The following is a 57,671-nucleotide window of genomic DNA, read 5'->3' on the forward strand; positions in this document are numbered from 1 at the left end:
GAAAATCGACGGGGTTTGTCAGCAATCTGAGCCGATCAATTTGATCGGCTTTTTTTATGGCATTGGATCCAATAATTACGTATCCAAGAAAAAGTGTATACTCAGGATCAAGCCACCGAATAGCTCTGGACTTACAACAACGAACGCCCCAATATGGCTATCGGCGGGATCACTCCTGCTATGAAACTGAAAATGGCTGCGTAAATTCTACTGAACGATCCCATTAAAAATGGGGGGATTACCATATTTGGATTATGTCGATATGTACGGAGAGAATTAACGGAGCACAATTGCTCCATTGTTAGAATCATACATGTAATCAACGATTGAACCCTCTATTAGAAGGCGTATAGCCTTCTCGACAACGGGTAGCGGCAATAAAAACCACTCTCTTGGCTTAAAAGGCTTCCCAAATCGGTCTGTGATCTCAATATCAAGCCGAGCTTCACTGAAAAAGCGATGTAATAGATGTTCTACTTTTTTAGGATCAACATCCATTAAAGCAAAAGTTCTCAATGGATGAACTGGCGCCATTAAAAATGTCGGGTCTTCGGTTACGTTTCTAATCCTGTCTTCCAAGCTTCCCTTTGTGACGCCAATTTTATAAAGTTGGCCATCCAGAGATTTAATAGATGGATCATTCGAAAGGCTTCTGACAACATAAATTGTGCCTGTCAAAACACCTTGGGTACTCTCATCAATCTCTTCAAAAAGTGGCCCAGATTCAGGTGTAGAAATACGTCTACCATTAGGGTCTTTGTATAATTCAGTGGCAATAGAACGTAGAAGGTTATTGCCTTCCATTCCATTGTCAAAAATCACACGTAAACGAGCGTTCTTTTTGCCATTGCGGATTTGGGTTTCACCAACTTCAGCGATAAAAAGCGTTACACCATTAAGGATGAAGAATTCACCCGCTTTGATTTCCTGCTCTTTCCTAAACTCAATGGCCTTTCGTTTACCTATTTTCAGGTCTTTGACACATTCTTCAAATAATGGCTCAAACTTATCGAAATCCTCACACTTGGTGCGTTCAGAAGTCCAATCCGCCTTAGCCTTCTTTTTTTGTTCAGCCGTGGGCACATGTTTTATTTCAAAAATGTCATCTGTATCAGTGGATAAAATGTCATCATCCAAATCAAGAATGTCATCTAGGCTTGATGGAATGAATTCTTCCTCAACAGGATCGTTAACCGCCTCCTCTTCTGACGATGACGATAATAAACCATGTTTATCATGTGGAATGAGTTTCTGGACAGCATTCTCATTCTTTAAAATGCCCTTTAAGCGAAGCATAAGACTTCTTTCGGAAACTGAAGGCTTTCCCTCGCCTTTACCCGGCACATAGCCGTGTCGGTCAATAAAACGGTTTATTTCATCAAAGTTTGAAAGGATGCGCGTGGTCTCTGGGTCAGTGTCTTTTAATTTGACCTCAACCTCACCAATGATTTCATCATCAAAAATATCATCCAATGACATCTTGGGCATAGATTATGCTCCTACTGCCATCTGTTCAGCCTTCTTCTTACGTTTGGCTTCTCTAATCCAGGCCAACGCTTCTGCCATACGTTTTTCCATTGGATTTTGTGAAGTCAAATCAGGCGCACGACCATTTTCCTGCTGGAATTTCTTAATCCGTGGGAATAGTACAACAGCCTCTTCTTCGGTCATGGCAATTTTCTTTGCCGTAATAGTCTGATGGATACGGCTGAGAACCTTTTCATCAATGGCTCTGGACATCACTTCATAAGCCAACTGGAAAGGATTGATGCTATCAATCAAATCAATATCAAGGTCATCAATGTTGATAAACTTCTCAGCCAATCGTACAAAGCCTAAATCCTTCTTAGCTTTTGTCTCATCATCATCAATTTCTTCATTGGTGTTTGTCATTACAGCACTTGCAACAACATGCTGACGGATTTCCTCAACTTCTTCCTGAGTTAAATCATCATATTTTTTCTCAATGACCTTTGGAATGAATACCTGGTTTACGACTTCTGGAGCAATTTCATTAGGGTTCATTGCTGCACGTAAAACATCATCATCTTGGAAAATTGCTGCGGTCAAATCGGCAATATCATTCTCTATGATATGACGAACACGTTCTGTGCTTGGTTCTTTGAAGCCTTTGATAGCAATCTCAGGTCCATCACCTGTGGTTTCAATTTCTACCGTATCGCGGGAACCATCAATATCATCATCGCCTTTATGTGTTTTGAATTTAAAATTAGGTGCGAGGACTTGCTCCATCAACAATGATGCTGCAATGGCTTTCAGCATATTGTTGACCGCATCTGTTACCCTGTCCTGCGTTGCATCAGGTTCTGCAATCAGGTTGGTAAATTGTGCATGTGGCTTATCAGGTGCATCACGAGTTGCACGTCCAATAATTTGGATTACTTCAGTCAAAGAGCCTCGATAACCAACTGTTAAAGCGTGTTCACAGTAAATCCAGTCAAATCCCTCTTTTGCCATTCCAAGAGCAATGATGACATCTAGATCCTTTGGCTTCTTGACATTACGCAAGCCTTCTTGAACAACATCACGCCCATCTTCAGTAACCAAGTCTGCAACCTTAATGACAGAACCATCCTTAGTTTTGACATTGTAAAAACCAGTCTTAGAGTCTTGGTTTAACACTTTTCCTAAATGGTCAATTACCTTATCAGTTTCATAATATTTGTCCCCCAAAGCTGCCGCCGCTTGGGGTGGTGGTATATGAATAATGGTTTTCTTTTTGGGATCTAAAATTTCATGGATGGCATCCACATAACGACCACGATAGAAATGATAGCCAATGCCCAGTGTTTTCAGGTGTTCATACCCGTTTAACTGCTCGTAGTAGGTATAAGAAACACGGGTAAACTTATTTTCATCTTCAGGACGTAATACTGGTGTTGTATCACCTCGGAAATATGAACCTGTCATCGCAACAATATGGGCTTCATCTCTTTCAATGAGTGCTCGGACCAGATTACCTAGTTTGTTTCCTTCATCTGCTGATACGTGGTGGAATTCATCGACTGCAAGAAGACAGTTATCGAATGGCTCTGCGCCGATTTCATCAAAGGCAAATCGCAATGTGGAATGTGAGCAAACAAGTGTTTCATCATCTGATTGCATGAAACGAATAAGAGCCTGAACTTTACTTGCAGATCCCCGTGTTGAACAAAGGTTCCATTCTTCTTTGACTTCCCAATCTCGGAAGAAACCGAATTCCATCAGGTTGGTGTTTTTAAAGGACGAACCGATTGAGTTTTCAGGAACTGCAACGATGACCTTTTTTATTCCCTGGTTTTCAAGTTTATCCAGGCCAATAAACATCAAGCAACGTGATTTACCAGAAGCAGGTGGCGCTTTGACCAGAAGATGTTGAGCATTACGGTTTTCAAATGCTCTTGCCTGCATTGCCCTCATCCCCATTTCATTTGAAAACTGGCTTGCACCTGTTTGAGCATAATTTACTTTAACGAAATCTTCCATCTATCCAGCCTTTTTCTTGGTCATCTTGGCGTACATTTTGAAAAGGTGCTCCAAACGCACTGTGTCGTTTTTAAATGGTTCACCCACGTACATAGTTTCCAGAACCATATCGAGCTTCTTATGGGCTTTTAATAGGTTCTCAGGCATCTTCTTGGGGTCATAAAGATCGGCAATTGTTTTGCCTGGATGTTCTTCTCTTGCTTCAATGATTTCCCAGGCTAATTCTTCTAGTATTTTCTTGTCATCATCAGATAAGAATGGAATTGGGAATGTGTTGTATCCCATTGTATTGGAATACCTTATCCGAGTTTCCATTTGCCCACATACTGTCTTAACCCACACGTAATGTAATTTTGAGGAAATGAGAGCAAAAACAAAAGGCTCAGCACCATAAATTGCATAGGCCTGGTCGTTAATAATATCATCTTCAGACATAAAACCGACTGGCATGTATGGTCGTTTTTCTGATGAAATCCTCGGGACAAAAACAGCATCTACACCGTAGCCTTGTATCTGGCGAAACCTATGGGAATGGACAGCATAATCTCTAGTTTGTGGAGCCTTACTTGCTGCTCTGAAATCATGAACCGCTTGGATACGTTTATTTAATTCAGGTATTGATTTTGCTTCTTCAACTTTATTATCTGCAATCCAGATACAATATCTTTCGATGCCTTTGATAAATTCTTGTGAGCCATAATATCTTTTAATGAATTCTACAGCCTCTGGACTTTTTTCTAAGATTGATGCCCTCTCATCAGGGGATAGAATCAGATTACCATTATCTGTGGCTTTATTTCCCCAACTCATTTTTGGCAAACCGGTAAGTGAAGACCCTTCTTTCCCCACAATGACATCACTCATCTCTAGAAGATACGGGCCGATATTTTTTACTTTTTTCGCAACTCCCGCAGTGAATAAAATTTTATCCCCTATAATTGCATTCTTCGGACAGATGCCAACAATCACACAGGTTACACCTGCATTCTTCGAAGCATTATTTTTCCACTTGAAAGATTGATGAGCAAAACTGATTTCAAATTGTCTAGCGTAAACGTGTTGCCACAGCATATTGACTTGTTCGCCTTGGCAAATGGAGTTCGTTGCAACAAATGCTGCTCCGTAACGTCTCTTTTGGTTGTAATATACGGCTTTCAAATACCAGCCAGCAACATAATCAAGGTTCTTGTATGACTTAGTCAAAGGCTTAAAGAGTAGTTCCAAATCCTCTTTTTGCTCTTTGGATTGGAACGTGCTTCCCAGGTATGGTGGATTACCAACGATATACGTTTCAATATCATCTTTGGCAGGTGGACAAACTTCTTCCCAATTAACCCTTAAAGCATTTCCATGCTTAATATTGCCGCTTTCCTTCAAAGGAAGTGCAGGTGGGGCATCACCAAAGATGTCTGCAAACTGTTTATTCATCTGATATTCAGCAATCCATAGGGATAACTTGGCTGTTTCAGATGCGAAATCGGCATATTCAATGCCATAGAAGTTGGTAAGTTTGACTTCAGACCATTTCCAACCCAGTTCACCAGTCAGTTCCTGGAGACGTTTATATATTCTCATCTCCAGTTTTCGCAGTTCACGATAAGCAATAATTAAAAAATTGCCAGAACCACAAGCAGGGTCAAACACTCTGATTTTTGATAGGCGTTGATGCAGTTTCTCTAGCTTGTTTGGACTATCCTGGCTATCTGAAAATTGCTTCTCTAGGTCCAATAAAAACAAAGGATGAAGCACTTTCATGATATTAGGAACTGATGTGTAGTGCATCCCCAAGTCACCACGCATTTCAGGCTCTACAACCGCTTGGATCATGGAGCCGAAAATATCTGGGTTGATTTCTCTCCAATTCAAACGTCCTGCTTCGATCAGGATCCGCCTTGGCAACTTACCGAACTTAGGGATTTTAACATGGTCCTTAAACAGGCCACCATTTACAAAAGGGAACCTGTTGATGTGTGCAGGAATATCCCCTCGTTCGTTGGGAGGAGTATCCATAATCTCAAAAATCTGTTCAAGGAAAGGCCCAACATCACGACCTTCGATGTCTGTGTAATCGTTTAATGATTTTGAGAATAAATCCTGTTCGAAAATACCTGTATCTTCTGCAAACAAGCAGAATAAAAGACGGGTCATAAACAGGTTTAATGTGTGGGCGTGCTCATCATTATACCAATCTGAATTATTAGCTAGAATAGCATCATATAACTTTGCCAATCGACCGGCAGCACGAATATCCGCGATGGTTTCTTCTACGGCTTCATATCGTTCAATATTGGCTAATCCAAGGAAGAAATCGAAGCTGTCATTCAGTTTTGAAAAGGTGCCATGAAAATGGTCATCTTTATTTCTGTCGTATGCTGTGAACTCTTCGCCATCTGTAGATAAAAGAAATCTTGGTGCATGTGTGTTGACCAGGCCTTCCTCATTCATTGCATCAACTGTTTGCGCAGCCGCACCTTGAGGAGATGGTTTGAAGTAGAGCTTTTTAGCCCAAAGGAGTTCGTTCTCTCCCTTGGCCTTATTCATTTTGCCTTTGAGTTTGGTGGTAGTGGCTTTTGGAGTGTCGAAGCATCCAATGAATTGAAACGGAAATTCGTTCTTATCAAAACCCTGTTCTGCTATTGCCTTTAAACCCATTTCGATTTCAGCGATATTCATTCGTTTTACTTACCTTTACACACCTAATTTCTGGAAAACAGTATCCCTTATGGTTGTAAAAGCAAGGTATATTTAGGCCTGAGTACAATTCAGATCGACAGTAGATAAATTAGCCCCGCTTAAACGGTTTTGTTCTTCAGGTAAGGTAACCTTGTAGCTAATCAACTTGGCTTAGATGCAGTGCTCCTCGTGCTTCATGTTTGCTCTTCCTCCCCCCAGTCTTCAGCATGCCAGCAGTCTGAAGCGGATTTTATAACCGGCTTTTTTCTAGTTCTTGCTTGAAACAAGTCACGCGCTGAACCCTGTTTTCGACAGCTCTTTCCAGGGCTGATTTTGACCCGACCAGTATTACTCTTTTACCTGCACGAGTGATTGCTGTGTAGAGCCATTCTCTTGTTAGCAAATTTTTCCCATCAAGCGCGACAGCTACGTATGGCGCCTCGGATCCCTGAGCTTTGTGACCTGTCACAGCCCAAGCACTTTGTAAGTCAAAAACGGCTTCATCAGAAATCGGCCGTGGCTCGTTCTCGCCATCAAATTGCACTTGTAAAGGCTCTAATTGTGTGACCCGTCCGATAAGTCCATTCATCATATTTTCTTCATACCTGTTTCGGGTACACATTACAGGATCGCCGACTGATACAAATGATGCCAGTGGGCCAAGTCGAGTACCTTCAGCTTTTTCTATTTTGCGCCTTTTAGTTTGCATGAGATCACAGAAAGCCTCACAAGATCGCTTGAGAGCCGCAAGGACGAGTATTTCGTCTCCTGATACTCCTAAGTTCATCAGGCTGTCATAAGTGCGCTCTAGGCCTTTCATGATGTGTTTATCGGAGCATTCAACGAAGAATACACCAGCACCAATCCCATTATCGCATTTTGGGAGCTCTGGAACTCGGCCTTCCCGCACGTCTGAAGCTATTTTAACAATTGGGTTGTCATCACCCTGTCTAAGTACTTTTGTGAGGCGACTAACATTAAAATCAGCCTCTACACAGTCGTGATACACTCTGCCTAGTCCGACTGGGGGCAATTGTGCGGTATCTCCTACCATTACAATTGTTGCTCCCGTAGGAACAAATTTCAGCAATTCGTTCCAGGTCACTAGGTCAACCATACTGGCTTCATCAATAACGAGCATTGTGTTTTTAGTGATTTCTGGCGTGTCCTCAGGAACTGCCTTCCCTTGGTTCTTAAATTCCTCACGCCTGCGCAACCCAATCAACAGCCGTGCGATTGTTAGAGCGATCCTGCCCGTTGACTGAGACAAGCGCAGTGCAGCTTTCCCAGCAATGGCTGCGAGTTGAACTTTACCACCACCGGCTTCGAAGGCATTGCAAAGTGCACGCATTGTTGTGGTTTTGCCCGTGCCTGCGCTACCCTGCAAAACTGCAAAATAAGACTTGCTGATATTAAGAACTGCGTCTCGTTGCTCAACGGTTGAATTTGAAGGCAACGACGTTTCCATAAAAGTGACATCTCGATCGTATGGTGCATTTATGCGCTTGATTTCCCTTGCGACGGATCTCTCTAACATCCTCGCCCCAGGAGGTCTCAGGAAGGTGTCTTCTAGTATTGTTCGTTCGATATGTATGGCTTCATTGATAGCTTTCTCAGGATCATTAATCCCAAGCTTTTGCACACGGCCTTTGAATTCCGATATTGTCGAGGCGGTATGACCTTTTGAGAGGGTTTCCTTCCATGCAGCGTCACAGGCGCCAATCAAGCGATCAACATGGTTTTGGGGATCCAGATCTCTTGCCTGCAAGAGCAATCTCTGACCGATATGATCAGCTTGGTCCCAAGGGAGAATTGCAGCGGGGAAATAGGGGTGTTTTCTTAATATATCAAGCGGATCGTCACTGCTGATTATTCTGTGTAATTGTCTAGCAGCTCCACGATCCGAAACGCCTAGATTTTCAAGTCGCTTGTAAAACTCTCCAGCTTGGGCAGCCTGATTTTCAGAAGATTTCATTTCGATGGATTTGGCGATCAAAAGGCTAGCTAATTTATACCCCAGTTTTAATCTACCAGGTGAAATTGCTTTGGCGATTTCTTCAATACGGTTTTCATCAGAAATCACGTCAAGAATGTCATCACCGAAAGTTTCCAACAAACGAGATGCTCTCTCTTGGCCAATTCCTGGCAGGGACCGCAGCCACGGCCCAAGCAGTTTACCATTTGTTCGGATCCTGTCAGCTTTCTTAGCGTTAATTGTTCGATGCGGCTTGCCGTAAGTGTCTCGCCAGAAGGTTTCTTTTCCATCGATCTTGTAGACTTCTCCCGGTACAGGATACAGGCCCCCAGATAAGCGGACAATCAGACGCTGACCATTGGCCTCCATACCTGAGAAAATTATTCTGTTCGATGAGGTGTTCAGGATTTTGTCTACAACGACTTCAGTCATATGAAAGGTGGCTCCACACCACCGTTTCGCAAGATTTTTAGACGTTCTTTTAACGCAGAATTGTCACGACGCAATCGTGTGTTTTCATCGGCAAGAATAACAAGTTGTTCCTTGAGGTATCGGACGGTTTCTGACATAGCTCCAATTGCTGCAGATTGTTCTGCTGCCGCTTGACCTATGTCTTTTGATCTACTTGTGACTGTAGCGATACGTTCTCGCATGGCCTTGTCTTCTGCAACAGAGATTGCGCGAGCTCCAATTGGCAAAATATCTTGTTCGCCAGCTATAGCGTTTACGGCAAGTTTTACTGAATCTTTTTTGTGAAAATGCTGAACGTCTGAAGGCTTCAAACCGAGTTCTTTACAAAGCCCAGAAACGTTTACTTTCCTATCATTTGTGATAGGAATTTGTTTGTCTTTAGAGACAAAAACATCGAGGGCTTCGAGGATCTCTTTTTCTACATTTCTTTTGGCCATTATCTATCCTTTTAGAAGATCAATAGCAGTTTCTAGAGCTGTGAATTCCTTGGGTTTTATAAGTGTTTTCCCTGGGTCAATTGACTGTTTGATGCGACCAGCTTCATTCTTAAGAGCAAAATTTGTAAGTTCTTCGTTATCCTTCAAGCGTTGAATCAGTTCGCCTATTATTTTAGAGATTTCTCGATTGTTGTCGCTTTTTGTAACTGGCAGATATTGCTTTTCTTCAGCGATAGGAATTACATTCTGATGGTCTTTAGTGAGTTGAGATAACGGAATTCCGGGGATTTTTTTGAGGCCTTTAGTTAGGCTTATCAGCTTTTTCTTTGCCTGGTTGCCTTCTTCAACAAGAGATCGGATATAAGTTTGATCTTCAAAATGTTCGAGTTCTCCTAGTATAGATTCCAACCGCTTAAAAGCAGAGGGAGTTTTCTTCGTTGGTCCGACTTTATTTATGCGTTCCAATTCTCGTAATTCGATGTATCTCTTAAGCTCATCACTACGTAATACAGTTGATCTCGCGGGACCGTCAAAGCCCAAAGCAATTCTGACATTGTCGATATTATTTGGGTTGATGGTTGGGGAGTATTTTTTGCGATTTCCGAAACGTTTTTTGATATGAGTTAACGCTTTACCACTTTCGATCGCATCGCAGCAAAATTTGATGTTCTCGCAATTCTGAAGTTTTTGTCTGTGGTTATAAGCCACTTCGTTGGCCTTCATCATTTCAGAAAATAGTTGTTCGCTTGTTTTCATGAATCAACTCCTACAAAATCAGTATTTTTTTCTGGTGATAACAAGGCATCGTCTTGAGCTACGTTCCCGTTTAAGGTGTCGTCGAACATTCCATCAATCGCGTTATAAACACCCTCAATGTTTGTTAATTTCTTTTCTCCAGAAAGGAAGTCGTCGATATTCCCGTTTGCTAAGAGAATGGTGCCTAGACGTGTCATTGATTGAGCACGGTCTTTTCCGCTTAATTTGTAGAATAAGTGGCTTATGTTCTCCTTTGATGCGACCTCCATCAAAATTTCATTTCGCCTTTCACGAACGCCGTCGGGAAGTTCATGCTCCGCATCGAGAAAGATCTCCGCTTCTTTGACCAAAGCGTGGGCAAGAGGGAAATCTTCTGTCTCGATAAAACTCATGCGATCATAGCTTTCTCTAGTTAGGATCAGTGAATTTTCACTGTCAGTTTTTGCTTTTTGGAGCATATTCTCGGATCGACGGATTGTTTTGTACTCGAGCGCCCATTCTTCGAAAAGTTTGTCACGATAAAGGGCTTCGGCTTCCGCAATGAGGCGGTATTTCTGTGCTTGAGTAGCTTTGTCTTGATCTTCAAAATGCTCGATTTTTTCGTTCAATTTTGCTTCTTTTTTCAGAGAGGATTTGATCTCAGCCATGAGGCTGTTCAAGCGAAATACCAAGCCGGGTAAGAACGCTGGACCGGTAATACGGAATTTGCAACCTGAGCATGCGCGTGGTCGCCACACGCCTACATCCCCGCGGACTGTATTTGATTTTCCTTGGCTGCAGTCAGCCCCTGGGCAGATTCCATGTGAAAATACTTCTGGTGGGATGTGTTTTGTAACACTGTGCTTTAGCATTTGACGTCCATGATCCGTGGTCTCAATGAGATCACTGTTGGATCCGATAAGGTCTTGAAGCAACCTATCGATTTCATCTTCATCATCAGCACTGAGAAAGGACTGGAGGATTGCATCCTGGCGATCCTTATGGGCCTCTACGAGCGTTTTATGTATATTCTTTACGCTCGTGGCCTTGTAGTGCCAGGTCATTGCCAGTGATTTGTGTCCAGCAAGTTCTGCCACCACGCGTGGGTCAACACCTTGTTCTAGAAGAATCGTAATGTTGGTGACACGAATGCTGTGAAGATCCCATCTTGGTTTCCCATCAATCAAGAAGCGTTCAAAGTAACCCTTTTCTTTTTTAAATTCGGCTTCGCAGTGCTCCAATAATCCTTGCCAATAGGAACTGAGAGTAGCATGTGAAGGAGGGTGAGATTTTGTGCTTATCGGGTCTCTAAAAAGCGGGAAAATTTTATCAAATTTCTCTTTGTTTCCGTGTCTGATGTCTCTAGGACTCGCGAGGCTCACAACTCCCGATATAGGGTTGTATTGAAGCTGCAGTTCTCGCATTTTTTGTAAGTTTTTCGCTGTCCTCGGTTCAATGTAAGGTACTGAATAGGGGCCTGTTTTGGAGACTTGAAAATGTATCCCGAGGTTCTTTTCTTGTTTTGTCGCTGAGAATGTAAATTGTGTTAGAGCGCCTGCGGAGCGGTCAAGGGCGGCTGTTGGTAAATGGTTTTCAATGACCTCACCACTTGGCAAAACCCAAGTCTTGTCACCTTCACCACTATCAAGTGAGATTGCTGAAGACGATCGGCAAGCTGAAGTTAGCATTACATCCAGGATGAAAGGTATGGAAGGCCAGAAGATTTCGGTATATTCACCTGTTCGAGAATCATAGACTTTTCTGTTGTAGAGGCTTCTCTCTGTCCGTCCATGTATTAGTTGTTTTGCGAAGGCGAAATCATCTTTTCTGTTTGTTTCTGTTATGTAGTTTAATACCTCTGGTTTCATCGCCTCTCGTGGTGTTCCGAAAGTCCGTTTTTCAGGTTTTTTTATTTTGTCAAACTTCCTATTTATGGGAGCTTTCGATGAGTCCCAACCGAAAATAGTCGCACCGCAGTAGAAAGCGCTCTGAAATGTATCGAGTGCCCTGTCAGCAGAATATGTTCTGCCGATAAACTGTTCTAAGCAGTTTATAAAGGTATCATTGGATTTACTTTTTGCGATGTGTTCATCCCTTCTGACTTCAGTGAAATCTTTTGGGAAGTACTGCTTCTTGCTTAGGTAAATACGATAGAGATAGAGCAGCCAGTAATCCATACTAGTAAGTATGCTTTGAGTGGTTTTGACACCAAGTGTTGGGATGATTTTTTCAAGAACAGCCGCCCAGTTTAAAAGTTCTTGTGGAGTTTCATTTGGTTGAGGGCATCCAACCCATTCTTCAAAGGCTTTCTTCTTAGAAATATTGGGTTGCCGCAGCCAGGAAAAAGTCCCTAGTCCGTCCGCGGATACAAATTTACCATTGTTTTCGAAATATTCTAGGTAATCGGAATCTTCGGGAGCTAGTGAAAAGAAGGCACGAACTTCTCTGTACAGCTTTCTTATAGTGACTACATCTTGTCCGCTTAACTTCCATATGTCCGGTGCATTTTCATCGAGTGATTTAAGTTTTCTTTGGTAGAGAGCTTCAAAGAAAATGTTTGCGTCTGTTGCGTTATAAAACGTCCTGTCAAGCAGTAAGCTTCTGAGGAGTTGGCCGTTATTTTTTTCATTACAGGCAGGAATTACACGTTCGAGAAGATAGTCGTTTTTGCCTGGCAAAAGGTATAGTGCAATGAAGTTGTTGAAAGGGGTGAAGCCTGTTGAGAAAAATGGATGGCTCTTATTGTCTTCCACTGCCTCGTGATTAATGTTGATCAGTCCTTTGGAAAAGCAGTAAAACGCAAACCAAATTACTGCAAGATTGATATGATTATGATCTTTGGCTGTTTTATTTGTTTCGTGAGCAAAGAGCTCAGAAAATTCATTGAAGAAAGCGTCATGATTTGATTGATTTTGGATTTTGAGGATGGGCTTGAGAGAAAAGATATAGCTTTGAGACCAAAACTTACTTTCAAAGAGTTCATCGTTTTCAATTATCTCTTTAAGCAAGTTTTTTTGTGTTTTTATGTCCAGTTCCTGGATGATTTGAACGATGTTTTTTTCCCCTTGTTTCATTCGGATGACCGGTTTTCCTTTCGCGGACAGGGGTAACAACCCGAATACATGCAGGGACGAGGCAATTTTCATAGAGGAGAAAAAACGTAATTTATTGGTTGATTCTGATGTGAAGCCAAACAAGACCTTATGGGGGAGGCGGGTTTCTTTGGGAGGCTCTCTCCAGAACCTTGGTTCAAGCTCCAGTTCTTCTCGCGTTTTGGACCAAATCTCATAGAGACCATCCTTAATGGTCCGGTCAAAGTTCTGGATCAAAGATTTGATTTTAGTCTTGCTTACCGGTTCTTTTAATATCTCTAGTACAGCCATTATTCTTCCTCATTATTTGATTTTCTGAAATGTGCTTTTTCTAATTTTTCGGCTGTTAATCGGAGAGATTTTCCATACGAATTCTGGCTTTTGATTGAGGAATGGCCGAGCATTTCCTGGATGCTTCTATCAGACATATCAAGTTCTCTTGATAGAGCTGTATGTAAGTGTCTTCCGGCGTGAATATTACGCCTATGTTCATGTGGTTTTAGGCCCACCCTTATGCACGCTCGGTTCCATGCGTTCTGAATATTGCTCCTCGAAGTCGGTTGTCCAAAATGTTGCCCTGGGCGCATGTTGACGAGAAAATACGGATGAGTTTTGCTGGTTCTGTTGATACTATGAAATGTCTGTATTTCTTTGATAGCTTCATTGAGGAGGTCAATAATATCGTGACCTGCTTGCCAAAAAATAGGATGAAATAAACGGTCGTCAGTGTATGTCACCCCTTTCCAGCCCGCATGTTGTATGTTGTCTATGGGATATTCATTTCGAGGAATTAGACCATATTTGTTTTTTAGATACTTACGACGGGTTATCTTGTAGCTTCCTATCGTGCCTGTGTATTTACAGTCAGAGGGTTCAGACCTGAATATAAGTGGTTTGTTTGAGGCTACTTGAAAAAGTTCCTTCCAATAAAAGGAGGGCATGACATCAGCTTGCCAAATATGACAAGCTTCGGATAATCGAATTCCTCCAAAAGACGTTATGATCCAGACAAATCTGAAAACGGGGTTTCTTTCCGCTGCGATGATCGTCTTAATCTCTTCTTGTGAGATCGCTTTTTCAGCTTCATTAGTGGGGGGCGCTGACTTGGTTTTTAATATTTTCGGGAAGGGTACTTCCATGTCGGGCTGAAGCATCTTGAAGCGAGCTCTGTGCGCACTAAGGTGTGTGAAAAAGTCCCGATCTTTCTTTTTTTGAACAGCTTCGAGGCTCTGGTACCAACTGGAGTTTTTTGTCGAAATTTTTTCTTTTTGAAAGGTAATGTAGCCATACTGAATGTTGCAAAAATCAAAAAAATTTACTATTGCGTTAAAGTCGTTACGAGCAGTCCTTGTTTCAACGGGAGCCCAATTTAGGTCAGAGAATTCAGGGCCAGCCTCTTCGTGATTGGATCCCTTATGTCGAAATATCGTAAAGATGCTCAACAAAAGGTTTAGTTCTTCATAAATAACAAAATTATGTTCCAAAATGGTGTCATAAAATTTGATGAACCTTTCTACTGCTCTAACGCACTTAGTCGCCGATTCTTGCGCCATTTGACCTGAAGCAAGAGAGTTGAAAATATAATCCACAAGTTCACGATAGGGTTCTGCTGTACCATCAGTTTCTATGAACAAAACCGGCATTTGGATTTGAGACCATGCCTTAACGTTTGTGTCTTTAATTGGAAGAGTTAAAACGGTTGTGTCTCGCAATTTCATATCCTTTTTAAATAATTGAAATATGAAGAAATGCACCTTTGAGAGTAAAAAAACTCATTAACATAATAAGGTTTATAGCTTTAAACCGACGAATATCGGCCATTAGTTAGATGAGGTGCTGGTGAGTTATTTATTGGTCAGAAATTAAGGAGGTTGGAAAGGCGCGAAAGGTTTAGAAATAAACTTTAGGGAATGATTTATTTTGGTTTAAAATGTTGATATTAATTGTTTATTTTGATTGAAGCGCTGGCAGTGTTCAAAAGTTACATGTGGTTCTTGTGACGAATATGTCGTAAAATATAGAAAATATGATGTTTTAGAACTGATGAGATTGAACTTGTCACGTTTAAGTGTATTGAAATGATAATGGTGTATATCTTTTCAAGTGGTTGAAGAGAATACTGTTCGTTAAAACTTTATAACCAAGTTAAATTTGTTAAAAATGTACTCATGAACTAAAGAATGTTTGAGGCAAAATTGCTCTGACCTTGGTTTACTTCAATTTTACTATAGATAGGCAATTAGGCCTCAAACTCAGTTACTTTTCTTTCCTGACTCCTTTAAATGGAGTTTTACTGGATGTTTTAACATCCATGAATTTTCCGGTTTTGCTATCTCGTTTTACGAAATGACCAGAAGGGGTTTTTGTTTGTGATCGGTCTCTGACTGCGCCATTTCGACGACCATCACCGGAAGGAGGGTTTGTTGCCATGTTATATATTCCTTTCAAATTTAACGTGTTGAATCACCAATGCACCAATGACAATTATCATAGCCCATTGAATGGGCTGTTGAGAGAGAGTTGAAGGGGACCTCATGTCCTGCATCAATAATTTTATCGATCTGACAGGATGTCTTTTCGTTATCCAGGTTGTGAACTTCTATTGTGTTTGGGTTGCCACAAAATCTCTCATTAGTAAGTCTACCTCTGTTGCGTCGCATTGCTTTTGTTCGCTTATACACAATCAATATAATTACTATTACTCATCAAAATGATGATGTCAATAGATAAAAAGTATTTGCTATCCGATTCTATGCGCTATATGTCTGAAAAGACTAGGGAGGAAAACATGCTAGTTGATATAAGCCAGCAGCAAAAAGAGCGGCTGTTTTTTGTAGAATTTAGGCTCTATTTTTATGGTGAGTTGAAAAGATCAGACTTAATTGATCGCTTCGGTATTAAGGAAGCAGCTGCAACACGGGATATTTCTCAATATAAAGCTCTTAGACCGGAAAATATTGAATACAATTCTCGAAATAAAATATACGAAATAGGCTACTCATTCATACCTGTTTTTGAGCATAATTCGCTACAAGTGCTCTCTGGGTTGTCTAAAGGTTTGGGTGATGATTACCCAGGTGTTGGGCGTTCCTTGATTACTTGTGAAACCCCTATACAACTTAATCAGCCTAAAGTTGATACAATTGCTGTTATCTCAAGGGCAATACACAATAATGAGCTTGTAGAAGTCAATTATTGTTCTCACTCAAGCGGAAAGAGTAGGCGAGTGATAGCGCCGTTCGCTTTGGTTGATAACGGCTTCCGTTGGCATATTAGAGCATTTGATAGGAAGCGGGGCAGGTTTACGGATTTTGTTTTGACAAGAATCACTAAGCCCAAATTAGTAGAGGGAGTGGTTGAAGAGGCTGAATTAAAAGAGCAAGACATCCAATGGAATAGAATTGTTCAATTAGAAATTGTACCTCATCCAAATCTTAAATATCCTGATACAACAACACTTGATTTTGGTATGGAAAATGGTGTGCTTTCAGTTAACCTAAGAGCTGCAGTGGCTGGGTATGCTCTTCAAAGGTGGAATGTTGATTGTTCAGAAGGGCATATTTTGGATCATCGTCAGCATCATTTATGGCTACGGAATAGGGCTGCTTTGTATGGTGTGGAGAGCGTTGATTTGGCTCCTGGCTATAATTCTTAAGTAAATTCCATATTTTAATATCAAAAATTTGGTTTAAATCCACCGACTTTTAGTCGGTCAGCTTTAGCTTGAATTTTTGTATGTCTTAGATGAAGCCTTCTCCCGAATTGGCTCATCCATCCGGGGTGAAAACCAATTCGGGAGAACGCTTCATGTCCTATTGTACAGGTAGTCATACCACTTTTTACCACCGCTTTTACGTTGTGTGGGTTACCAGGTATCGTTTCAAGGTTTTACGTGGAGAGATGCGCGAGCGCTTACGTGCTATTATCCGACAAAGCTGTGAAGAAATGGGCGTGAGTATCGTCAAAGGCGTTCTCTCTACGGATCATGTCCATATGTTTCTGTCGATCCCGCCACATCTATCTCTGCCAAATGTAATGCGGCGGATTAAGGGGCGTTCATCACGCAAAATCCAGGTGGAGTACCCTGAACTTGGAAAACGATATTGGGGACGACGTTTCTGGCTCAGGGATACTTCTCAACAACAAGCGGGAATGTTACCGATGATGTGGTCTTGCAATATCTGGAGTTACACTCCTCACGTAAACCTTCCGACATCAGTCGGTAAGTGGTTTAGTTTGGGAATTGTCACAGAAAAGTTTGAACTCATAATAAAATTCATAAATAATTTCTTGGGATACGTGGCGGTTATGCCTGTTATTATTATCTTCACTAAGGGAGTAAAATAAGTGAGTAAAGCATCAAAAATTCGTGAGAATCTTAGAAAAAAGTGTAAGAATATTGAACCTAATATGGGTCTTATGGATGATTCAAGGCGAGTTGAGATTCCGGTGGTAAGGCGTTATCTCGAAAATATGCGTCAATGCCAGGAACTTGAAGAAAAAGGCTGAAGTGATCCTTGTTTCCGAACAGGTTTGCGGCTGAGTTAAGGTGTATCTAGTTTAATTATCATGCCGCTTTCTTCAATTCTTTACTGCCGAAATATACTTCGGCTGGCGTTTGCTTATCAAGAGTCGTGTGGGGGCGACACAAAGACACCCGCTTTACGCAGCTCACTGGAGGTACGGTAATCCCTCCAAAAGTTGGAAGGACTCTACATTAATATGGAGGAATCTTCAGGGCTCAGGTCAGTTCTCGCACAACCCGTGATCCTGATAGAGAGGTATCTGCAATCAGGGCTCAGGTCATCCACTTTATAGGGACGGATCCAACATCAGTCGGTAAGTGGTTAAGTTGATAAATTTTACAATATTTGAGTATGGCGTACTTTTGTCTCACCATGAGAAAGAACGCTACAATTTATTGTAGGTGTATATGTAGAATATTTTCGTTGAAAAGAAGGCCTTTTTAAAGTGGGTGCTACAGTTGAAAAAGGTGTACATAAGGCTTCGATACCAAAATCATGCGCAAGATCGTCTCGCTCCGCAAACTGGAACAGCAAGAACGCATGGAGCAGGAAGAGCTTATCGACGTTTATAAGCACGCTCTTGGCATGGTGTAGTGTGATCGATACCAATAAATGAAGAAACCCGCCAATCGGCGGGTTTTTTTGTGAAATTTGTATAGAGTAATTTTAAGTTTTTTACTGATTGTTGTAGTTCTTCGGAGCCGAAATCCTAATTGTCTCCTAAATGTTGTTGTGTCATACATTTGAGATTACACGTTATACGTGAGTTCTTTCTTCTGGTTTAAGCGGTGAAGTTCTTTGAAAAATATCGGTTATAGTTATTTATTTATGATTGTTATGAGCTTTTTGGCTGTTCCGCTAAGAACTCATGCAGATTCTGGTACTACAAACGACATATCAAAAGAAGAGTATTGTCGCGAGTTCAAGCGTATTGCTTTTAGTAATGAAGAAGAGCTTCTTTCTCGATGGGATACAACCAAGCTTAGAGTTTTTTTAGATGGTGAAAGCAAAGATGTAATTTATGCCAAAGAATTATTTAATAAATTTAGCGAATTAAGTGGCATTGAGATAATTTATACAAGGCAAAAAATTAATATAGGATTAGTTTTTTGGGATAATTCTTATCGATATGCCCTCGTTACTGGAGAGAAATTACTGAAAACGTGGCTTCCTACCAAATTAGATTTATTTGAGTATTTAAAAGAGAATGCAAAAGAAGGTAACAAAGATCTAGTCCTTCAGTATTCATTTAACAAATCCAAGAAAATGATTCTGAGTATTGGTATTTTTGATGTACCTATTGCCCCTGATCCATCAACAATTACTCAAGAAAATAAAGACCTTATTACACGTGCCGTGATAACTTCATTGTTTCCATCTCTAGGGAATGAACCAAGTATAAAATTTTCGGGAGAAGTTGAAGAAATATTTTCCCCGTTGACGAATGCTAAACATCAGCCTCTTGCACAAATTTGGTATGGGGAAAATGTTCACGCTGGTAGGAGCAAAAATTCATTCGGTTGTTAGTTTTGCTCATAGTTTTGACTAAAAAGATTATCGACTGAGATCATTTTGACATGGTAACTTCTCAAGACGTTTTATTATGGATACAAGATTGGTATGTACGTCAGTGTGACGATGAATGGGAGCATTCTTACGGTGTCCGAATTGACACACTGGATAACCCTGGATGGCGTGTTTCTATCGATCTTACATCGACTGCGTTGGGTAATCAGTCAATGATTGCTGTGCAAACTGAACGGACAGATAATGATTGGATTCATTGCTTGGTGATTGATAAACAATTCCGAGGTTATGGTGGTCCTAATAATTTATCAGAGATACTCATTGTATTTCAAAATTTTGCTCAATCCTGATAATTATTAAACTGTCCCCCCCCATATAGTTTAGGTGTTTTTCACTCCTCATGGAGGGTTTTTAGCTCAAACCTCCTCAGGCACCAGCTCCTTCTGGAGTGTCTGGTAATCAGTTTTTCCTGTGCCGAGGACGGGGATTTTATCCATAATTTCGATTTCGCGGGGGATCATCAGTTCGCTGATGCCTTGTTCCTGCGCTTCTTTTAGCAGAAGGGCGCGGGTGGCGTCGGGGCATTCTGTGGCGAGGATGAGTTGCTCGCCTTTTTTGACGTCCGGGCGGGCGATGACCGCGTGCATAAAACCGGGCCAGATTTTGCCTGCGAGGTCTTCTGCAGCGGTCAGGGAAACCATCTCGCCCGCGATCTTGGCGAAGCGTTTGGCGCGGCCCTGAATGGAGACAAAACCATCAATATCCATGACTACAATGTCTCCGGTATCGTACCAGCCGTCTTCGGGTGGTTGAAGCTGCCCGGGGGCTTCGGCGCGCAGGTATCCCTTCATGATGTTGGGGCCTTTGACAAACAGGCGTCCGCCTGTGGGGATACCGGGTACAGGTTCCAGCCTGCTTTCAATACCGGGCAGGAAACGCCCGACGGTGCCTGCTTTGTACTGCAATGGCGTATTGGTGGACAGAACTGGCGAAGTCTCTGTCGCGCCATAGCCTTCGAGAATTCTCAGGCCGAACTTCTCTGACCATGTTTTCCGGGTGCTGTCCTTGACCTTTTCAGCCCCGGCAAAGATATGTCGGACCGAATAGAAGTCGTAAGGATGGGCAACGCGGGCATAGCCTGTCAGGAAGGTGTCCGTGCCAAAGACAATGGTCGCATTGGTATCGTAGACAAGGGCGGGAACAATGCGGTAGTGGAGCGGTGACGGATAGAGAAAGGTTTTAATGCCAGAGAGAATAGGCAGCAAAAGGCCGCCCGTTAAGCCAAATGAGTGGAAAATGGGCAGGGCATTGAAAACCGTGTCCGTCGAGTTGAAATCGACCACGGCAGCAAGCTGGCTTCTGTTGGACAGAAGGTTGTTGTGACTGAGCATAACCCCCTTTGGCACGCCCTCTGAGCCAGATGTGAAAAGAACGACAGCCGCATCGTCATTCTCTGGTGCTGATTTACTGTGGAACGATCTGGCAAAGTGATTTTTCACCCAGCCGCAAAGCTTGTTCCCGAGAGAGACTTCTTTTTTGAGGTCTTCGAGATAGATAATCTTGTACTCACGGCCCAGCGCATCGGCGAGCTCTTCAAGACGTCCCAGTTCGATAAACTTGCGGGATGTGATGATGGTTTTGATCTCGGCTGTTTTACAACAGGACAAGAGGTTCTTTTCGCCCATGGTGAAGTTGAGCATGGCACTAACGCGCCCGATTGCCTGTAGGGCAAAGAAGGACACCGCCGCCGCTGACGAGTTGGGAAGCAAGAGGCCAACAATCTCTTGCGGTTTTGTGAAGCTGGCAAACTTGTCACCGAGAACAAAACTGGATGTTATGAGCTTGTTGTAGGAAAGCGGCGCGCGTTGAATGTCTTCGACAACTGCGGCGTCTCCGCCGTGAATGTCGCGGGCATCCAGTAGATTTTTAAACAGGCCACCTTCGGGCGGGCACGAACTGAAAGCTGTCTCACTCATCAGATCATGCAGGCCTATGCTGATCGCTGACCGACGTTCTCTGCCACGGATATCGTCGCTGAGACGAAGCTTTTTCGGTGGGTGAATGGTGATGATTACCTTGGGAAACCAGCGTTGGCGTATTTTACCTTTCAGGCGCGAGAAGGGGGTGTATTGCGCCCCTTCGATATTGACGGGCAACAAAGGCGCATCAGCGTGATCCGCAATCATGCCGGGGCCTTCGAAGATTTTCATCATGCCCCCGGTAACGGTAATGCGGCCTTCGGGAAAGATCACACAGCGCTTGCCGGATTTAACCACATTAATCATGGTTTTTGTGGCCATGGGATTGGTCGGGTCAATCGGGTAGGAATCAACGACGGAGAGGAAAGGTTTCACCCACCAGCGCTGCGCCACATAGGTGTCTATGGCAAAGGTGGGACGACCGGGCAGGAAAGCCGCCAAGAGGACGCCATCAAGAAAGGAAACATGGTTGATGACAATAACGGCTTTCGGGCCAAGATCTTCGAGGTTTTCTTCCCCTCTGACTTCCACACGAAAACAGATTCTCAGGATGAGCCGGAAGAAAAGTTTTGTCGGTACCTCGGGCAGCAGTTTACAGACATAGAGGGCAACAAACAGATTAAGTACCCCAATGCTCAGGAATACTTCGGGAATGGTAAAGCCAAGCTTGAACAGCCCCATTGCTCCGATAGCCGAGACAACCATAAACAGGGAGTTGAGGATATTGTTACTGGCAACGTTTCTTGCCCGGTGACTGTCGCTGCTTTCATGCTGAAGGATGGCGTAAAGAGGTACGATGTAGAGGCCGCCGCTGATAGAGATAAGCAGAAGATCGATCAAAACCCTGATAAGCTCGGGACGTTGAAAGTATTCCGTGAGGCCAATCAACGAGGATGATGCCGGTGTGATGGTATTAGATGCGAGGTAAAGATCAAAGCTGAAAAGGGATAGACCCAGAGCGCCAAAAGGAACATAACGTGCTGTAATTTCACCCTTGAGCAATTTGTTACATATCAGCGACCCGAGAGCGATTCCGACAGAAAACATCGTAAGAAAGAGAACATTTACCCGTTCGTTTCCACCGATGATATCTTTTGCAAATGGCGCGAACAGGGCAAGGAAAGTTGCGCCAAATAGCCAGAACCAGGAAATGCCAAGGATAGAGAGAAACACAGGTCGATTGCCTGCGCTGTGTTTGACCAGATTATAGGTTTCCGCCAGAAAGTTGGGGTTGATTTTCAGGGACGGTTCAGACGCTTCGGCTCTGGGGATGAAGTAGCTTGTGGCAAGGCCGATAAGGGACAAAGCTATGATAAGGAGAGAGACAGTGGTCAAACCATCTTCTGTTAAAATAACAATGCCGCCGATGATTGTGCCAATCAAAATGGATAAGAAGGTTCCCGCTTCGACAAGCCCGTTTGCGCCGATGAGCTCTTCATCCCGCATATGATCGGGAAGAATGCTGTACTTGAGGGGACCAAAGAAGGCTGACTGTGTTCCCATCAAAAACAACACGACCATCAGGTAAGTTGGGGCGTTCGTCAGGAAGCCATAGCTGGCAAGCCCCATAATGATTATTTCGAGATACTTCGTCAGGCGGATCAAGCGCGACTTTTCAAACTTATCCGCGATTTGACCGGCGATCGCCGAGAAAAGGAAAAAGGGGAGAATAAAGATACCCGCAGCCTGTGTAACCATTGCCTTGGCATCATCCGGAGAAAGATGAACCATCTTAAAAACGATCAAAGCGACAAGGGCATTTTTAAAGACGTTATCGTTTAATGCCCCCAGTGCCTGGGTGAGGAAAAGGGGTAGAAAGCGTTTGCTTTGCAACAGATGCAAAAGGTTTTCGCCACCCGCCTGTTTCTCAGGATTTTGGTCATCCAAAGCTTTGTCTTCTTTGATCTGATCTTCTGGTGACATCCTTGATACTCCGCATCTCTATCAGTCTTTTGCCGTATAGTGCCGAATTGTTTCGGGGATATAAACTAACTTTGTTTTTTTATGCATAATAAATAAGTGAGCGATCACTCATATTTGTGTTTTCTCTCTATCATGTCAAGTGCGAGGTTGGAAGTTGGCTTTGCCCAGGAATGAAAAAAATACAAATTTAGATAAAAATAGTCGTTAATAGAAATGTCATAAATAAACAATTTTCCAGTTAGGGAAATTTCATTTTCATTGATTTGGAAAACATCTTTGTTGTTGTTTTTATTTATGTTTTTAGCTTGTTAGCTGTTTGGGTTTTTCAATCTTTAATCAATCTGAAACTAAATGCGAAGGCATTTTTGTTCCAAAATCCTTTATTAAATGGTCGTTTATAACCATGAAAAGGATTTTAGCTTTCCCATTATATCCTCGGCCCAATTCGGGCTTATTCAGGGAGGATTAAATATGAGAGCAAAATCAGGCTTTCTAAAAGGTTTGAATCCGACCATGGCAATATGGTCGAAGTTTCTTGTCTTCGCCTTGGTAATTATGGCGTTTGTCGCTACCGAAGGCGTAGGTGATTTTTTTACAGGAATTAATAATTTCCTGGTTGGCACCATGAAATGGTACTACTTGGGAATTGTTGCGTCTTTCTTGTTCTTTGTGATTTGGTTGCTGTTCAGTCGGTACGGTAATCTTCGTTTAGGTAAAGATACTGACAGGCCGGAATTCAGTTATTTTTCCTGGTTCGCAATGCTGTTTGGCGCAGGTATGGGGATCGGGCTTGTCTTCTGGTCAATTGCAGAGCCAATTTACCACTTCCAGTCTAACCCATTCATAGCAGAGGATGCATCGCAAACAGCAGAAGCGGCACAAGTCGCCATGCGTCTCACTCTGTTCCACTGGGGGTTACATCCTTGGGCAATATACGTGATTGTTGCTCTTGCATTGGCGTACTTTGCCTATCGTAAAGACCTGCCATTGACAATCCGTTCATCGCTTTATCCGCTTATCGGAGACAAGATTTACGGCCCTCTTGGGCATCTTGCTGATCTATTGGCTGTGTATGGTACAGTCTTTGGTGTGGCGACGTCTCTTGGGCTTGGTGTGCAGCAAATGGCGACGGGTCTGTATGAAATTACAGGCTGGGGATTCTGGGTAACGGAAACCGTAACGGATGGTGTTACGAAAACCGAACCTGCGTTGGCTGCGATGATGGTGTTGATTGCCATTATTTCCGGTTTGGCCACTGTTTCTGTGGTTTCCGGTGTTGGCAAAGGCGTTAAGATATTGTCCGAAGTTAACCTGTGGTTGTCTATTGTCATTCTGGCGTTCTTTATAGCCTTTGGCCCAACACGTTATCTTCTTGCATCATTCCTGCAGAACATTGGTGATTATGTGGGGCAGGTTATTCCATTGAGCCTCTGGACCAATGCAAATGATGAAACCAGTCAGTGGCAAGGCTGGTGGACAGCATTCTATTGGGGCTGGTGGATGTCATGGGCGCCATTTGTGGGTATGTTTATTGCCCGCATTTCACGTGGGCGGACAATTCGTGAATTTATCTTGGGCGTATTGCTGGTGCCAACACTGCTTGGTGCTGTCTGGTTAACAGCATTTGGCGGTACGGCGTTACACATTGAGCTTTTTGGTGATGGCGGTATTGTCGAGGCTGTTAAATCTGATTTAACTTCTGCGCTTTATGTCACCATCGAGAAGATGAATGCCGGTTTCATGGGATCAATTGCGGCAATTGTTGCAACCATTCTGATTGCAACCTACTTCATTACCTCTTCTGACTCCGGTACGTTGGTGGTGAATACGCTTCTGTCCGTTGGGCATGAAAACCCACCGACTGTTCACCGCGTGATCTGGGGACTTGGCGAAGGCTTTGTTGCTGCTGCGCTCTTAATGGCGGGTGGGTTGAAAGCTCTTCAAGCGGCGGCGATCGCTGCGGCTTTGCCCTTCTCAATTATCATGATCTTTATGATGATTGGTCTGGTGAAATCCCTTCGCCAGGAAGATCTCGGCATTGCCTATGCGCAAGGCGGAGATAAAGTTTCTGGTGGCTTGAACGATTAACTGTTTAAGTTGATATGTTACAAAGTGAAACGGCCCCGACTAGATGTTGGGGCCGTTTTTTTAAGAAAGTTCTATTTCGATACTTTGGGGTAGAGCGCTTCAATTTCTTCTTTATATACCTCTAGCACTTTATGACGCCGTACCTTTAACGTTGGGGTCATCATTTCATTATCGATGGTAAAAGGCTCGCGGGCGATCACAAACTTGCGTACCTTTTCAAGTGGAGAGAGGTGTTTGTTGATTTGATCGAGAGCTTTTGCAATAGAGACTTTTAAAGAAGCATTGTCGTATACAGAGGCGAGAACCGCCGCGATTCCGTTGGCTTCTCCCCAACGATCTAGAAATTCATTATCTGGCACGATAACCGCCGTTAAATGAGGGCGTTTGTTTCCATATACCATAGCTTGATGAATTGCGGGGTGACGTGATAGTTCGCCTTCAACCCGGGCCGGTGAAACATTGTCACCTCCGGACAGGACGATGATATCCTTTTTACGGTCGGTGATTTTCAGACGTCCCCGGTGATCAATTTCGCCAATATCACCAGTATGAAGCCAACCGTCTTTGATGGTTTCGTCGGTGTATTTCTGATCATTCCAATATCCAGACATCAAAAGCTCACCGGAAGCCAGAATTTCGCCGTCATCTGCAATTTTGATCTCAACGCCCCGAAGTTGGGGGCCAACGGTGGCCATGTCTATTTTATCGTGTCTGTTAACCGCGATAACTGGGGCGGCCTCGGTCTGTCCATAGCCTTGCAAGATTGTCAGGCCAAGCGCGTGAAAGAACAGCCCGATATCTTCGTTCAGGGCTGCACCACCGGAAACCATGGCTTTTAATCGTCCGCCGAAACGCTGGCGAAGCTTGTTACGAACCAGTTTCTCCAAAAGGTGATCCTGTAGTTTTTCGATCAACCCCAGATTATCTGATTGATAGTATTTCTTTCGTCCCAAAGCTTCTGCTTTGTAAAAAAGGTTGCGTTTAAGTGGTTTTTCCTTTTCCAGACCCCGGGTGATACGGCTGTGCATGGATTCAAACAACCTGGGGACGGCGGTCATGATGGTCGGGCGAGCTTCGGCGAGATTACGCAACAGATGTTCCGCGCCTTCGCCGTAATAGATTTGGGCCCCCAGCAATAAAGGAAAAAATTGTCCCGCTGTATGTTCGTAAGCATGAGAAAGGGGAAGAAAAGAAAGGAAAACCTCATCCCCCAACCCAAGATGATACAGAACGTCCCAGGCACCTTCGCAGTTACAGAGAATGGCTCCGTGACTGAGCATAACGCCTTTGGGCAGGCCGCCTGTACCAGAAGTGTAGATGAGGCAGGCAACGTCTTTCCGGGTGAGTTTCTCTGCCTCCATTTCGATATCGCCGGTGAGATTATCTCCTTTGGCGATCAGCTGTTCCCAATCATGTATTGCTATTTCTGTATCGTCATCACCAAAATCAAAGATGTCTATATCATCTTTGTCGATAGCCTCCATCGTAATGGCCCACTGACAGCTTGCTGCCTGTTGTGCTGCGGGAAGTGATTTTTTACAAAGTGCTGTCGTCGAAACAATAATTCCGGCGGCGCCTGAATGATCAAGAACATGTTTATGGTTGGCGTGGGTGTTTGTTGTATAGGCAGGAACGGATATGCCCCCGGCAGCCATAATGGCGAGGTCGGCCATAAACCATTCGGGCCTGTTTTCTGCGACAAGGACAATGCGGTCGCCTTTTTCAAGCCCCAACTTTTTCAGGCTACGTGCCATTGCCGTGATACGCCGGGATGTTTCTTCCCAGCTGATGGGCCAGTATTGCTTGTTTTCTTTGAACCAAAGAAAAGGCTGTTCTTTTTTCTCTTTCGCGTGCGCGTAAAAGAGACTGACAAGGTTCTTGTAATGTGGGGGAGAAATAGTTTGTTCCATGATCCTTGTTAGGCCTTTACCTGTTCTTGTGATTTCTTATCATTATGTATTGTAATAATTGGCGATTCACGCCTTGTTTTCAATTTCTAGATCCTAACTTATAGAGACAACGTTTGTATTTGAAGACCGCGTTTGCGGAATGAGAGGAATTTTTATGACCGAAGCTGCTCACCCAAAAGAAGTTATTGATGAAAAGCTTGGTACTTTACCTGCCTGGGATTTAACGGATCTTTACCCCGCGCCAGATTCAGCTGAATTGGAAAACGATCTGGTTTCTGTCGAAAAAGCAGCGATCGCTTTTAATGATCAATATGCCGGGAAGTTATCTTCTCTGGACGGGGGTGCCCTTTGCGCTGCAATTGCATCTTTTGAAAATACGCAGGAGATTATGGGCAAAGTGATGAGCTATGCCTATCTTGTTTACGCGGGTAATATGAGCGATCCGGAAGTTGGAAAGTTTTTCCAATCCATGCAAGAGCGCAGCACGGGTATTTCGTCTCATGTCCTGTTCTTTACTTTGGAATTGAACCAGCTGGACGACAGTGATCTCCAATCGAAGATTACCGATAGTTCCCTTGCCAAATATGCGCCGTGGTTAAGAGACTTACGGGCACAAAAGGACTATCAGCTTTCTGATGATGTCGAGAAGATTTTGCACGAGAAACGTGTTTCTGGCCGTTCTGCCTGGGTCCGATTGTTTGATGAAACAATGGCCAGTCTTCGTTTCCCCTATATGGGCGAAGAATTAAGTTCCGCGCAGATTTTGAATAAGTTGAGTGATCGCGACCCCAAAGCCCGTAAGGAAGCTGCGCAATCACTGGGTAAGGTGTTAGGTGAAAATCAGCGCCTTTTTGCGCATATTACGAACACGCTGGCAAAAGACAAAGAAGTTGAAGATCAATGGCGCGGTTTTTCTCGCCCTGTTTCTTCCCGAAACTTGGCCAATGTGGTCGAAGACGAAGTTGTCGATGCGCTGGTGAATTCCGTTTCTGATTCTTATCAGGATCTGGCACATCGTTATTACAAACTGAAAGCAAAGTGGTTTGGAGTTGAACAGCTTCCTTATTGGGATCGTAATGCGCCATTACCGGATGACGACGATGATGTGATTAGCTGGTCCGATGCGACCGAGACTGTTTTGACAGCCTATGCAGGTTTTTCGCCAAAGCTTGCCGAAGTGGGGCAGAAGTTTTTTGATAACCCCTGGATTGATGCACCTGTTCGTCCGGGTAAAGCGCCGGGTGCTTTTGCCCATCCAACGGTTCCCTGTGCCCATCCTTATTTGTTGGTCAACTATCAGGGGCGGACAAGGGATGTCATGACTCTGGCACATGAACTGGGGCATGGTGTGCATCAGGTGTTGGCTGGTGTTCAGGGCCCGCTTATGGCCGATACCCCCTTAACGCTTGCGGAAACCGCTTCTGTTTTTGGGGAAATGCTTACCTTCCAGTCTGTCTTGAAAAAGAAAGAGGATGCCAAGGCTCGTCGGATTATGCTGGCGTCCAAGGTTGAAGATATGCTGAATACCGTCGTGCGACAGGTTGCCATGCATCAGTTTGAAACACGGGTTCATGACGAACGTCGCAAGGGGGAACTCTTGCCCGAGCAACTTGGCGAAATCTGGATGGAAACTCAAAAAGCCAGCTTGGGACCCGCTATTCGTTTTGAGGATGAGTACGCGGCCTATTGGTCTTATGTGCCGCACTTTATCCATGCACCGTTCTACGTCTATGCCTATGCATTTGGTGACTGTCTGGTGAATTCACTTTATGCCGTTTATCAGCAGAGTGAAGACGGTTTTGCAGAGAAGTATCTGGATATGCTATCGGCTGGAGGATCAAAACGCCACAAAGAGCTACTGGCCCCCTTTGGGCTGGATGCAAGTGACCCGGATTTCTGGAAGCAAGGGCTTAAAGTTGTATCTGGCTTTATTGATCAGCTGGAAGCAATGGAGCAATAGTATCGGTTTGAAATGTTTTACCAGCCTCAAGACAGGAATTTCTTGAGGCTGGTAATGATTTAATACGCTGGTAGAAACCTAGTCCAGGGTAAGTGAGCCGGTTTCAAGAAATGATTCCAGGTTTTTGATATAAGGCGCTGGATCAATCTTATGGTGATCAAGCCATTCAGGATTGTAATTGGTATCGAGATAACGATCACCTGAATCACAGATTAGCGTAACGATGCTGCCTTTTTCTTTGCGGGCTTTCATTTCAGACATCAGAAGAAAAGCACCATAAAGATTTGTTCCGGTTGATGCGCCGCATTTCCGGCCGAGTAATTTTTCCAGAACGTGGATCGCTGCAATAGAAGCCGCGTCGGGAATTTGGATCATGCGGTCCACCAGGCTGGGGACAAACGAAAGCTCAACCCTTGGGCGGCCAATGCCTTCAATCCGAGATCCTGAACTACTCAGGCTTTTATCGCCCGTTTTGTAAAAATCATAAAAGACTGAATTTTCCGGATCGACCACACACAGCTTTGTCTCGTGTGTACAGGATTGGTCATAGCGAATAAAGCGACCCAGTGTTGCCGATGTGCCGCCTGTCCCTGCACTGGCAACAATCCATTCCGGGCAGGGGTGGGGTTCGAGTGCCATCTGGGAGAACAGGGATTGAGCGATGTTATTATTGCCTCGCCAGTCGGTCGCCCGCTCTGCATAGGTGAACTGATCCATGTAGTGCCCGTTAAGCTCGCGCGCCAAACGTTCTGATTCGGTGTAGATGTCTTTGGCCTCTACCAGATGGCATTCCCCGCCGTAAAATTCGATTTGTGCAAGCTTTTTTCTGGCTGTTGTCTTGGGAACAACGGCAATGAACCTGAGGTTAAGTAGTCTGGAAAAGTATGCTTCGGATATTGCAGTACTGCCTGATGAAGCCTCGATTATTGTTGTATCTGGCCCGATCCATCCGTTACAGAGGCCATAAAGAAAGAGTGATCTGGCCAGACGGTGTTTCAGGCTACCAGTCGGATGTGTGCTTTCGTCTTTAAAATACAAGTCGACGCCGAGACAGCTCGGCAAATCCAGCTTGATGAGATGCGTGTCCGAAGAGCGATTATAATCCGCTTCGATCTTGTTAAGAGCCTGCTGAACCCAAAGTCTTTTATTCATTATATGGTCCCAAAAATATGATTCTGAAAAAAATCTCTATCCTTAATTATGACAGGATAGCACAAATACTGATCCTGCTGATGCCTTCGCGCAGGAAGGTATATGAACGAAGTTGCTATTTTTTCTCAAAGATAGGCCTGATTTAAATGGGTATTGGGATAATTTCTCAAAATCTATTGGTTTTTCGATGGTGTGAGATTGAGTTGGTAGTTTTGATAATCTGATACCATATAAAAATCTGGTATTTTAAAAGTTATAGAAACTGTAGAGACAGCAGGAAAGACCAGCAGAATGCAGGATGATGAAGACATTCAGGATATAAGCGATTCAGGATCCCGGTTGTCCGGGCGCTTAAAACGCTATGCCAAGGTTGGTAGCTCAGTTGGTGGCCTTGCAGCACAGGTCGTTGGAAACCGTGTTCTAGGGACCGGTCTTAATTCTGCGAAACATTCAATTGAATTAAAGAAAGCTTTAGGGGGACTGAAAGGTCCCTTGATGAAGGCTGCGCAAATTCTGGCAACTATCCCCGATGCGCTTCCTAAAGAATATGCTGAAGAACTCCGTCAGCTCCAGTCAAATGCACCGTCCATGGGGTGGTTGTTTGTGAAGCGCCGCATGAAGACCGAGCTTGGGGCGGGGTGGCAGAAGAAGTTTCAATCTTTCGATCAAGAGGCAACCGCGGCTGCCTCGCTTGGGCAGGTTCATCGCGCGATTGACCTAGATGGGCAAGAGCTTGCCTGTAAACTACAGTATCCGGATATGATTTCAGCTGTTGAAGCCGATTTGAAACAGCTCGCTTTGTTATTTGGTATCTATCGTCGTTATGACAAAGCGATTGATCCTTCCAATATTTTACAGGAACTAACAGACCGTTTACGTGAAGAGCTGGACTATCAACGTGAAGCGCAAAACATGGGGCTTTACGGGGTGATGTTGGCAAATGAAAAGCATGTGTGTGTACCGAGCGCTGTGCCTGAGTTGACAACTAATCGTCTGATTACAATGAATTGGCTGGATGGTGTTCCGCTTCTGGATTTTATTAAATCCCATGAAAACAATCTGGAAATGTGTAACCAGGTTGCGATGAATATGTTTCGCGCCTGGTATGTTCCCTTTTACAAATATGGCGTTATTCATGGTGACCCGCATTTGGGCAACTATTCCATTCGTGAGAATGGTGATGTCAATTTGCTGGACTTTGGCTGTGTCCGCGTTTTTGATGCCTCTTTTGTCAAAGGGGTCATTGATCTCTATTTCGGGTTAGAACGGGATGACGAAGACCTTGCCGTCCAAGCATATGAAAGCTGGGGCTTTAAAATCCAAAGCAGGGAAATGTTGGATACACTGAATATCTGGGCGCATTTTCTTTATGGTCCTTTGCTTCAGGATCGGAAACGAACCATTGTTGATGACTATAAAGGGGGCGCCTATGGCGCAGAAGTCGCCAATAAAGTTCACCAGGAATTACGTCGTTTGGGGGGCGTAAAACCACCGAGAGAATTTGTATTGATGGATCGGGCTGCTGTTGGTCTGGGATCTGTCTTTATGCATTTGAAGGCAGAGATCAACTGGCATCAATTGTTCCATGATCTCATTTCTGATTTTGATTATGAAGAATTGCAGAAAAGGCAAATACTAGCACTGAAGCAATTTAATGTTCCAATTCCGACACATTAACAGGGCCGGGTTATAAGGCGTTATTAATCACCTGTGTATACAGGCGAATCGGCTTTTTTATATATAACAGCAATAAATTGTTATTTATATTTGGAATTATTTCCCAATTGGCACAGGTGTTTTCCCCGGTTTCTGGCGTTTTTAGAATGTTTTTGTGCAGTGCACACTTGCAGCTTTGATTTTAATTGCCTTTTAATAAAGATGACAATTTGTTGGATATTTCTATTCAATGACAATTCTTGTGGGGAGAAAATATGAAAATTGCTATTCCCAAGGAGCGTCGCCCGAATGAAACACGGGTCGCTGCTTCTCCAGAGACAGTGAAGAAACTGGTTGCTTTGGGGTGTGATGTATTTGTGGAAAAAGGGGCAGGTGCTGCGGCCAGCTTCACGGATACGGCTTATAAGGATGCGGGCGCGACCATTGGGAAAGATGCGACGACGACCTACAAGGATGCTAAGGCCGTTCTAAAGGTATTAAAACCTATCGCTGGCGGCAAAGGTGACGAGCTCAAGGCTATGCCCAAAGGTACTGTCGTTGTCTCTATCGCTGACCCATATCGTTCTGAAAAAGAACTGGACGCCTACGCCAAAGCTGGCTTGACGGTCTTTGCGATGGACTTTGTCCCCCGTATTACCCGCGCACAATCAATGGATGTTTTGTCCAGTCAGTCAAACTTGGCTGGTTATAAATCAGTTCTGGATGGTGCTGCTGTATTCAATCGGGCATTTCCGATGATGATGACCGCCGCTGGAACTGTTGCCCCGGCCAAGGTTTTTGTTATGGGGGCGGGTGTTGCAGGGCTGCAAGCCATTGCAACGGCACGTCGTCTTGGGGCTGTGGTGTCTGCAACGGATGTACGTCCGGCTTCGAAAGAGCAGGTTGAATCACTTGGGGCCAAGTTTGTTGCCGTGGAAGACGATGAGTTCAAACAGGCTGAAACTGCTGGTGGTTACGCAAAAGAAATGTCAGATGCCTACAAGGCAAAACAAGCAGCCTTGATTGCAGAGACCATTGCCAAGGTTGATATGGTTATTACCACTGCCTTGATACCGGGGCGCCCAGCACCAGTACTCGTTACGGCAGAAATGGTTAAATCAATGAAACCGGGATCGGTGATTGTTGATTTGGCTGTTGAAACCGGGGGCAACTGTGAACTGTCTGTTGCCGGAAAAGTGGTTGAAAAAGATGGGGTCTCCATCGTCGGGTATCATAATGTTCCCGGACGTTTGGCGACAGATGCTTCGTCGCTCTATGCCAAGAATGTGGTCAATTTCTTTGAGCTTATGTTCGATAAAGAAGCCAAGGATTTGAAGATCGATTGGGATGACGAGATTATCAAAGGCACCTGTGTAACGCACGAAGGGTCTATCGTTCATCCCGCGCTTGCGCATGCTGAAAAGAAAACGGTTTCCAAAGCAGAGCCAAAGGCGGCAGTTGCAAAAACGGCAACATCCAAAAAAACGCCTGCGAAGCGTGCTCCAGCCAAGAAAACAGTAGCTAAAAAAGTAGCTGCAAAATCTACGGCTAAAACAGCCGCTGCTAGTAAAGCTGCGCCCAGGAAAGCGGCGTCAGCTAAAAAAGCACCAGTGACGTCCGCTGAAAGTAAATCCGGGACCAAAACCGAACCTAATGATGGGGGGAATGCCTGATGTCTAGTGAGGAATTTATCAACAAGGCAACTGAAGTCGCTAACTCAGCGCGTGCCTTATCTGACGAGGTTGCATCCCTTGCATCAGAAGCCAGCCGTCTCGCGGTAGATACTGCCGGACAAAGTGCGGGATCCCCGTTCATTATGGGGCTGACCGTGTTGGTTTTGGCAGTGTTTGTTGGATACTACGTTGTTTGGAATGTTACCCCTGCACTGCATTCACCCTTGATGGCAGTGACCAATGCTATTTCATCGGTGATTATCGTTGGTGCTTTGATCGCCGCTGGTCCTGCGGATTTGGGCTTTAGTGAAATCATGGGCTTTATTGCCATAGTACTTGCAGCTGTGAACATCTTTGGTGGCTTTATTGTCGCGCAGCGTATGCTTCAGATGTTCAAGAAAAAGCAATAGGGGGAGCTTCTTATGTCATCAGATCTTTCTGCTCTGTTATATCTGGCCGCCTCGGTATGCTTTATCATGGCATTGCGTGGCCTTTCGCACCCGACAACAAGTCGTCAGGGTAACGTCTTTGGTATCGTCGGTATGGTTCTGGCCATCGGGACGACCCTTATGGCGCCTGGCGTGATGAGCTTTGGCACCATTCTTTTGGGGCTGCTTGTTGGTGGTGCAATCGGTACTATTATCGCGCTGCGTATTCAAATGACGGCCTTGCCGCAGCTTGTTGCTGCTTTTCATAGTCTGGTCGGTCTTGCCGCGGTTTGTGTTGCCTTGGCAACCTTTTACAAACCTGAAGCCTATGGCATTGGACGAGTTGGCGACATTCAGATCTCGAGCCTGATTGAGTTGGCAATCGGTACCGCCGTTGGTGCCATTACCTTTACGGGATCTGTGGTTGCGTTTGCCAAACTGCAAGGCCTTGTTTCTGGCGCACCGCTGGTTTTCAAAATGCAGCACATGCTTAATGCTGCGCTTGGGGCCTTGGTTGTTGTTCTTATTGTCTTGCTTTGCGCAACACAGGAACCTGTCTATCTCTGGATATTAATCGTAGTGACGCTGTTACTGGGGCTTTTGCTGATCTTGCCGATTGGAGGGGCCGATATGCCTGTTGTTGTGTCCATGCTGAACTCCTATTCAGGTTGGGCGGCCTGTGGTATCGGCTTTACCCTACAGAACAACCTCTTGATCATTACCGGGGCGCTGGTTGGCTCTTCTGGTGCGATCCTGAGTTACATCATGTGTAAAGCTATGAACCGTTCGTTCATCAGCGTTATCCTTGGTGGTTTTGGTGCCGAGGGTGATGACGGTCCAGCGGGAAGCGGCGGCGATGATGATCGTGTGGTCAAGTCAGGTTCTGGCGACGATGCTGCTTTCCTAATGAAGAATGCAGGGTCGGTTGTCATCGTTCCGGGATACGGAATGGCCGTGGCTCAGGCACAGCACACCCTGCGCGAGATGGTTGATCTGCTCAAAGCGGATGGTGTCAATGTTCGTTATGCCATTCATCCCGTTGCGGGCCGTATGCCAGGTCATATGAACGTGTTGTTGGCCGAAGCATCTGTGCCTTATGACGAAGTCCTGGAGATGGATGAAATTAACCGTGATTTCAAATCCACGGACGTTGTTTTTGTTATCGGGGCGAATGACATCACAAACCCGGCGGCCAAGACGGACCCGAAATCTCCGATTTATGGGATGCCGATTTTGGAAGTCGATCAGGCTCAGACTGTTCTGTTCGTCAAACGTGGCATGTCGGCGGGGTATGCAGGTGTTCAAAACGAGCTTTTCTTCCGCGATAACACCATGATGCTTTTTGGTGATGCAAAACAGATGTGCGAAAAGATTGTTAAATCGTTGGAGCAACTTTAAGCTTCTATCTTATTGATCTATTGGAAAAGGGCATCTTCGGGTGCCCTTTTTGTTTGGCGAATATGAGCTGGACTTCGAAAAAATAAATCGCAAGTATCAAGGGTTTTACAAATTATTGCTTGATACTCGGCTTGAAAAGGATCATGTATCCGGTCCCCTTTTTCCAATCTATATCAACCTGTATAAAGACGAGGATGAAGCCATGAGTAATGTCTCAATTGGTGTCGATTTCGGCACGACGAATACTGTGATTGCTTTGGCTGACCCAAAGGGAGCAGTTACGTCTGTAAAATTCAAGCACGATGATATCCTGCATGATGTTTATCGTAGCCTGCTTTGTTACGAGAAGCATAGTCCGGCTAAAAACTCCCGCGTGGATGTGGCTGGTGGCCCCTGGGCACTGGAGCAATATCTAACTGCCCGCGGTGAAGTCCGTTTTCTACAGTCTTTCAAAAGTCATATTGCCAGTAAGCTGTTTCAGGAAACGCAGATCTTTTCCAAGCGTTTCACGTTGCAAGATATTATGGCTGATTTCTTCAAGCAGTTTGTATCTGACGCCGGAGATCAAATCCCAGAAGATAAGACCACGGTTATTGCGGGACGCCCGATTGTTTATGCCGGGCATTCCCCGGACGAAGATCTGGCGCGCGAGCGTTATGATGCTGCCTATAAAAGTGTTGGTTTTTCAAATGTAAGTTACGTTTACGAACCTGTCGGCGCTGCGTATTACTACGCAAAAAACATTGAGAAAGAAGCAACTATTCTGGTTGCTGATTTTGGCGGTGGAACAAGCGATTTCTCTCTCATCAAGTTTGAGCGTGCAGGTTCAACTCTGCGATCAACACCGTTGGGTTATGCAGGTGTTGGAATTGCCGGCGATACATTTGATAGTCGTTTGATTGATCATGTTGTTTCGCCCTCACTAGGTAAAGGCAGCGGATATTATTCTTTGGATCGTAAGATCCTGGATATGCCCAATAGTTTTTATAATCGTTTTTCCAAATGGCACGAACTTGGGGTGCTGAAAAGTCCAACAACTTTACGCGAATTACGTGAACTAAAATCAGTGGCGGTTCATCCGGAAATGATCGAAGCCTTTATTGATGTGGTGGATAATGATTGGAGCATGGATATTTATGATGCCATTTCCAAGGCAAAGATAGCTCTAACTCAACGTGATGAAACTGATTTCTCAGTTCACTTCAGTGACAAGAAGATTGAGAAAAGGATTTGTCGGCAAGATTTTGAAAGCTGGATTGCAAAGGATCTGGCTGTGATTGAGAAAAAGGTCGATAGCCTGCTTCGCGAAAGCAAAATTCCACTGTCCCAAATTGATAAAGTCTTTATGACGGGGGGGACATCTTATGTTCCGGCTGTGCAGGGGCTTTTTGCCAAGTTGTTCGGTCAGGATAAATTGGCGAGTGGGAAACAACTTGAATCTGTGGCTTATGGTCTAGCACTGGTTGGGCAGGACCCTGACGCTCAAAGCTGGGCTGTTTAGATCGTGATTGCTTATGCTTAAGGTGAGGATCGGGTTGCCGAGTAGATAGATATCGGAATTTATTTTAGACGCAAAACGGGCCGCCGTCTGAGTTAGAGGGCAGCCCGTCCTTCTTCCTAGAGGAAGATATCTCGCCTTAAGCGACGTTCAACGAACGCCGACCAGACTTTAATAGCCTTCACGTTCCATACGCTTGCGAAGAAGTTTGCGATAGCGACGAACTGCTTCGGCACCCTCGCGCTTTCTGCGCTCACATGGTTTTTCGAAGTGACGACGCAACTTCATTTCACGGAAGACACCTTCGCGTTGCAGCTTTTTCTTAAGCGCGCGAAGAGCCTGATCAACATTATTATCACGAACGTGTACTTGCACGGGCGATCAGCTCCTTTCTAACGTCAGTCCATAATTGGTCTGACAGAGTTTTCTCGGTTACCCGAGTTGAACACATAAAGAACATCCGCTGCACCGACGGCACAGCAGGTTCATGGCAGTACCTATCACAGCCTTTTACGAATGTGAAGGAAAGAATAGAGAGGTATCGAGATTCTTTTTCCCAATATTTCTGCGCCTTTGAGCCGTAATGTGATAATTTGAACCACAATCAGGTGTTTTGTTTTGACCCTGCCTAAGCAGAGTTCCATAGTATAAACATGACCTTACTAAAGATATCAAAAATGGGGCATCCTGTTTTACGCCAGGTTGCATCGCCTGTTCCTGATCCGACGATGCCGGAAATTCGCGCGCTGGTCGAAAACATGGTTGAGACCATGAAAGAGGTTGGTGGTACAGGTATCGCTGCCCCACAGGTTTTCGAGTCGAAACGCATTTTTACCTTCTTTGTGTCGGAAGAACGTGCCAAAGCAGAGGCGGAACGGCTAGGGATTTCATTAGAGGGTGAGGTAGGGGTGCCTTTGACGGTTCTGGTGAACCCGGAAATCGATTTTATTGGTGATCAAATAGATGAAGGTTGGGAAGGCTGTCTGTCTATTCCCGGATTGATGGGGAAAGTGCCTCGCCATCGATCAATTCGCTATCGTGGTTCAGGGCTTGATGGTAAGCTTATAGAGCGTGAGGCCTCGGGATTTCATGCGCGTGTTGTTCAGCATGAATATGACCATTTGGATGGTATTCTCTACCCTGAACGAATGAAGGATATTAAATCGCTTATTTTTTCGTCAGAGATCGGGTATCAACAGCCTAATGAATAAAGCCATATAATCTGGAAGTTTAGAGGGTCGTACTATGAGCGAAGCAAAAAAAGCCCAGCTGTTAAAAGCTCTGTTATCTATTGTTCCTTTCGAGGGGTGGAGTGAATCTGCTCTGACAGAAGCTGGGGCCAGTTGCGATCTTTCTTCACAAGATATTTCCATTCTCTTTCCAAGGGGTGTTACCGATGTGTTGCGGTTTTATAACCAGCAACTTGATCACAAGGTGATGGAAACGCTGGAAAAAAACGGTTTGGCGGACATGAAAGTGCGTGATCGGATTACCCTGGCTGTGCGAACCAAACTGGAACTGATGACGCCGGATCGCGAAGCCATTCGCAAGGGCGTGAGCTTTTTCACAATGCCGCTAAAGGCAAGCGAGGGAATGCATAACGTATATGACACAGTTGATGCCATGTGGTTGGCTGCGGGAGATACGTCCACGGACTATAACTTCTATAGCAAGCGGTTGTTGCTAGCGGGTGTCTATAGTTCGACCCTTTTGTTCTGGTTAGATGATAGTTCTGAAAATTTTGAAAAAACCTGGGCCTTCCTTGATCGGCGTATTGCCGAGGTACTCAAAATCGGGGGGACATTAGGAAAAACCATCGGCAAAATAAGTGCGTTGGCCAATAAATTTCAGACCTGTTCTCCTTTTGCCAAAAAGAACCTTTAGAAAAACTACGTACTTTTTCTTGGTTTATTCAGAAATTTGATCGCAAAATAATTTTTTGAGCCAGCGATTGGCTGACTGATTACGCCCTTGTGTATTGATGACAAACTCTTGGCCTTTAGGAGCTGATTTCACTTTCCAGCCTTTGGGGGTTGCTGCCCACTTGTCTGTTTTCAGGTGGTAAGAGAGCGCCGGTGTCGGATCGGCAAACCATTTAGGTAAGTGCCAGATAGATCGTGTAGAACAAGCAGCCGTCAAAATTCTATCGTCATTTATTTGAGAGAAAATCCCGCCGCCTGGAATATTCAGTTCCTGCGTGCCGATTTTAAGATTATCTCTGGCGATATAGAGAGTATTGTTTACCCCGAAAGAATGGGTGAGATGAGGGTGATCGGCATAGGCTGGATAGTGTTTTGCAGCCGTATGAATATCGGTGCCGATATTGATTACTTCCTGAATTTGTAACCAGCCATAGATTACGTGTAGATCTGGCTCTTTGGGTAAGGGATGAAGCTTTTCATCGACACGTCTGAACCAACCAAAGAATAGAAATAGATCCCCGACAGTAACACCTTGATTGCTTAAATGTTGCTGAGCCGCGCCATATTGTCCAAAACAACAGTTCCAATCGGGATGGCGAGGAAGACTGTCGGGATAAATATCCGGGTCCAAGTGGGTACTGTCATTTGGGGAAATTTTTTTGTGTTTTAGCTGATCAATGATAGCCCCGAGATGTCCGATCGGGGAGGCAATATCTTGATAGGTTTTGGGGCCCATGGGGTGGGGGATCGGCAGAGAAAACATTTTGCCATTGGGCAGAATAGGACTTGGGCCACCACCATATTGGGCATCAAAGCCTTTTCTGCTCAGGATAATACGCATTTAAATGCAGTATCTATCAATTCCGCGGTATTATACGGGTAAAGTGCCCCATTTTCCTGCCGGGTTTAGCTTCGTCCTTGCCATAAAGATGTAACTTGGTTGCTGGATCAGAGAGTATCTCTTCCCACTTTTCGACGTCATCACCCAACAGGTTTGTCATAACCGCATCAGAATGGCGGAAAACGGAACCCAAATTTACGCCTGCGATCGAACGAATGAATTGTTCAAACTGGGATGTAACGCAGGCATCCATAGACCAATGGCCGGAGTTGTGTGGACGAGGGGCCATTTCGTTGACCAGAATTTCATCGTCTGTTGTGACAAACATTTCAACGGCCATCATACCGACGAGTTCCATCTCTTCGGCCATATGCCGTGCGAGAGCCTCTGCACGATCACTGATTTTTTGAGAAATACGTGCGGGTACGATTGTTTGATCCAGAATGTGATTCTTGTGGCGATTTTCTACGGGTATGTATGCTTGGCAGTCACCCTGAATGCTTCGCGCGACAATAACCGAAATTTCCATGCGGAAATCTACAAGGGCTTCGACAACAAGTTCTGCCTGTTCTAAGTTTGGAGCAACAGCATTCCAGGCATCCGTTAAATCAGTTTCTGCAGAAATAAAGGTTTGTCCTTTGCCATCGTAACCCATTTCTGTGGTTTTCAGAATACACGGACGCCCCATATCCCTGACAACACGGTCAAGCGACCCCGGATTTGTAACCTCCATATACCGTGTTGTCGGAACGTTGATAGAGTTACAGAAGTCTTTTTCGCGTAATCTGTTTTGGCAAATATGCAGTACGTTTGGCCCTGGATTTACAGGGACACGATCAATCAGGAACGCGGCTGTTTTTGCCGGAACGTTTTCAAATTCATAGGTAACGACATCAACGTGTTCTGCAAACGCAGCAAGCGCCTTTTCATCGTCATAAGCTGCGGTTGTCGTAAACCTGGAGACTTCGCTAGCGGGACTATCTGCTTCGGGGCAATAGATATGGCAATGATAGCCTAACTCAGCAGCTGCAGAGGCAGCCATTCGTCCAAGTTGTCCGCCACCTAGGATACCAATAATCGAACCTGGGGCGAGGGGGGCTGAAAGCGATTTGCTCATAATCGTTGTCTCCACGGATGTCCGTAAAACGTTGCCGAATAATAGATGTTTTAACTATAGGATATCAACTGGTTCAATCGCGACAGCATTACTTTGTTTTTGACGCCAACTATCTAGAGCTTTCGCAATGTTTTCATCTTGTAGCGCCAGTACTGAACCGGACAAGAGGGCGGCATTAATCGCACCGGCCTTGCCAATCGCCAGTGTCCCGACGGGAACGCCACCCGGCATCTGAACAATAGAAAGCAGGCTGTCTTGTCCCTTTAGACTTTTGCTTTCGATGGGAACGCCAAATACAGGTAAGGGGGTCATGGCAGCTGCCATACCTGGTAAATGAGCAGCGCCACCTGCCCCAGCAATGATAATATTCAAGCCCCTATCGCGTGCTGTTGTCGCGTATTCGACCAGGCGATCCGGCGTTCTGTGAGCGGATACAATACGTTTCTCGTAAGATATGCCTAGGGCTTCGAGGGTTTCGGCCGCATGCTTCATCGTAGGCCAATCAGACTGACTACCCATGATTATACCAACTTGCGGAGACTTCTCGGACATTGCTTTATCCTGGTTTTGCTGTGTATCGGAGCGCATTATTAAGACGTGTGATAAAAGAAGGCAAGTAAAGAGAACACTAAGTTTTGACTGCGAATTGTTGTGAGAGGCTGTTTTTTAGTAACGTTATGTAAAATGATTCTATATAAAGTCCATAAAGTATTTATTTTTATGTCTTCTTGTTTGGTGAGATGACTTTAAAATAATTGATGTTCTGGCAGGAAGCCGGAATGAAAATAAAGCAAAGGGATTGCTTGTAGAATGAAGGTCCAAAGACCAACCGGTGGAACTGGCTCTGTGAGCAGTGTCGGGCGTGTTTCAGCCGCACCGACTGTAAAGCCTGCAAAAAAAGTCGACGAAGTGTCCGATGCGACAGCACCTGTAGATGTCGCCTCAATTGGGGGTATCCCCGAAGCTGAGTTCACGCCAAAAGTTCGGGCCGCGATCGAAAAGCTGATGAAAGAGGTGCAAGACGTTCGGCAAGAGCTAGATCAGGCAAAGAAAAGGGTCGATTATCTTGAGAAGCTTGCAGATCAGGATGTTTTAACGCCCGTTCTCAATCGCCGTGCTTTCGTTCGGGAACTTGATCGAATGATGGCTTATAGCGAACGCTATGAAGTTCCCGGAAGTGTTATTTACATTGATGTGAATGGCATGAAAGAGATTAACGACGGCTTGGGCCATGAAGCGGGGGATGAAGCAATAAAGCATGTGGCCTCTACTCTGCTCAGGAATGTACGTTCATCAGATATCGTTGGACGATTGGGCGGCGATGAGTTTGGGGTGATTTTACTGCAAGCGCCACCGGATATTGCCGCTGAAAAGGCACAGTTTTTATCTGGCGAAGTTGCCAAGACGCCCTTTGATTACGAGGGGAATTCGGTGAATGTTCATGTATCCCATGGTGTTCACAGCTTCCAGGGGGGAGATGCGGACGCAGCTCTCAAAGCGGCGGATATGGCAATGTACGAGCAGAAAAAGGCCAAGCAAGAAGTTTCAGGAGAAACGGACGCTTCTTAGGCATCGAATAAAATTAGCTTATGTTTTGAGATTTGTTGAGAGCGTAATGCTTTAGGCTATGATATCGGGTAACAGCTGACTTTCAATTCTGTTCATGCTGTCTTTGAGGTTAAGCTTTTTCTTTTTCAATCTTACGAGCTGTAATTGATCAAATGGGGCGTGTTCTTGCAGGCGGGCGATAACATCATCCATGTCTCGATGTTCCTGTTTAAGCCTTTCAAGTTCTTCGATTAGCTCTTTTCTACTACTGCCTGTTGAATTTTCCACGTGTCGGGGTCTCTTGAACTCACATTAACCAGAAGGAACTACTTATACTCTGACTTTAAAAATAAACATAGGTTTTGTGTAAGTTTTATTTCTATCGCGCCGGAAGTGGCAAGAAGAGACTGATTTGTTTTATTGCATAGCGTCATTTTGACAGCAGACAATGACGATTCGATAGTTTGTTCTTTATTCACAGTACGCTATAAGCTGTGGTGAAGATGTTTGATCAAAGCCAGTTGCCGATAAACCCTTTTTGGAACTTCTCTCTTGATGTCTATGGACAACAAGGGGTTGCCCCTGCCTGTCTGGTTTTACAGGAAAAATATGATCTGGACGTCAATCTATTGCTTTTTTGTTGCTGGGCCGGGTTCTGTGGGAAGCAACTGAACACGAAAGAGCTGTCCGGTTTGATATCTGGCATAGAAAAGTGGCGAGACCATGTGATCCAGCCATTGCGTGATATTCGAACATGGATGAAATCAGAAACAATTAATGGGTTTCGTCACACAGAAGGATTACGCAGTCTTGTTAAGGACTCGGAATTATGGGCTGAAGCTTTACAACAGAACTTCATGCACTTGCATATGACCTTGCGACCTGCGTTGCTACCTTCGTCTGAAATGGCAGCAAAAAACATGGTTCTCTATTTGGAACTATGTGAAGTTGATGCCATTGGAACAGCGGATTGCGCCGATTTAGCTGCAATTGTCCGCGGCGGTTTTCCCGAATTACCACCCTTGGAAGCCGTTTGGTTGTTTGAATAAATCAGCTCTTTTCGATCGGTAAATCCGGTAAAGCTCACAGCGATTTTTTATACAGAAGTAACAGCCTGACATTAAGTGCTGACACCCATGTATTTTGTGAGAGTGTAAGCAAGTCTGGTGATGCCAGAAGACTTAATGTGCTGGCCGTTTTTTACTGTTTTCATCCCAACGGTTCATGCCGGGTATTTCTATATCAAACAGATCAAGAATTCTGCCCAAACTATAATCTACCATTTCGTTCAGATTATTCGGCTTGGCATAAAAAGCCGGGACAGGGGGGGCAATGATCGCCCCCAGTTCTGAAAGGTTAACCATTGTTCGTAGGTGTCCGGTATGAAGCGGGGTTTCCCGAACCATTAAAACCAGTTTTCGACGTTCTTTTAGAATTACATCTGCTGAGCGAGTCAAGAGACTCGAGGTAACACCGCTTGATATCTCTGACATGGTTCTAATGGAACAAGGGGCAATGACCATGCCGAGAGTCCGGTAAGAGCCGCTGGAAAGGCAGGCGGCGATGTCTTTGACATTATGGCTTACATCAGCAAGGTTTTTAACATCTGAAACTTTGAGGTTACTTTCGTAAGTCAATGTGATTTCAGCAGAATTACTCATGATCAGATGAGTTTCAATGTCAGTAGGACGTAAAATTTCCAACAGGCGAATGCCATAGGTGACACCACTTGCACCGCTTATTCCGACAATAATTCTCTTCTTGGTCATAGGTAATTATCTTTCATAAATATGATAAAAAAATGAAATATATGTTGTCAGACCCTTGGCAAGTTCGTCTGACAGGTCTAGCATATATGCACGCTGTCTTCTCAACAATGTTGTGGGTTTGGGTTGGTACGAAAAATACAAGATAATTGCGGTTGGGACGCTTTGGAAATATCCCATATCGTTAAGCCTAATAATGGGCCTGCTGTCTTGGTTTTGCCATTTCAAACACGATCAGTACTTCCTAACAATTTTTCAGGTATTGGAACGGAGATTTTTCATTAGAATTTCCGGTGCAATAACGATTCTTGAGAAAAGTATTTGAAGTCATGATTCGCGACATTAAGTGTGATTGGTAGCAATTGAAACTTAGTATTAAAGGGAGACGAATATGGCCACTGCCGAACGCATCGAGTCCTTGCGTACAAAACACGGTACTTTAGAGAGCGCTATTGATCAGGAGAGTATGCGCCCCCATCCCGATGAATCCCTATTGATGTCACTTAAAAAGCAAAAGCTTCGCGTTAAAGACGAAATGCAAATGTTAAGTGATCCCCACTAAAACCCCCTAGAAAATGCCTGGGTATATTGCATACCTGATGCTTGCATTTAGATAGATCAAAAACACTCGTTCGGTTTGTTCCGGGCGGGTGTTTTTTTTGTTATCCTGTTTGTGAGCATTTTGTAAAACAATTAAAGGTTTTGTAAAATAATTATCTAAAAGTGGGCTTCTGCTTATTGGGAAATTTGATCCTCTGGGCAATATGCAGCAAGCTATCCTGACCGGTCGGGGAGGCTGGATAAAAAATATATAATCATGTTGGGACAACATCATGGGTTTATTTGATGACGTGCAGGCGCGTTCTTTAGCAAAACCGGAAATATTTTGGGCTGAAGCTGCATCGGAAATTGATTGGTATAAACCATATACCAAAGTGCTGGATGGTTCAGATGCGCCATTTTATAGGTGGTTCAGCGGGGGGGAATTAAATACCTGTTATAACGCACTTGATCGGCACGTAGAACAGGGGCGTGGTGAACAGACTGCCTTGATCTACGATAGCCCCGTAACTGATACAAAAGAAAACATTACCTATTCTGATCTGTTAAAGCGCGTCGCCAAATTTGCAGGCTCTCTGGCTCAATTGGGTGTTGCCAAGGGCGATCGGGTTATTATCTACATGCCGATGATACCGGAAGCCGCCGTCGCTATGCTGGCCTGTGCTCGGCTTGGTGCCGTGCATTCCGTCGTGTTTGGCGGATTTGCAGCTAACGAGTTAGCAACACGAATTGACGACTGTAGTCCCAAGGTAATTGTTTCTGCTTCTTGCGGCATAGAAGTGAGTAAGGTTATTCCCTATAAGCCTTTACTTGATGAGGCGATAGATCTCTCAACCCACAAACCGGATCATTGTGTTATCTGGCAACGTCCGCAGATAGAAGCCTCTATGACAGCGGAGCGTGATGTTGATTGGGCAGAGATAGAGGGACAGGCATCAGCTGTGGATTGTGTTCCGGTCGCTGCGACTGATCCTCTTTATATTCTTTATACGTCGGGGACAACGGGGCAACCCAAAGGAATTGTTCGTGATAACGGTGGACATGCCGTTGCCCTGCATTGGTCGATGAAGAATATATATAATGTCGAGCCGGGTGAAGTCTTTTGGGGCGCATCTGATGTCGGCTGGGTTGTCGGGCATTCCTATATTGTCTATGGGCCGTTGATCTATGGTGCAACTTCGGTCATGTACGAGGGAAAACCCGTTGGGACACCCGATCCGGGTGCTTTTTGGCGCGTTATTTCTGAACACAATGTTTCTGTTCTCTTTACCGCGCCCACAGCCTTTCGGGCAATCAGGCAACAGGATCCCGATGCAAGTTATCTGGATAAATATGATTTGTCTTGCTTTAGAACATTATTCTTGGCCGGAGAGCGATGTGACCCTGATACATTGAACTGGGCACTTGATAAATTAAAAGTCCCCGTCATTGATCATTGGTGGCAAACGGAAACGGGGTGGCCGATTGCGTCAAACTGTTTGGGAATTGAGGAGCTACCAATTGTAGCAGGGTCACCAGCACGATCCGTTCCGGGGTGGGATGTACGCATTCTTGATGCTGATGATCATAGTGAAATGCCTGCCGGAGATATCGGGGCAATTGTTTGCAAGCTTCCATTGCCGCCTGGTACCTTTTCTACGCTTTGGAATGCCAAGGAACGGCATCGCCAAGCCTATCTAACTGGCTTTCCGGGTTACTATGAAACAGGGGATGCGGGCTATAAAGATGAAAATGGCTATATCTACGTTATGTCCCGGACGGATGATATCATTAATGTCGCGGGGCACCGTTTATCAACCGGCGCCATGGAAGAGGTACTCGCAGCACATGAGGATGTTGCGGAGTGTGCCGTTATTGGTGTTGCAGATAAGCTCAAAGGGCAGCTGCCATTAGGCTTTATGGTCTTAAAAGCAGGTGCGCAAAAATCCCATAGTGATGTCGTTGCAGAGGTTGTGCAGAAAGTCAGACATGATATCGGGCCAGTTGCGGCCTTCAAACTCGCCGTTGTTGTCGGGCGCTTGCCCAAGACGCGGTCAGGTAAAATCCTGCGCGCGACAATGCGAAAAATTGCCGATAGCGAAGATTTTAAAGTTCCGGCAACAATAGATGACCCGGTTATTCTGGATGAAATCAGAGTAGCACTTCAAAGCATTGGGTATGGAAACACGTAAAGCTTACGCATTTTGTGATCAATGATTTGTTTGTATTAGCATCAAAAAAAGGCCTCTTGGATAAGAGGCCTTTTTTAAAATCGTTTGCAGATTAATCTGTGGTCTTGAAAGCTTTTGTAAAGGCTTCGTACGGATCTTCCGGTACTTCTTCTTTCACTGGTGCTTCGACAACTTCTTCTTCCAATGGCTCTGGCTTTGGAATGATGCGGCCTGCTTTTTCTGCTTCTTTGATCGCTTTGTCGATTGTCGCGTTCAAATCAACCTGTTTACAAAGGCCAAGCAATACAGGATCACGGGGACGAATGTTGCTGATGTTCCAGTGAGATCTGTCCCGGATCGCTTGAATGGTTTTCTTTGTTGTCCCAATCAGCTTTGAAACATGGTTGTCCGTAAGTTCAGGATGATGACGAACCAACCATGCAATCCCGTCTGGCTTGTCCTGACGTTTTGCAATCGGGGTGTAACGTGGACCCTTTGTTCGTTTGGATGGTTGCGGCAAATCATCCTGCTGATAAAAACGCAGGGATTTTGAAGAATCCTTTTCGCAGCGTTCCAATTCCGCGCGCGTGATCTGAGAATTTGCAATGGGGTCCATTCCCCGAATACCTACAGCGACTTCACCATCGGCAATTCCTTGCACTTCCAGCGTGTGAAGTTGACAGAATTCAGCAATCTGCTCAAAGGTGAGCGATGTGTTCTCGACCAACCAAACGGCGGTCGCTTTTGGCATTAGTGGTTGAGACATTGGTTCTCCTAATCGTGCCGTCGGCTAATGGTCCTTCGGCTACGGTAATACGTATCCAACGGGTGGCTTACCCCGAATATACCGCGAGGCCAAGCAGTAAATAAAGGACCGAGGTGTTTTTTTTGTTAATTAGCTGGCTTTGGGGCTATTTTTCAAGTTTTAAAACGATTTTTCCAATATGTTTGGATGATTCCATTAATTTATGAGCATCTGCCGCTTCGTTCAGGGGCAGGGTCTTATATATTAATGGTCCAAGCTTCCCATCTTCAATGAGCGGCCAGACTCTTTCTTTCAGGTTTTGGCTTATTTGTGCTTTGAATGCTCTGGAACGCGCACGAAGAGTGGACCCGGTAATCTTCAGGCGTTTTAGCATTACTGGCATGAAGTTTACGTTGGCCTGTGATCCTGAAAGAAAGGCAATAAAGCAAAGGCGGCCATCAGTGCCCAAGCAGGAAAGATCACGCTGAATATAGTCGCCGCCGACCATGTCGAGAACAACATCAACTCCCTTTCCTTCTGTGAATTTTTTAGATTCTTCAACAAAATCCTGAGATTTGTAATTGATTGCCAGGTCGGCTCCAAGTTCAAGACAGGCGTTGCACTTTTCATCACTTCCGGCTGTGGTAATAACGTTTGCACCAAAAGCTTTTGCCAGTTGAATGGCTGTTGTGCCGATACCTGATGTTCCCCCGTGGATCAGAATCGTTTCGCCGAGTTTCAACTCACATCGATCAAAAACATTACTCCAGACCGTAAAATAGGTTTCTGGAAGTGCTGCGGCTTCTTTTAGAGAGAGAGTTTTAGGAATAGGCAAACACTGCCCAACCGGGGCGGTACAATATTCGGCATATCCCCCGCCACCGACAAGCGCAAGAACCTGATCCCCTATTGCATATCCGGTGGTTTGAGACCCCATTTTGACGATTGTTCCTGAAATCTCAAGTCCTAGGATATCGGATTCTCCGGGGGGAGGTGGATAAAGCCCTTTGCGTTGAATGACGTCTGGACGATTTACACCGGCATAGCTAACTTTAATAAGGACTTCGTCTTGCGCTGGATCAGGAACGGGGCGTTGTACAGGTGCCAGTTGGTCTGCATCTCCATATTCCTTTATCTCGATTGCGGTCATTATTTGGGGAATAGTATGTTGTGCCACGGATTAACCCTGTCAGTTATATAATCGGTTGTTTCTCTTTTCGCGCTTCAGTCTAATATGTTGGAAAGACGATTGCCAGTGGGTGAGAGTTATAGGCGTAAGATAGGGGATGACATGGATATTGATGATCTTGAACCAAGAAAAGGCAAGCCACAGCTAAAGGATCTGGAGCCTATGGGGTTGGATGAACTACGAGAATACATTGCTGCATTAGAAGGCGAGATTGTTCGGGCACAGGCTGAAATTGATCGAAAAGAGAAACATCGCAAGGGGCTGGATGGCTTGTTCAAAGCCTGATTTCAGCTGCTAGAGAGTTTGCTGTGCTTGGGTAATAACGCCAGTGACGGGGGGGGATTTTGTTCATCAGTTTGGAAATTGTGCTACCAGTCTTTGCAATTATCCTGTTGGGATATATGGCAGGTAAAAGATTATGGGTTTCGTCTTCTGCCTTAAAAGGGGTGTCTTTTTTTGTGTACTATATGGCTATTCCGGCTCTTTTATTTCGGACAATGGCCCAGGGAAACTTGTCATCAGACATTGATTTCTCGCTGATCGGTACCTTTTATAGTGTCTCTCTTTCAATTTTTATAATCAGTGCCGTTTTAGGGCGCCTTTTTTATGGGCACGGCTTAAAAGAAGCTGCTGTGATGGCCATGGGGGCGACTTATGGCAATCTTTTGTTACTTGGGTTTCCTTTGGTGTATTCAGCTTTCGGTGATGAGGGCATGGTGCCATTGACGATGCTGATCGCTTTTCAGGCCCCGATACTTATGGCTCTGACGTCGATGTTGACTGAATATGATCTGTCGCGAGAAGGGGATGGCGGGAAAGGGGCTAAAACCATTTTACTTTCTTTGGCAAAAGCGATTTGGAGCAACCCTATTATTCTTGGGTTGATTGCAGGGGGAATTTATCAGCTTTCAGACTTTGAATTTGTTTCTGTGTTAGATCGTTTTACTGCTTTGCTAGGTGGAGCAGTCGTACCCTGTGCCCTTTTCTCCTTAGGTGTGTCCCTGACAGAGTTCAAATTAGCAGGCGATTTACGGCAAAGCTTTTTGATCGTGATCTTGAAAACAATTATCTATCCCTGTGTTGTCGCGATCCTTGTTTTCAACGTGATTGATGTTCCCCCGATGTGGGCTGCTGTTGCCGTTATCCTGGCGGCGCAACCGACTGGAGTGAACGTTTTTATCTTGGCGCAGCAATATGGTGTCTTTACGGCAAGGGCGGCGTCTGTCGTTCTGTCTTCTACGATTCTATCTGTTGTAACAGTCACTCTGTTGATCGCATACTATGTGAACGTCTTACCCAAGTAGTTATCATCAGTTTTTACGATACAGGAGAAATAAATATGCCGGGCCTTAAAGGGAAAGTGGCGGTTATAACAGGATCGACCAGCGGTATTGGCAAGGGCATTGCGGAATGCTTGGCCGCAGAAGGAGCTGATATTATGCTGAACGGTTTTGGGGATCGATCAGAAATTGCGGATCTGGAGAAAAAAATTGCTACTGAGTACGGCGTAAAAGTTACTTATTCAAGCGCGGACATGAGCCAGCCAAGTGAGATTGTCGGAATGATATCTGAAGCCCAAAAGAAACTTGGGAATGTTGATATTCTAGTGAATAATGCCGGCATTCAGCATGTCTCACCTGTGGATGAATTCCCCGAAGATCGTTGGGATTCTGTCATTGCAATTAATCTTTCGTCTGCCTTTCATTCAATCAAGGCGGCATTACCATTTATGAAAGACAAGGGGTGGGGGCGTATTATCAATGTCGCTTCAGCGCATGGTCTAACCGCATCGCCGAATAAATCTGCCTATGTTGCAGCAAAACACGGCGTGGTCGGCCTAACAAAAGCCGTTGCGTTAGAAGTGGCCACAAATGGTATTACTGTAAATGCCATTTGCCCGGGGTGGGTTCTAACGGATTTGGTTCGTGCTCAAATTGAGGCAAGAGCAAAAGAGAGTGGGCGAACTTTTGAGGATGAAAAACGGGCTCTTGTTTCGGAAAAAACACCATCACAGGATTTTTCTACGCCTGAACAAATCGGAAAACTTGCAGCTTTTCTATGTAGTGATGCTGCTAATCAAATGACTGGCGCCCCTTATTCTGTAGATGGTGGCTGGATGGCGCAATAATTTAGCAAGTCATTATTATCATTATTTATTCTCTATCCGGGGAAATACAATAAACAAGAGATTTGTTTTATTGTATTTCCCTTTAATTTTACCTCTTGAAAACCAAAAAATAGATCTTAAATCTTTAAGTGTAAGAACAAGATTTAGTTTGTTAACTATTTTTTAGTTCATTTCTTGTAATCTTGTAATGTCAAAAAAGGTTTTTTAGTTTTTTTATTACTAGTTGTCTTTTTTTTGATGCCTCCCTGTTGACTTGCCGCCGGTTTTTTACCGGCGGATTTTTTTGTTTAATACTTTGATATTATTTAAATAATTACTCATCTAAATAAAAAATAGCGTCTGAAAAAAGGCAAACTTTGTCGTAAAAATGTCAAAAAACAAAACAAGGTCTTGACGAGAGGCTCGAGTCTTCATAACCTCTTGCATAACAAAGGCAAGTTGACAGGGTGGACAAACAGACCAAACGACATAGATCGTAATGTCTGTTAGATATATTGCCAAAAAAAACAAAGGCCGAGCTTATGGAATTAAGCTCGGCCTTTGGCATTTCTAGGCTATGAATTATTTTTGATCTATTAGCTCAGGTTCTTTGGATGTCCCATTTGAAATTGGGATTGTTCTTGGCTTTTTTGATTCTGGAATTTCGCGTGCCAGTTCAATGACAAGTAACCCGTTTTCAAGGGTCGCCCCGGTTACTTTTATATGATCAGCTAAATCAAAGCTCTTCTCGAAAGATCTATTGGCGATCCCTCTGTGCAAGTAGGTAACTTGTTCGTCTTTATCACGTTCTTTTTTACCGGAAACATGAAGAGAGTTTTCTTTGATTGTGATTTCGAGTTCGTCTTGAGCAAACCCAGCAATAGCCATTGTTATGCGATAATCATGCTCTGCTATTTTCTCTATATTATAGGGGGGATAGCTGGAAGATGCAGTATCAGGTCTGGCTGATGCATCGAGCATGTTCATCATGCGGTCAAAACCGACAGTGGCGCGTAGTAATGGTGTAAGGTCACGATGGTGCATTGCGTGTTCTCCCTTTGAGCAACAAGCTTAACAGTTAGCCTACCTTCATGGTCAGGCCAGCGAATACTAAGAAGCCCTATTGGCACTTCTTGTAGTATTTGAGTTAAGTGTGGATATAATTATTTTCAAGATATATCCCTCAAAAAAATACATGGTTTGAAAAGAGATACTTTATTCTCAAAGCTATTGTTGAATATTTGGAGGTCTGGCCGGGGGAATGTTTTATCGAATCTAGGTCAAATAGAGTATGGAATTGATTTTACAGGCCAAGAATTTGTTAAGGCCCTTGTGCTAGATTGTAAAAAACTCTGCATGTATCTGTGTTTATCAGGGCGGTGATAATCAGGCTGTTTATGGTTACGTATCTGGATTCGACTTATCAGGAGGCATTGTCTCTGACAAAAGAGGCAAGAGATTATCTGGCAAACAGAGCCAGTAACCGTCATCCATGGTTAAAACCAGAAGACAGATTACAGATTTGTTGTGAAAGTATGCGTCTTACAACGCGTTTAACACAGGTCGTGGCCTGGCTTTTGATGCAACGGGCAGTTCTGAATGGCGAGGTTTCTCTGGATGAAGCCAGAAAACCAGACAATCGCATATCCGGTCAAGGTGTCTGCGAGCCGTCAGACAAATTGCCTGATGGTGCAGATCCGCGAATGGTCGACCTAATGGGGCGAAGCCATCAGCTGTACATGCGTGTGGCCCGTTTGGATTCTCAGTTGGATCGGGCGGATCGAGCAAAAAAAAAGGCTCCGTAAAACGGAACCTTTTTTAACATTTAAACAGTTTGGCTTAGTTCTTGATGCCAAAAGCTGCAAAACGCTTGTTGAACTTGGCAACCTGTCCGCCGGTATCAACCAAGCGGTGCTCGCCAGTCCAAGCTGGATGACTCTTAGGGTCAATATCAAGACGCATTACATCGCCTTCTTTGCCCCATGTAGAGCGTGTTTCGAATTCACTGCCATCAGTCATAACAACTTTGATGGTGTGGTATTCTGGATGAATATCTTTTTTCATAGTCCGTATCCCCTTAGGAAGCGGGGGCTATTTAACCGAACCTGTGCCAAGAGGCAAGTTAATTCCACGAATCGTGAAAAATTACCTGTCAGAGGCATAGGGTCGCATTGAAGCCGTTAATAAATTGTGGTTTCTCATACTGGAGTACAAAGGTCAATTCCGTTATTAGGTAAGTTATTATTTTTATGGGCACCAGAAATGGAGTCCTTGTGCAGGAAAGACAGGTATGAGCCGCAACAGTGAAAAGAATTTAGCTGTCACATCGAAAGAAGATGCGCCTAAAAGCAAAGAGTTAAAGCACCTATTGCTGCTATGGCAATTTGTCCGCCCGTACAAGCTTCAGGTCTGTGGCGCGATGCTTGCGCTTGTCATTGCCGCAGGAACAGTTCTTGGTCTTGGTAGAGGGCTTAGAGCCCTCATTGATCAGGGATTTTCCAGTGGTAATAGTGGACTTCTTGATCAAGCGGTCTTTGTTTTGTTCGGTGTCACAGTGCTTTTGGCATTGGCCAGCTATTCTCGTTATTTCCTGGTTTCGTGGATTGGCGAGCGGGTGGTTGCCGATATCCGTTCAGCCGTATTCGGGCACATCATTAAAATGTCGCCTGCCTTTTTCGAAGTCACTCGAAGTGGAGAGGTTCTTTCCAGACTGACAACGGATACAACGCTTTTACAGGTTGTCGTTGGATCATCCTTTTCCATCGCTCTTCGTAATTTACTGATGTTTTTTGGGGGATTGGTTCTTCTTATTATTACATCACCAAAATTAACGGGGTTTGTCGCGCTTGTTATTCCATTCGTTTTGATCCCGATTCTATTCTTCGGGCGTAAAGTGCGTGCGTTGAGCAAAGACAGTCAGGATCGAATTGCAGACGTTGGTGTCTATGCGGACGAGACAATCGGGGCGATTCGCACCGTACAGGCCTTTAGTCATGAAGATCTTGATCGTCAGTATTTTTCTAGTCGTGTTGAGGATGCTTTTTCGACAGCAGTAACCCGAATCCGGTTTCGCGCCCTGCTGACGGCGATCGTCATTGTTCTGGTTTTTGGTTCTATCAGCGCGATACTCTGGGTTGGCGGTCGTGATGTTCTGGCCGGACGTATAACAGCGGGGGAACTGTCTTCGTTTGTTTTCTATGCAATTGTGGTTGCGGGCTCTCTTGGGGCCTTTAGCGAAGTTATTGGTGATTTACAGCGCGCAGCAGGGGCAACTGAGAGATTGTTAAGTCTTTTGGCCCTTGAAACAGATATCGCTGCACCGGAAACACCAGTACCGTTGCCTGAGAAAATCAAAGGGGCTGTTTCTTTCTCCAATGTAAGCTTTAATTATCCATCCCGGCCGACGCAGTCGGCGATGACTGGTTTCACGGCGGATATTAAGGCAGGGGAGAAGGTGGCCATCGTAGGCCCGTCCGGCGCCGGAAAGACCACTGTCTTTCAACTATTACTCCGCTACTATGATGTGCAACAGGGTGTTGTGAAGATTGATGGTGTTGATCTTCCTGACTTTGACCCCGTTGAAATGCGCAAGCACATTGGTTTGGTTTCACAAGAACCTGTGGTGTTTTCGGCCACGGCTTACGAGAATATCCGCTATGGCCGTCCGGATGCCAGTCATGAAGAGATCGTCAATGCTGCCAAAGCTGCCTCAGCACATGATTTTCTGGAGAAGCTACCGGAAGGGTATGACACCTATCTCGGCGAAAAGGGTGTGCGTCTCTCTGGTGGACAGAGACAGCGTCTTGCTATTGCCCGTGCGATTTTGAGGGATCCCGAAATTTTACTTCTTGATGAAGCGACTTCTGCTTTGGATTCTCAAAGTGAAGTGGCTGTTCAAAAAGCTTTGGATAATCTTTTGGAAGGGCGGACGACATTGATGATTGCGCACCGCTTGGCGACTGTTCTAAAGGCCGATCGTATCCTGGTCATGGACGAGGGGCGAATAGTGGCAAGTGGGACGCACGCTGAATTGGTTAAGCAGGACGGTCTCTATGCGCGTTTGGCAGAGCTGCAGTTCGGTCAGGATATGGACGCTGAGTTAACGGTTCAGGCCGCAAGCTAAGCTTTCCTTTTTCCAGACGCGTTTTCTTGCTGTGGAAAATGTTCTTGTGACTTTAGGGGATTCTCCGCCAAAAGGTTATTAAGGGGTGACTTTTCTTAATAGCCTTTTAGCGTTGTGTCAGCTTGAGTTCGATACGGCGGTTACGTCTAAAGGCTATTTCATCACGGCTGCTATCCAGGGGCTGGAATTGGCCAAAGCCTGTCGCGGCCAGTCTGGACGCCGGTATGCCCTGAGTGATCAGGAATTTGACCACTGATATGGCTCTTGCTGTCGAAAGTTCCCAATTTGATGGGAATTCAGCCGTAGAGATTGGCTGTACATCAGTGTGGCCGTCTACCCGTAGAATCCAGTCGATATCATCGGGAATATTGGCTGAAAGCTCTTTGAGAGTGTTTGCCAATTGCCCTAACTGTTCCTGTCCGCCAGCCTCCAGCGTTGCTGAACCGCTGGAAAAAAGAACTTCGGATTGAAAGACAAAACGATCTCCTACAATCCGGATATCCTGTCGGTTTCCCAGAACTTCACGAAGCTTGCCAAAGAATTCAGATCTGTACCTTGCCAGCTGTTGCACTTTGGTTGCCAGGGCAACGTTAAGCCGCTTGCCAAGGTCGATAATCTGGGTTTCCTGTGCTGCGTTGATGGCTTCGGTGATTTCCAGTGTAGCTGATATATCCGAGAGCTGTTTGCGAAGCGCAGCAATTTGCTGGTTTAGCAATACAACTTCTGTTTGGGCTTCTTCTGTGAGTGCTTTTTGACCAGAGATATCAGTTTCAGCAGTTGCGAGCTTTTCCGTCAGATTATCACGGAGCTCTTTAAGTAAGGCGATTTCCGCGAGCTGGGTTTCGACCTTCTCTTTATCAGCTTCAATTACTTTATAAGCGTCTTCCAGTTCAGCATTCACCTTGGCGGATTCTGCGGATAATTTAGCTGCTGCTTGTTCCAATGCGGATAGCTGCTCTTCAAGACTCTTTTTATCATCCAGAAGCTTTTGTTTGTCGCTTTCTAGTTGATCATGGTTGTCTTGTAAGAGCGCTTGTGCACCTACAAGATCCTTGAGTTCCTTACTGACTGACAGTAATTCACCTTCCAGATTTTCCTTGTCTTCGGAAAGAGCAGCGAGCTGATTGGCAAGGCTGTCGCGTGAGGATATGGAACTTTGTAATTCGGTCGTAAGCTGTGTAACGCTGGAACGTAATCTGGTATTCGCTGACTTCTCCAACGAAAGTAATTCGGCAAGCTCGCTAATTTCTCTGTTCAGGTTCGACAGCGCTTTGTCTTTACCGCTTAGCGCATTGCTGAGGGTGAACTGGGCAACCATAAAGACCATGAGAACAAAAATGATTACAAGCAACAGTGTTGCCAAGGCGTCGACGAAACCAGGCCAGATGTTAATTGATCTTTTGCTGCTTCTGCGACTTGCCGAAAACATACGGGGTTATTCCCCTTCTGCCATAGCTGCCAATGTGCGTGTTAACAGTCGTATTTCGCTCCTGATTTCCTGTACAGAACTTTCTCTGCCATTGGTTATGTCACCCGCCAGCTGTTCAAGGCGCAGGTCCATACTTCGCAGATGTCCTTTAGACGCTTCGTCAATGCCTGAATTTGCAGAGCTTGATTGTTTTTGCGCCAACTGGCTCAGTATTGGTTTTAGCTGTGCCTGTGTCTCTGCAATGCTGAGCATGACACTTTGTTCTGCACGCATATGATCGGTTAGTGTCGACATGCGCTCTGTTAGGGTGACCAGGGACTGGTTTGCTCGTACCCGCTCTTCCTCGTCCCGAGACATCGTTCTCTCTAACTTTTCAAGGCTTTCAGCAGTCTGTTCCAGCAAAGCTGATATGTAGGCAGGAACGGATTGATCGCCCTCGGCACCCGGGCCACCACTGGACAGTTTGGTTATACCAGACAGCCATTCTTCCAGATGGTTCAGGAAACGGTTATGGGCCTGTCCGGCCTGTAGTTCCAAAAAGCCGAGTACAAGTGATCCGGCAAGTCCAAACAACGACGAACTAAAGGCTGTCCCCATGCCGGATAACGGCGTGGCCAAGCCGGATTTCAATTCATCAAACATGGAAGAGGGATCATCGGCTGTTGTGCTAAGGCCAGCGATGGTATCGCCGACAGCATTGACTGTTTCTAACAACCCCCAAAAAGTACCCAGAAGGCCCAGGAAAATCAGCAGGCCAATCAAGTACCTGGAAATATCATGGCTTTCTTCTATACGGCTTTGAATGCCATCAAGAAGGGTCCGCATGGAAAGCGTGGAAAGACTTAGTTTGCCTTTCTTTTCACCGATCATCGTTGCCATGGGGCCAAGAAGTCTTGGCTCTCTGACTTCATTCATAGAGCCAGCAAAGACCAGACCGCCTTCGGTTTCACGTTTAAGATGTTCGAGCCAAGCCAGTTCTGGGTTAAGTGATAGGACCTGTCTGAAGATGTATATAATTCCCAGAAAAAGAACGCCTAGAATCATACCGTTCATAACCGCATTGGCCATGAAAGCTTCGTGAAGACTTGGTGCAAGTGCTGCAACAGCGAGACTAACTATCCCTAAGAAAATCCCCATTCGGATAAGGTAGCGTGTTGGCCGTTTCATGCGTTAAGCGCCCTCTGGTGTTTAGAAACTCTTCTGCAGGCTACAGCTTTTATTAGGCAAAACTAAGACAGCTATTTCCCGTGACAGAGAGTCGGTCAAAGAATTAGTTCTGAATTGGGATGATTTCTACCCGGTCCGGATTGCCATTTTTAGCTTTATTTCCCAAGGCACGGACATGCATTCTTGTACTCGGAATGCCCCTTTCCATAAGAACTCCTCTCACCGTGAGCGCGCGCGAGAGTGAGATCCGACGAGCCTGGGCATTGCTTTCGTTGTCACCTGCATAGGCTAACAGCTGTACAACTTTGCTATCGTCGGCCAAAAGTTGATCTGCGAGGGTGTTCAATTGCGCTTTAGCTTCAGAGCTGAGGTCAGCATCACTTGGCTCAAACAAAAGTTGAATAGGCCCAAGTTCGTCT

Annotated in this window: 49 protein-coding genes and 1 pseudogene (1 of these 50 running past the window's edge); 25 read left to right on the forward strand and 25 right to left on the reverse strand. The window is 44.8% G+C overall.

From position 1 onward, the window contains the following. Nucleotides 1-184, forward strand: a 184-nt coding sequence (locus tag WH95_RS21520; RefSeq protein ID WP_046508178.1) for a hypothetical protein, incomplete at its 5' end; no start/stop codon positions are given. A gap of 92 nt (nt 185-276) precedes the next feature. On the opposite strand, the gene WH95_RS13500 is transcribed toward WH95_RS21520, so the two are convergent. The 9 genes from WH95_RS13500 to WH95_RS21525 form a co-directional block, all read right to left on the reverse strand. Continuing rightward, the gene (locus WH95_RS13500; RefSeq protein WP_046508180.1) at nt 277-1,488 is read right to left on the reverse strand and encodes a GIY-YIG nuclease family protein; all 1,212 of its coding nucleotides are present in this window, start codon (nt 1,486-1,488) and stop codon (nt 277-279) included. Nucleotides 1,489-1,491: 3 nt separating this feature from the next. After that, nucleotides 1,492-3,486, reverse strand: coding sequence for a DEAD/DEAH box helicase (locus WH95_RS13505; RefSeq protein ID WP_046508182.1), 1,995 nt, complete (start codon nt 3,484-3,486; stop codon nt 1,492-1,494). Further along, on the reverse strand, nt 3,487-6,159 hold the full coding sequence (locus tag WH95_RS13510; protein WP_046508184.1) for a class I SAM-dependent DNA methyltransferase: 2,673 nt from the start codon (nt 6,157-6,159) through the stop codon (nt 3,487-3,489). It abuts the gene before it with no gap. A gap of 250 nt (nt 6,160-6,409) precedes the next feature. Next, nucleotides 6,410-8,566 (reverse strand): ATP-dependent DNA helicase, encoded by a 2,157-nt coding sequence (locus tag WH95_RS13515; protein ID WP_046508185.1) that lies wholly within the window; start codon nt 8,564-8,566, stop codon nt 6,410-6,412. After that, nucleotides 8,563-9,042, reverse strand: a complete 480-nt coding sequence (locus WH95_RS13520) for a hypothetical protein (protein ID WP_046508186.1) — start codon at nt 9,040-9,042, stop codon at nt 8,563-8,565. Before WH95_RS13520 ends, WH95_RS13515 begins: the two co-directional genes overlap by 4 nt. Before the next feature lie 3 nt (nt 9,043-9,045). Then, nucleotides 9,046-9,798: a hypothetical protein gene (locus WH95_RS13525; RefSeq protein ID WP_046508187.1), complete on the reverse strand. Its 753-nt coding sequence runs from the start codon at nt 9,796-9,798 to the stop codon at nt 9,046-9,048. Next, nucleotides 9,795-13,160: a VPA1269 family protein gene (locus WH95_RS13530; RefSeq protein WP_046508189.1), complete on the reverse strand. Its 3,366-nt coding sequence runs from the start codon at nt 13,158-13,160 to the stop codon at nt 9,795-9,797. The genes WH95_RS13525 and WH95_RS13530 overlap by 4 nt, the downstream gene beginning before the upstream one ends. Continuing rightward, a complete protein-coding gene (locus WH95_RS13535) occupies nt 13,160-14,581 on the reverse strand; it encodes a tyrosine-type recombinase/integrase (RefSeq protein ID WP_157845969.1) in 1,422 nt (473 codons plus the stop codon). The genes WH95_RS13530 and WH95_RS13535 overlap by 1 nt, the downstream gene beginning before the upstream one ends. A 544-nt stretch (nt 14,582-15,125) precedes the next feature. Beyond that, the gene (locus tag WH95_RS21525) at nt 15,126-15,299 is read right to left on the reverse strand and encodes a hypothetical protein (RefSeq protein ID WP_204247789.1); all 174 of its coding nucleotides are present in this window, start codon (nt 15,297-15,299) and stop codon (nt 15,126-15,128) included. Between the two features lie 358 nt (nt 15,300-15,657). On the opposite strand from WH95_RS21525, the gene WH95_RS13540 reads away from it, so the two are divergent. The 6 genes and pseudogenes from WH95_RS13540 (at nt 15,658) to WH95_RS13560 (ending at nt 19,272) form a co-directional block, all read left to right on the forward strand. Further along, the gene (locus tag WH95_RS13540; protein ID WP_046508374.1) at nt 15,658-16,524 is read left to right on the forward strand and encodes a WYL domain-containing protein; all 867 of its coding nucleotides are present in this window, start codon (nt 15,658-15,660) and stop codon (nt 16,522-16,524) included. Between the two features lie 152 nt (nt 16,525-16,676). Further along, on the forward strand, nt 16,677-17,216 hold the full coding sequence (tnpA, locus tag WH95_RS13545; protein WP_245622975.1) for an IS200/IS605 family transposase: 540 nt from the start codon (nt 16,677-16,679) through the stop codon (nt 17,214-17,216). Then, nucleotides 17,217-17,378, forward strand: coding sequence for a hypothetical protein (locus WH95_RS21290; RefSeq protein ID WP_157845970.1), 162 nt, complete (start codon nt 17,217-17,219; stop codon nt 17,376-17,378). A gap of 506 nt (nt 17,379-17,884) precedes the next feature. Next, nucleotides 17,885-17,989, forward strand: a pseudogene (locus tag WH95_RS20995) (GapR family DNA-binding domain-containing protein); the annotation flags it as partial. 204 nt (nt 17,990-18,193) lie between these two features. Further along, on the forward strand, nt 18,194-18,922 hold the full coding sequence (locus WH95_RS13555) for a hypothetical protein (protein ID WP_157845971.1): 729 nt from the start codon (nt 18,194-18,196) through the stop codon (nt 18,920-18,922). Nucleotides 18,923-18,972: 50 nt separating this feature from the next. Then, complete coding sequence (locus WH95_RS13560) at nt 18,973-19,272, forward strand: immunity 53 family protein (protein ID WP_046508195.1); 300 nt, start codon at nt 18,973-18,975, stop codon at nt 19,270-19,272. A gap of 66 nt (nt 19,273-19,338) precedes the next feature. Here the strand turns inward: WH95_RS13560 and WH95_RS13565 are convergent, their stop codons facing one another. Beyond that, a complete protein-coding gene (locus tag WH95_RS13565) occupies nt 19,339-22,824 on the reverse strand; it encodes an acyl-[ACP]--phospholipid O-acyltransferase (protein ID WP_204247790.1) in 3,486 nt (1,161 codons plus the stop codon). A 471-nt stretch (nt 22,825-23,295) separates the two neighbouring features. Between WH95_RS13565 and WH95_RS13570 the strand changes: the two genes are divergently transcribed. Continuing rightward, complete coding sequence (locus tag WH95_RS13570; RefSeq protein ID WP_046508197.1) at nt 23,296-24,912, forward strand: BCCT family transporter; 1,617 nt, start codon at nt 23,296-23,298, stop codon at nt 24,910-24,912. 71 nt (nt 24,913-24,983) lie between these two features. Here WH95_RS13570 and WH95_RS13575 read toward each other — a convergent pair whose 3' ends face one another. After that, nucleotides 24,984-26,822, reverse strand: coding sequence for an AMP-dependent synthetase/ligase (locus tag WH95_RS13575; protein ID WP_046508198.1), 1,839 nt, complete (start codon nt 26,820-26,822; stop codon nt 24,984-24,986). Nucleotides 26,823-26,976: 154 nt separating this feature from the next. Here WH95_RS13575 and WH95_RS13580 point away from each other — a divergent pair, with 154 nt between their 5' ends. Beyond that, nucleotides 26,977-28,782, forward strand: a complete 1,806-nt coding sequence (locus tag WH95_RS13580) for a M3 family oligoendopeptidase (protein WP_046508200.1) — start codon at nt 26,977-26,979, stop codon at nt 28,780-28,782. Between the two features lie 78 nt (nt 28,783-28,860). Here WH95_RS13580 and WH95_RS13585 read toward each other — a convergent pair whose 3' ends face one another. Further along, entirely contained in the window at nt 28,861-29,934 is a 1,074-nt protein-coding gene (locus WH95_RS13585) for a PLP-dependent cysteine synthase family protein (RefSeq protein ID WP_046508202.1), read from the reverse strand. Nucleotides 29,935-30,225: 291 nt separating this feature from the next. On the opposite strand from WH95_RS13585, the gene WH95_RS13590 reads away from it, so the two are divergent. From WH95_RS13590 to WH95_RS13610, 5 genes are all read left to right on the forward strand, one after another. Then, nucleotides 30,226-31,611 carry an ABC1 kinase family protein gene (locus WH95_RS13590; protein ID WP_046508204.1) on the forward strand — a complete coding sequence of 462 codons (1,386 nt, stop codon included), beginning with the start codon at nt 30,226-30,228 and terminating at the stop codon, nt 31,609-31,611. Between the two features lie 254 nt (nt 31,612-31,865). Continuing rightward, nucleotides 31,866-33,263, forward strand: a complete 1,398-nt coding sequence (locus WH95_RS13595; protein ID WP_046508205.1) for a Re/Si-specific NAD(P)(+) transhydrogenase subunit alpha — start codon at nt 31,866-31,868, stop codon at nt 33,261-33,263. Then, nucleotides 33,263-33,673 carry an NAD(P) transhydrogenase subunit alpha gene (locus WH95_RS13600; protein ID WP_046508207.1) on the forward strand — a complete coding sequence of 137 codons (411 nt, stop codon included), beginning with the start codon at nt 33,263-33,265 and terminating at the stop codon, nt 33,671-33,673. Before WH95_RS13595 ends, WH95_RS13600 begins: the two co-directional genes overlap by 1 nt. 12 nt (nt 33,674-33,685) lie before the next feature. Further along, nucleotides 33,686-35,089, forward strand: coding sequence for an NAD(P)(+) transhydrogenase (Re/Si-specific) subunit beta (locus WH95_RS13605; protein WP_046508208.1), 1,404 nt, complete (start codon nt 33,686-33,688; stop codon nt 35,087-35,089). Nucleotides 35,090-35,129: 40 nt separating this feature from the next. Next, nucleotides 35,130-36,590 carry an Hsp70 family protein gene (locus tag WH95_RS13610; protein WP_052742026.1) on the forward strand — a complete coding sequence of 487 codons (1,461 nt, stop codon included), beginning with the start codon at nt 35,130-35,132 and terminating at the stop codon, nt 36,588-36,590. Between the two features lie 168 nt (nt 36,591-36,758). On the opposite strand, the gene rpsU is transcribed toward WH95_RS13610, so the two are convergent. Then, nucleotides 36,759-36,962, reverse strand: a complete 204-nt coding sequence (gene rpsU, locus WH95_RS13615; protein ID WP_046508209.1) for a 30S ribosomal protein S21 — start codon at nt 36,960-36,962, stop codon at nt 36,759-36,761. A gap of 278 nt (nt 36,963-37,240) precedes the next feature. Here rpsU and WH95_RS13620 point away from each other — a divergent pair, with 278 nt between their 5' ends. Next, entirely contained in the window at nt 37,241-37,798 is a 558-nt protein-coding gene (locus WH95_RS13620) for a peptide deformylase (RefSeq protein ID WP_046508210.1), read from the forward strand. Nucleotides 37,799-37,832: 34 nt separating this feature from the next. Beyond that, complete coding sequence (locus tag WH95_RS13625) at nt 37,833-38,471, forward strand: COQ9 family protein (RefSeq protein WP_046508211.1); 639 nt, start codon at nt 37,833-37,835, stop codon at nt 38,469-38,471. A 24-nt stretch (nt 38,472-38,495) separates the two neighbouring features. Here the strand turns inward: WH95_RS13625 and WH95_RS13630 are convergent, their stop codons facing one another. From WH95_RS13630 to purE, 3 genes are read right to left on the reverse strand one after another with little or no spacing between them, the layout of a single operon-like run. Next, complete coding sequence (locus WH95_RS13630; protein ID WP_046508212.1) at nt 38,496-39,350, reverse strand: Nmad3 family putative nucleotide modification protein; 855 nt, start codon at nt 39,348-39,350, stop codon at nt 38,496-38,498. 16 nt (nt 39,351-39,366) lie between these two features. Then, nucleotides 39,367-40,467 carry a 5-(carboxyamino)imidazole ribonucleotide synthase gene (locus WH95_RS13635; protein ID WP_046508213.1) on the reverse strand — a complete coding sequence of 367 codons (1,101 nt, stop codon included), beginning with the start codon at nt 40,465-40,467 and terminating at the stop codon, nt 39,367-39,369. A gap of 54 nt (nt 40,468-40,521) precedes the next feature. After that, on the reverse strand, nt 40,522-41,019 hold the full coding sequence (purE, locus tag WH95_RS13640) for a 5-(carboxyamino)imidazole ribonucleotide mutase (RefSeq protein ID WP_046508214.1): 498 nt from the start codon (nt 41,017-41,019) through the stop codon (nt 40,522-40,524). 258 nt (nt 41,020-41,277) lie between these two features. Here purE and WH95_RS13645 point away from each other — a divergent pair, with 258 nt between their 5' ends. Further along, entirely contained in the window at nt 41,278-42,036 is a 759-nt protein-coding gene (locus WH95_RS13645; protein WP_046508215.1) for a GGDEF domain-containing protein, read from the forward strand. Nucleotides 42,037-42,087: 51 nt separating this feature from the next. Here the strand turns inward: WH95_RS13645 and WH95_RS13650 are convergent, their stop codons facing one another. Then, nucleotides 42,088-42,303, reverse strand: coding sequence for a YdcH family protein (locus WH95_RS13650; protein ID WP_046508216.1), 216 nt, complete (start codon nt 42,301-42,303; stop codon nt 42,088-42,090). Nucleotides 42,304-42,518: 215 nt separating this feature from the next. Between WH95_RS13650 and WH95_RS13655 the strand changes: the two genes are divergently transcribed. Then, nucleotides 42,519-43,064 carry a TIGR02444 family protein gene (locus WH95_RS13655; protein ID WP_052742027.1) on the forward strand — a complete coding sequence of 182 codons (546 nt, stop codon included), beginning with the start codon at nt 42,519-42,521 and terminating at the stop codon, nt 43,062-43,064. A 132-nt stretch (nt 43,065-43,196) separates the two neighbouring features. Here WH95_RS13655 and WH95_RS13660 read toward each other — a convergent pair whose 3' ends face one another. Continuing rightward, nucleotides 43,197-43,784 (reverse strand): UbiX family flavin prenyltransferase, encoded by a 588-nt coding sequence (locus WH95_RS13660; RefSeq protein ID WP_046508217.1) that lies wholly within the window; start codon nt 43,782-43,784, stop codon nt 43,197-43,199. Between the two features lie 388 nt (nt 43,785-44,172). Here WH95_RS13660 and WH95_RS21000 point away from each other — a divergent pair, with 388 nt between their 5' ends. Next, entirely contained in the window at nt 44,173-44,343 is a 171-nt protein-coding gene (locus tag WH95_RS21000) for a YdcH family protein (protein WP_082114153.1), read from the forward strand. A 271-nt stretch (nt 44,344-44,614) separates the two neighbouring features. Further along, nucleotides 44,615-46,513 (forward strand): propionyl-CoA synthetase, encoded by a 1,899-nt coding sequence (locus WH95_RS13665; RefSeq protein ID WP_046508218.1) that lies wholly within the window; start codon nt 44,615-44,617, stop codon nt 46,511-46,513. Between the two features lie 91 nt (nt 46,514-46,604). Here the strand turns inward: WH95_RS13665 and WH95_RS13670 are convergent, their stop codons facing one another. Both WH95_RS13670 and WH95_RS13675 read right to left on the reverse strand, forming a co-directional pair. Continuing rightward, nucleotides 46,605-47,258, reverse strand: a complete 654-nt coding sequence (locus WH95_RS13670; RefSeq protein ID WP_046508219.1) for a DUF1013 domain-containing protein — start codon at nt 47,256-47,258, stop codon at nt 46,605-46,607. Between the two features lie 145 nt (nt 47,259-47,403). Further along, nucleotides 47,404-48,387, reverse strand: a complete 984-nt coding sequence (locus tag WH95_RS13675; protein ID WP_046508220.1) for an NAD(P)H-quinone oxidoreductase — start codon at nt 48,385-48,387, stop codon at nt 47,404-47,406. 141 nt (nt 48,388-48,528) lie between these two features. Here WH95_RS13675 and WH95_RS13680 point away from each other — a divergent pair, with 141 nt between their 5' ends. The 3 genes from WH95_RS13680 to WH95_RS13690 are packed head-to-tail and all read left to right on the forward strand — an operon-like array spanning nt 48,529 to nt 50,554. After that, entirely contained in the window at nt 48,529-48,711 is a 183-nt protein-coding gene (locus WH95_RS13680) for a DUF1192 domain-containing protein (RefSeq protein WP_046508221.1), read from the forward strand. A 59-nt stretch (nt 48,712-48,770) separates the two neighbouring features. Beyond that, nucleotides 48,771-49,730 (forward strand): AEC family transporter, encoded by a 960-nt coding sequence (locus WH95_RS13685; RefSeq protein ID WP_046508222.1) that lies wholly within the window; start codon nt 48,771-48,773, stop codon nt 49,728-49,730. A 35-nt stretch (nt 49,731-49,765) separates the two neighbouring features. Continuing rightward, the gene (locus WH95_RS13690) at nt 49,766-50,554 is read left to right on the forward strand and encodes a 3-hydroxybutyrate dehydrogenase (RefSeq protein ID WP_046508223.1); all 789 of its coding nucleotides are present in this window, start codon (nt 49,766-49,768) and stop codon (nt 50,552-50,554) included. A gap of 561 nt (nt 50,555-51,115) precedes the next feature. Here the strand turns inward: WH95_RS13690 and WH95_RS13700 are convergent. Next, nucleotides 51,116-51,577, reverse strand: coding sequence for an Hsp20 family protein (locus WH95_RS13700; RefSeq protein WP_046508227.1), 462 nt, complete (start codon nt 51,575-51,577; stop codon nt 51,116-51,118). A 353-nt stretch (nt 51,578-51,930) separates the two neighbouring features. Between WH95_RS13700 and WH95_RS13705 the strand changes: the two genes are divergently transcribed. Beyond that, entirely contained in the window at nt 51,931-52,338 is a 408-nt protein-coding gene (locus WH95_RS13705; RefSeq protein WP_046508228.1) for a DUF1465 family protein, read from the forward strand. A gap of 34 nt (nt 52,339-52,372) precedes the next feature. Here WH95_RS13705 and rpmE read toward each other — a convergent pair whose 3' ends face one another. Continuing rightward, nucleotides 52,373-52,597 carry a 50S ribosomal protein L31 gene (gene rpmE / locus WH95_RS13710; protein ID WP_046508232.1) on the reverse strand — a complete coding sequence of 75 codons (225 nt, stop codon included), beginning with the start codon at nt 52,595-52,597 and terminating at the stop codon, nt 52,373-52,375. 226 nt (nt 52,598-52,823) lie between these two features. On the opposite strand from rpmE, the gene WH95_RS13715 reads away from it, so the two are divergent. Beyond that, nucleotides 52,824-54,656, forward strand: a complete 1,833-nt coding sequence (locus tag WH95_RS13715) for an ABC transporter transmembrane domain-containing protein (protein ID WP_046508234.1) — start codon at nt 52,824-52,826, stop codon at nt 54,654-54,656. Between the two features lie 106 nt (nt 54,657-54,762). On the opposite strand, the gene WH95_RS13720 is transcribed toward WH95_RS13715, so the two are convergent. From WH95_RS13720 to WH95_RS13730, 3 genes are all read right to left on the reverse strand, one after another. Further along, nucleotides 54,763-56,085 (reverse strand): peptidoglycan -binding protein, encoded by a 1,323-nt coding sequence (locus tag WH95_RS13720; protein WP_046508236.1) that lies wholly within the window; start codon nt 56,083-56,085, stop codon nt 54,763-54,765. 6 nt (nt 56,086-56,091) lie between these two features. Next, nucleotides 56,092-57,252 carry a hypothetical protein gene (locus tag WH95_RS13725; RefSeq protein WP_046508237.1) on the reverse strand — a complete coding sequence of 387 codons (1,161 nt, stop codon included), beginning with the start codon at nt 57,250-57,252 and terminating at the stop codon, nt 56,092-56,094. Between the two features lie 103 nt (nt 57,253-57,355). Beyond that, nucleotides 57,356-57,671, reverse strand: partial view of an OmpA family protein gene (locus tag WH95_RS13730; protein ID WP_046508238.1) — the 3' portion only. 1,223 nt of this gene lie beyond the right edge of the window; the window shows 316 of its 1,539 coding nt (coding positions 1,224-1,539); its start codon lies beyond the right edge, outside the window — the gene reads right to left on this strand; its stop codon occupies nt 57,356-57,358.

Source organism: Kiloniella litopenaei (assembly GCF_000982415.1).
Classification (GTDB): Bacteria; Pseudomonadota; Alphaproteobacteria; order Kiloniellales; family Kiloniellaceae; genus Kiloniella; species Kiloniella litopenaei.

Bases quoted from the DNA above. Each gene is read 5' to 3' on its own strand.
- WH95_RS13500 (WP_046508180.1), bottom strand. From the start codon at position 1,488: ATGCCCAAGATGTCATTGGATGATATTTTTGATGATGAAATCATTGGT.
- WH95_RS13665 (WP_046508218.1), top strand. From the start codon at position 44,615: ATGGGTTTATTTGATGACGTGCAGGCGCGTTCTTTAGCAAAACCGGAA.
- WH95_RS13595 (WP_046508205.1), top strand. From the start codon at position 31,866: ATGAAAATTGCTATTCCCAAGGAGCGTCGCCCGAATGAAACACGGGTC.
- WH95_RS13720 (WP_046508236.1), bottom strand. From the start codon at position 56,085: ATGTTTTCGGCAAGTCGCAGAAGCAGCAAAAGATCAATTAACATCTGG.
- WH95_RS13725 (WP_046508237.1), bottom strand. From the start codon at position 57,252: ATGAAACGGCCAACACGCTACCTTATCCGAATGGGGATTTTCTTAGGG.
- WH95_RS13690 (WP_046508223.1), top strand. From the start codon at position 49,766: ATGCCGGGCCTTAAAGGGAAAGTGGCGGTTATAACAGGATCGACCAGC.
- WH95_RS13705 (WP_046508228.1), top strand. From the start codon at position 51,931: ATGGTTACGTATCTGGATTCGACTTATCAGGAGGCATTGTCTCTGACA.
- WH95_RS13515 (WP_046508185.1), bottom strand. From the start codon at position 8,566: ATGACTGAAGTCGTTGTAGACAAAATCCTGAACACCTCATCGAACAGA.
- WH95_RS13505 (WP_046508182.1), bottom strand. From the start codon at position 3,486: ATGGAAGATTTCGTTAAAGTAAATTATGCTCAAACAGGTGCAAGCCAG.
- WH95_RS21000 (WP_082114153.1), top strand. From the start codon at position 44,173: ATGGCCACTGCCGAACGCATCGAGTCCTTGCGTACAAAACACGGTACT.
- WH95_RS13585 (WP_046508202.1), bottom strand. From the start codon at position 29,934: ATGAATAAAAGACTTTGGGTTCAGCAGGCTCTTAACAAGATCGAAGCG.
- WH95_RS21525 (WP_204247789.1), bottom strand. From the start codon at position 15,299: ATGGCAACAAACCCTCCTTCCGGTGATGGTCGTCGAAATGGCGCAGTC.
- WH95_RS13655 (WP_052742027.1), top strand. From the start codon at position 42,519: ATGTTTGATCAAAGCCAGTTGCCGATAAACCCTTTTTGGAACTTCTCT.
- WH95_RS13520 (WP_046508186.1), bottom strand. From the start codon at position 9,042: ATGGCCAAAAGAAATGTAGAAAAAGAGATCCTCGAAGCCCTCGATGTT.
- WH95_RS13530 (WP_046508189.1), bottom strand. From the start codon at position 13,160: ATGGCTGTACTAGAGATATTAAAAGAACCGGTAAGCAAGACTAAAATC.
- WH95_RS13580 (WP_046508200.1), top strand. From the start codon at position 26,977: ATGACCGAAGCTGCTCACCCAAAAGAAGTTATTGATGAAAAGCTTGGT.
- WH95_RS13700 (WP_046508227.1), bottom strand. From the start codon at position 51,577: ATGCACCATCGTGACCTTACACCATTACTACGCGCCACTGTCGGTTTT.
- WH95_RS13525 (WP_046508187.1), bottom strand. From the start codon at position 9,798: ATGAAAACAAGCGAACAACTATTTTCTGAAATGATGAAGGCCAACGAA.
- purE (WP_046508214.1), bottom strand. From the start codon at position 41,019: ATGTCCGAGAAGTCTCCGCAAGTTGGTATAATCATGGGTAGTCAGTCT.
- WH95_RS13600 (WP_046508207.1), top strand. From the start codon at position 33,263: ATGTCTAGTGAGGAATTTATCAACAAGGCAACTGAAGTCGCTAACTCA.
- WH95_RS13590 (WP_046508204.1), top strand. From the start codon at position 30,226: ATGCAGGATGATGAAGACATTCAGGATATAAGCGATTCAGGATCCCGG.
- WH95_RS13510 (WP_046508184.1), bottom strand. From the start codon at position 6,159: ATGAATATCGCTGAAATCGAAATGGGTTTAAAGGCAATAGCAGAACAG.
- WH95_RS13645 (WP_046508215.1), top strand. From the start codon at position 41,278: ATGAAGGTCCAAAGACCAACCGGTGGAACTGGCTCTGTGAGCAGTGTC.
- WH95_RS13570 (WP_046508197.1), top strand. From the start codon at position 23,296: ATGAGAGCAAAATCAGGCTTTCTAAAAGGTTTGAATCCGACCATGGCA.
- WH95_RS13575 (WP_046508198.1), bottom strand. From the start codon at position 26,822: ATGGAACAAACTATTTCTCCCCCACATTACAAGAACCTTGTCAGTCTC.
- tnpA (WP_245622975.1), top strand. From the start codon at position 16,677: ATGTCCTATTGTACAGGTAGTCATACCACTTTTTACCACCGCTTTTAC.
- WH95_RS13635 (WP_046508213.1), bottom strand. From the start codon at position 40,467: ATGAGCAAATCGCTTTCAGCCCCCCTCGCCCCAGGTTCGATTATTGGT.
- WH95_RS13540 (WP_046508374.1), top strand. From the start codon at position 15,658: ATGCTAGTTGATATAAGCCAGCAGCAAAAAGAGCGGCTGTTTTTTGTA.
- WH95_RS13675 (WP_046508220.1), bottom strand. From the start codon at position 48,387: ATGACCGCAATCGAGATAAAGGAATATGGAGATGCAGACCAACTGGCA.
- WH95_RS13715 (WP_046508234.1), top strand. From the start codon at position 52,824: ATGAGCCGCAACAGTGAAAAGAATTTAGCTGTCACATCGAAAGAAGAT.
- WH95_RS13670 (WP_046508219.1), bottom strand. From the start codon at position 47,258: ATGTCTCAACCACTAATGCCAAAAGCGACCGCCGTTTGGTTGGTCGAG.
- WH95_RS13565 (WP_204247790.1), bottom strand. From the start codon at position 22,824: ATGTCACCAGAAGATCAGATCAAAGAAGACAAAGCTTTGGATGACCAA.
- rpmE (WP_046508232.1), bottom strand. From the start codon at position 52,597: ATGAAAAAAGATATTCATCCAGAATACCACACCATCAAAGTTGTTATG.
- WH95_RS13605 (WP_046508208.1), top strand. From the start codon at position 33,686: ATGTCATCAGATCTTTCTGCTCTGTTATATCTGGCCGCCTCGGTATGC.
- WH95_RS13625 (WP_046508211.1), top strand. From the start codon at position 37,833: ATGAGCGAAGCAAAAAAAGCCCAGCTGTTAAAAGCTCTGTTATCTATT.
- WH95_RS13560 (WP_046508195.1), top strand. From the start codon at position 18,973: ATGGTAACTTCTCAAGACGTTTTATTATGGATACAAGATTGGTATGTA.
- WH95_RS13620 (WP_046508210.1), top strand. From the start codon at position 37,241: ATGACCTTACTAAAGATATCAAAAATGGGGCATCCTGTTTTACGCCAG.
- WH95_RS13680 (WP_046508221.1), top strand. From the start codon at position 48,529: ATGGATATTGATGATCTTGAACCAAGAAAAGGCAAGCCACAGCTAAAG.
- WH95_RS13630 (WP_046508212.1), bottom strand. From the start codon at position 39,350: ATGCGTATTATCCTGAGCAGAAAAGGCTTTGATGCCCAATATGGTGGT.
- WH95_RS13660 (WP_046508217.1), bottom strand. From the start codon at position 43,784: ATGACCAAGAAGAGAATTATTGTCGGAATAAGCGGTGCAAGTGGTGTC.